Consider the following 54987-nt stretch of genomic DNA (forward strand, 5'->3'; position numbering starts at 1 on the left):
AGATTAAATTCCGAAACCCCAATTGCGAAAGCAGTTGGGGTTTTGTTTTGCCTGCAAGAAATGTGTCTGCTTGATTTCTATGCAACGGCCCGGGGCATGGCTATCATTCGGGCCTCATTGTGAGGCGAAACCTGCATGTTGACGTTGTTGGATCTTCTGAAGGATGGGCGATTCCATTCCGGACAGGACTTGGGGACTGCCCTGGGAATTAGCCGAAGTGCTGTATGGAAGCAGTTGCAGCAGCTTGAAGCTGAGCTGGGCCTGTCGATCCATAAAGTCCGCGGTCGCGGATATCAATTGTCGGCGCCTTTAATGCTGCTTGATCCTGTGGAAATAGCCAGAAGGGCGCCTCAGTGGCCTGTGACTGTGTTTGATTCTGTCGATTCGACAAATGCCGAAGCTCTGCGCTCCGTTGGTGAAGGCACTCCTGCGCCATTTTTGGTGCTGGCGGAGCGACAATTGGCAGGGCGTGGTCGTCGTGGTCGTAGGTGGGTGAGCCCATTTGCAGAAAACCTTTACTACAGCCTCGTCCTCCGTATCGATGGGGGCATGCGTCAGCTTGAAGGGTTGAGCCTTGTTGTTGGCTTGGCCGTTATGCAGACCTTGCGAAATGCGGGTGTACCGAATGCCGGTTTGAAGTGGCCCAATGATGTTTTGGTGGGTAATAAGAAGATCGCCGGGATTCTACTTGAGCTCGTCGGAGATCCGGCGGATGTCTGTCATGTGGTGCTGGGCATAGGAATCAATGTGAATATGCAGGTTGCTGACGAGGTCGACCAGCAATGGACCTCCATAAGGCTTGAGTCTGGGCGAGCCTGTGATCGCAATGCTTTAGTGACTCAGTTAAGTAATCAATTGAGCGCTTACATTGATAAGCACCAAGCCAATGGCTTCGCTGGTCTGCACGCAGAATGGGCGGAAAACCATCTTTGGCAGGGGCGCGCCGTTTCGTTGATTGCTGGTAACAGTCAGGTCGACGGGGTTGTACTCGGCATTGATAGCCAGGGCGGGTTGCGCTTGAACGTAGACGGTGTTGAAAAAGTCTTCAGTGGTGGAGAGCTCAGCCTGAGGTTGCGTGATGATTCTTGAGCTTGACTGCGGCAACAGCTTTATAAAATGGCGCGTCCTGAATGCCGGGGCGAGCGGAGTGGTCTCGGAAGGGGTTGTAGATTCCAATCAAGCTTTAATTGAGAGCCTGCGGATCATAAAGTCGCTCTCACTGCGCAACTGTCGTTTGGTAAGTGTCAGGACTGATGAGGAAACCAGCGCGTTAATTGAGCTTATAGAGCGGGAATTCGGTATCCCTGTCGTATGTGCGAAATCCGCGCGCGAGATGTCTGGCGTTCGTAACGGCTATGAAAATTATGAGCGCTTGGGGCTTGATCGCTGGCTGGCGATGCTTGGGGGCTTTCACTTGGCTGCCGGCAATGCTTGCCTGATTCTCGACTTCGGTACGGCTGTCACTGCTGATTTTGTTGCGGCGGACGGGGAGCATCTCGGTGGGTTCATCTGTCCTGGTATGCCATTGATGCGAAACCAGCTGCGCACCCATACGCGCAAAATTCGTTATGGTGATGAGGCGGCTGAGCGGGCCCTTTCCAGTCATGTGCCGGGACGGACCACCGTAGAGGCGGTAGAGCGCGGTTGTTCTCTGATGCTGAGGGGCTTCGTGCTCACTCAATTAGAGCTGGCTCGAGCATATTGGGGCGAAAACTTCATGGTCTTCGTTACGGGAGGAGACGCTGAGTTGGTGGATGGCGTCGTGCCTGAGGCCAAGGTGGTGCCCGACCTGGTTTTTGTCGGCTTGGCCATGGCGTGTCCCTTGTCCTGAGGTTTATATGCGTTGGTTGTTTCTGCTGCTTGTTGTTCTCAATGGTTTTTACTACGTCTGGCATCAGCAGGAAGCGCCCTTGCGAGCCAAGGACGTGACGCCTCTGAATTTGTATCGCGGTTCGCAGCAAGATATTCGTCTGCTGAGCGAAACAGCCGGCGAAGGGCGCAGGGCGGAAGGTGCTGCGCGTCAACAATGTCTGTTCCTTGGCGGATTTTCTGATGAGGATTCAGTTGCCCAGCTGCAGCAGCGCCTGGTGGCGATGAGAGTCAATGTGCAATCCGTGCCGAAAGATGCTGCCGGAAGCGGTTACTGGCTGGCAGTTCCACCAGATGGCCAGCGATTGTTGGGCGATCAACAGTTGCAAAACCTTTCCAAGGAATTCAATGAGTTAAAACATAAAATAATGCTGTGCGAAGGGGTTGCACCTGTTCAATAGTTTGCATAGAATGGCGCCCGCTCCACAGCGAACACCTTAATCGGCATTCAGTGTGAAGTGTGTCAACGCAGCTAACCTCAGGTTTTTAAATGAGAAAATGCTTGACAGGGGTTTGGCATGATATAGAATGCCGGCCTGATTAGGAGGGGTTCCCGAGCGGCCAAAGGGATCAGACTGTAAATCTGACGTCTACGACTTCGAAGGTTCGAATCCTTCTCCCTCCACCAGATTTAAGCGTGAGCTGCAGGCTCCGCGGGTATAGTTTAGTGGTAGAACCTCAGCCTTCCAAGCTGATGATGCGGGTTCGATTCCCGCTACCCGCTCCAAGTTTGCAGGTTGTGCAAAGGGTTTTGCTCTTGTAGCTCAGTTGGTAGAGCACACCCTTGGTAAGGGTGAGGTCAGCGGTTCAAATCCGCTCAAGAGCTCCATATAACAAGGCAGATATGAAAATATCTGCCTTTGTTTTAATGGTAGATATTGTTTGTCTAATTTCTTCTGTAGAGGGTGATATCGATGGCTAAGGAAAAATTTGATCGTTCCCTGCCCCACGTCAACGTTGGGACCATTGGTCACGTTGACCACGGTAAAACCACTCTGACTGCTGCTCTGACTCGCGTCTGCTCCGAAGTTTTCGGTTCGGCCGTCGTTGAATTCGACAAGATCGACAGCGCACCAGAAGAAAAAGCTCGCGGTATCACCATCAACACCGCTCACGTTGAGTACAACTCGACTATTCGTCACTACGCTCACGTTGACTGCCCAGGTCACGCTGACTACGTGAAGAACATGATCACTGGTGCTGCCCAGATGGACGGCGCGATCCTGGTTTGCTCGGCCGCTGATGGTCCGATGCCACAAACCCGTGAGCACATCCTGCTGTCCCGTCAGGTAGGTGTTCCGTACATCGTGGTTTTCCTGAACAAGGCTGACCTGGTAGACGACGCTGAGCTGCTGGAACTGGTTGAGATGGAAGTTCGTGACCTGCTGTCGACCTACGACTTCCCGGGCGACGACACTCCGATCATCATCGGTTCGGCTCGTATGGCGCTGGAAGGCAAAGACGACAACGAAATGGGCACCACTGCCGTTCGTAAACTGGTTGAAACTCTGGATACCTACATCCCAGAACCAGTTCGTATGATCGACAAGCCGTTCCTGATGCCAATCGAAGACGTATTCTCGATCTCCGGTCGCGGTACTGTTGTGACTGGTCGTATCGAGCGCGGTATCGTTCGCGTTCAGGACGCTCTGGAAATCGTTGGTCTGCGTGACACCACCACCACCACCTGCACCGGTGTTGAGATGTTCCGCAAGCTGCTCGACGAAGGTCGTGCTGGCGAGAACTGCGGCGTTCTGCTGCGTGGTACCAAGCGTGATGACGTTGAGCGTGGCCAGGTTCTGGTCAAGCCAGGTTCGGTCAAGCCGCACACCAAGTTCACTGCAGAAGTTTACGTTCTGAGCAAGGAAGAAGGCGGTCGTCACACTCCGTTCTTCAAAGGCTACCGTCCACAGTTCTACTTCCGTACTACTGACGTGACTGGTAACTGCGAGCTGCCAGAAGGCGTTGAAATGGTAATGCCAGGTGACAACATTCAGATGACTGTTACCCTGATCAAAACCATCGCGATGGAAGACGGTCTGCGTTTCGCTATCCGTGAAGGCGGTCGTACCGTCGGCGCAGGCGTCGTAGCCAAAATCATCGAATAAGCGGTTGTAATGTATTTTTCGGGCCGGCATAATGGTCGGCCTGATTTTGTTTTAGGTCAGTAGCTCAATTGGCAGAGCGACGGTCTCCAAAACCGTAGGTTGGGGGTTCGATTCCCTCCTGACCTGCCAGATTCACTCGGTGTGTCTGGCTTTCTTTTCACAGGATCTTCATAGATGACTCCTAAAGCTGAAGCTCAAGGCTCTCGCTTCGATCTGCTCAAGTGGCTTGTAGTAGTCGCTTTGGTGGTTGTTGGCGTTGTTGGCAATCAGTATTACGCTGCTTCGCCGATCCTGTACCGCGTACTTGCTTTGCTTGCCATTGCTGCTGTAGCTGCCTTTGTAGGCCTGCAGACCGCGAAGGGCAAGTCTTTCTTTGTACTGGTTAAGGAAGCTCGCACCGAGATTCGTAAAGTCGTGTGGCCAACTCGCCAAGAAACCACGCAGACCACGCTGATTGTCGTGGCTGTTGTTCTGGTTATGGCGTTGCTGTTGTGGGGGCTTGATTCCCTGCTCGGCTGGCTTGTTTCCTTGATTGTCGGCTAAGGGTGTCCCGTGGCTAAGCGTTGGTATGTTGTGCATGCTTACTCGGGTTACGAGAAGCATGTGATGCGCTCGCTGATCGAGCGCGTAAAGCTGGCTGGCATGGAAGATGGCTTCGGCGAGATTCTGGTTCCCACTGAAGAAGTGGTTGAGATGCGTAACGGCCAGAAGCGCAAAAGCGAGCGGAAGTTCTTCCCAGGCTATGTGCTGGTCCAGATGGATATGAACGAGGGTACTTGGCACTTGGTCAAGGATACTCCTCGGGTGATGGGTTTCATCGGCGGTACTGCCGACAAGCCTGCACCAATTACCGATAAAGAGGCAGAAGCGATTCTGCGTCGCGTTGCTGATGGTAGTGACAAGCCTAAGCCGAAGACGTTGTTCGAGCCAGGTGAGACGGTACGTGTCAACGACGGTCCATTCGCCGATTTCAATGGTGTTGTGGAAGAAGTTAACTACGAAAAGAGCCGGATCCAAGTGGCGGTGCTCATTTTCGGTCGCTCTACTCCGGTGGAGCTCGAGTTCAGTCAGGTCGAGAAGGTCTAGCTGGACAAGCAATCCCAACCCCGCAGCCTTAGGCTGTGGGGTTTTGTCGTCACTGGGATAAACGCGCAAGTAACCGGGGAGCCTTCCGAGGCGTTCGAACCCGTAATTGGAGTGCCTCATGGCCAAGAAGATTACCGCTTACATCAAGCTGCAAGTGAAGGCCGCTCAGGCTAACCCAAGTCCACCTGTTGGTCCTGCTCTGGGTCAGCACGGCGTGAACATCATGGAATTCTGCAAGGCTTTCAACGCCCGTACCCAGGGTCTTGAGCCAGGTCTGCCGACTCCAGTGATCATCACTGTCTATAGCGACCGTAGCTTCACTTTCGAAACCAAATCCACCCCTGCTTCGGTTCTGCTGAAGAAGGCGGCCGGTCTGACCAGCGGTTCCGCTCGTCCGAACACCGTTAAGGTTGGCACCGTTACCCGTGCTCAGCTGGAAGAAATCGCGAAAACCAAAAACGCGGATCTGACTGCAGCTGATATGGATGCAGCCGTGCGTACTATCGCCGGTTCTGCTCGTAGCATGGGCCTTAACGTGGAGGGTGTGTAATGGCTAAGCTGACCAAGCGTCAAAAGGCTATCGCCGGCAAAATCGAAGCAGGCAAGGCCTACAACATTGTAGACGCCGCTGCTCTGCTGGCCGAGCTGTCGACTGTCAAGTTCAGCGAGTCGTTCGACGTTGCTGTAAACCTGGGCGTAGACCCACGTAAATCCGACCAGGTTGTTCGTAGCGCTACTGTGCTGCCGCACGGCACTGGCAAGACCGTTCGCGTTGCTGTGTTCACCCAGGGTCCAGCTGCTGAGGCCGCTCTGGCTGCCGGCGCTGACCGTGTAGGTATGGACGACCTGGCTGCCGAAATGAAAGGCGGCGACCTGAACTATGACGTAGTGATCGCATCCCCGGATGCCATGCGCGTTGTAGGTCAGTTGGGTCAGATTCTCGGTCCACGCGGCCTGATGCCTAACCCGAAAGTCGGCACCGTAACTCCAGACGTAGCCAACGCGGTTAAAAACGCCAAGGCTGGTCAGGTTCGTTATCGCACCGACAAAAACGGCATCATCCACACTTCCGTTGGCAAGATCGGCTTCGACGCCGTCAAGCTGAAGGAAAACGTTGAAGCCCTGATCGCTGATCTGAAGCGTATCAAGCCAGCTTCTTCGAAAGGCATTTACGTCAAGCGCGTTACCCTGAGCACCACCATGGGCCCAGGTCTGGTTATCGACCAGAGCTCGCTCGACGCGTAAGACAAAGGTTGGCGCGGATTACCGCGCCAATTGAAAGATTGGGGTCCCTGCCTGGCGGGGGCTATCCAAGACCGTAGGCGGCGTAAGCCTTAAACCTCAAGCCTACGCAGATGGTGCTCCCGGTTCCTTACCGAATCAGACACCAAAACGACATTCGGTTCCGATCGAATGAAACGGTAACAAGCAGGAGTTAAACCCGTGGCAATTAATCTCGAAGACAAGAAGGCCATCGTCGCTGAAGTCAACGAGGCTGCCAAAGTCGCTCTGTCCGCTGTCGTGGTTGATGCACGTGGCGTAACAGTAGGCGCAATGACCGGACTCCGTAAAGAGGCTCGTGAAGCTGGCGTTTACGTACGTGTTGTACGTAACACCCTGCTCAAGCGCGCTGTTGCTGACACTCAATACAGTGTCCTCAACGACGTGTTCACCGGCCCGACCCTGATTGCATTCTCGAACGAACATCCGGGCGCTGCTGCCCGTATCTTCAAAGAGTTTGCCAAGGGTCAGGACAAGTTCGAGATCAAGGCAGCTGCGTTCGAGGGCAAGTTCCTCGCAGCTAATCAGATCGACGTACTGGCAACTCTGCCGACCCGTGACGAAGCAATTTCTCAGCTGATGAGCGTGATTCAAGGCGCTACCAGCAAATTGGCTCGTACTCTGGCGGCAATTCGCGACCAGAAAGAAGCTGCCGCAGCCTAAGGCTCGTCACTTCTCGCGTTTTTTGTTTATTTCGATGGTCGCGTAGGCCGTCCCCCAATTCAGGAATTGAGTCATGTCTCTGACTAACGAACAAATCATCGAAGCAATCGGCCAGAAATCCGTAGTGGAAATCGTTGAGCTGATCAAAGCGATGGAAGAAACCTTCGGTGTTACCGCTGCTGCTGCTTCGGCTGGTCCAGCTGCTGCTGCCGCTGTTGTTGAAGAGCAAACCGAGTTCAACGTTGTTCTGCTGGAAGCTGGCGAGAAGAAGGTTAACGTGATCAAGGCAGTTCGCGAACTGACCGGTCTGGGCCTGAAAGAAGCCAAAGAGAAAGTAGACGGCGCTCCTCAGGTTGTAGCTGAAGGCGTTTCGAAAGAAGCGGCTGAAGACGCCAAGAAGAAGCTGGAAGAAGCAGGCGCTAAAGTCGAGCTGAAGTAAGCATCGACTTTGCTCCTCCAGCCCGAGCGTCAAGCGACAGGCTGATGGCTGGTGGCTCTTGCCACCGGCCTTTTTCCGTTATTGGCAGCCGACTGGGTCGGTGCCGATAAAGGCGCTGTAACCACCCGATGCGGTGGCGCAAACCATGGGGTTTGCACGATTTTCTGGCTGCTCCCGTCGGGAGGGGCCAAACAAGCAGGTGACCAAGCTGGGGAACGCTGATGGCTTACTCATATACTGAGAAAAAACGTATCCGCAAGGACTTTAGCAAGTTGCCGGACGTCATGGATGTGCCTTACCTCCTGGCCATCCAGCTGGATTCGTATCGTGAATTCTTGCAAGCGGGAGCGACTAAAGATCAGTTCCGCGACGTGGGCCTGCATGCGGCCTTCAAATCCGTTTTCCCGATCATCAGCTACTCCGGCAATGCTGCGCTGGAGTACGTCGGTTATCGCCTGGGCGAACCGGCATTTGATGTCAAAGAATGCGTATTGCGCGGTGTAACTTTCGCCGTACCTTTGCGGGTAAAAGTGCGCCTGATCATTTTCGACAAAGAATCGTCGAACAAAGCGATCAAGGACATCAAAGAGCAAGAAGTCTACATGGGTGAAATCCCCCTGATGACTGAGAACGGTACCTTCGTAATCAACGGTACCGAGCGTGTTATCGTTTCCCAGCTGCACCGTTCCCCGGGCGTGTTCTTCGACCACGACCGCGGCAAGACGCACAGCTCCGGCAAACTGCTGTACTCGGCTCGCATCATTCCTTACCGCGGTTCGTGGCTGGACTTCGAGTTCGACCCGAAAGACTGCGTCTTCGTGCGTATCGACCGTCGTCGCAAGCTGCCGGCTTCGGTACTGCTGCGCGCACTCGGTTACACCACTGAAGAAGTGCTGGACGCGTTCTACACCACCAACGTATTCCACCTGAGCGGCGAAACCCTCAGCCTGGAACTGGTGCCATCGCGTCTGCGTGGTGAAGTTGCGGTTCTGGACATCCAGGACGAGAAGGGCAAGGTCATCGTTGAGCAGGGCCGCCGTATTACCGCGCGCCACATCAACCAGATCGAAAAAGCCGGTATCAAGACGCTGGATGTGCCACTGGATTACGTCCTCGGCCGCACCACTGCCAAGGCTATCGTGCACCCGGCCACTGGCGAAATCCTGGCTGAATGCAACACCGAGCTGAACACTGAAGTCCTGGCAAAAATCGCCAAGGCTCAGGTCGTTCGCATCGAGACCCTGTACACCAACGACATCGACTGCGGTCCGTTCGTCTCCGACACGCTGAAGATCGACTCCACCAGCAACCAATTGGAAGCGCTGGTCGAGATCTATCGCATGATGCGTCCAGGCGAGCCGCCAACCAAAGACGCTGCCGAGACCCTGTTCAACAACCTGTTCTTCAGCCCTGAGCGCTATGACCTGTCTGCGGTCGGCCGGATGAAGTTCAACCGTCGTATCGGTCGTACCGAGATCGAAGGTTCGGGCGTGCTGTGCAAGGAAGACATCGTCGCGGTACTGAAGACTCTGGTCGACATCCGTAACGGTAAAGGCATCGTCGATGACATCGACCACCTGGGTAACCGTCGTGTTCGCTGCGTAGGCGAAATGGCCGAGAACCAGTTCCGCGTTGGCCTGGTACGTGTTGAGCGTGCGGTCAAAGAGCGTCTGTCGATGGCTGAAAGCGAAGGCCTGATGCCGCAAGACCTGATCAACGCCAAGCCAGTGGCTGCGGCGGTGAAAGAGTTCTTCGGTTCCAGCCAGCTCTCGCAGTTCATGGACCAGAACAACCCGCTGTCCGAGATCACCCACAAGCGTCGTGTCTCCGCACTCGGCCCTGGTGGTCTGACTCGTGAGCGCGCAGGCTTCGAAGTCCGTGACGTACACCCGACTCACTACGGTCGTGTCTGCCCGATTGAAACGCCGGAAGGTCCGAACATCGGTCTGATCAACTCGCTGGCTGCGTACGCTCGCACCAACCAGTACGGCTTCCTGGAAAGCCCGTACCGCGTGGTGAAAGAGGGCGTGGTGACCGACGAGATCGTGTTCCTGTCCGCTATCGAAGAAGCCGATCACGTGATCGCGCAGGCTTCGGCGACCATGAACGAGCAGAAAGTCCTGATCGACGAACTGGTAGCCGTACGTCACCTGAACGAATTCACCGTCAAGGCGCCGGAAGACGTCACCTTGATGGACGTTTCGCCGAAGCAGGTTGTGTCGGTTGCAGCGTCGCTGATCCCGTTCCTCGAGCACGACGACGCCAACCGTGCGTTGATGGGTTCGAACATGCAGCGTCAAGCTGTACCGACCCTGCGCGCTGACAAGCCGCTGGTAGGTACCGGCATGGAGCGTAACGTAGCCCGTGACTCCGGCGTTTGCGTCGTGGCTCGTCGTGGTGGCGTGATCGATTCCGTCGACGCCAGCCGTATCGTGGTTCGTGTTGCCGATGACGAAGTTGAAACCGGTGAAGCCGGTGTCGACATCTACAACCTGACCAAATACACCCGCTCGAACCAGAACACTTGCATCAACCAGCGTCCGCTGGTGCGTAAAGGTGATCGCGTTCAGCGTAGCGACATCATGGCCGACGGTCCGTCCACCGACATGGGTGAACTGGCGCTGGGTCAGAACATGCGCATCGCGTTCATGGCATGGAACGGCTTCAACTTCGAAGACTCCATCTGCCTGTCCGAGCGTGTGGTTCAGGAAGACCGCTTCACCACGATCCACATTCAGGAACTGACCTGTGTGGCTCGTGACACCAAGCTTGGCCCAGAGGAAATCACTGCGGACATCCCGAACGTGGGTGAAGCTGCACTGAACAAGCTGGACGAAGCCGGTATCGTTTACGTAGGTGCTGAAGTAGGCGCAGGCGACATCCTGGTCGGCAAGGTCACTCCGAAAGGCGAGACCCAGCTGACTCCGGAAGAAAAACTGCTGCGTGCAATCTTCGGTGAAAAAGCCAGCGACGTTAAAGACACCTCCCTGCGCGTGCCAACCGGCACCAAAGGTACCGTCATTGACGTACAGGTCTTCACCCGTGACGGCGTTGAGCGTGATGCTCGTGCACTGTCGATCGAGAAGTCCCAGCTGGACGAGATCCGCAAGGATCTGAACGAAGAGTTCCGCATCGTTGAAGGCGCGACTTTCGAGCGTCTGCGTTCCGCTCTGGTAGGCCACAAGGCCGAAGGCGGCGCCGGCCTGAAGAAAGGTCAGGACATCACCGACGAAGTTCTCGACGGTCTTGAGCACGGCCAGTGGTTCAAACTGCGCATGGCTGAAGATGCTCTGAACGAGCAGCTCGAGAAGGCTCAGGCCTACATCGTTGATCGTCGCCGTCTGCTGGACGACAAGTTCGAAGACAAGAAGCGCAAACTGCAGCAGGGCGATGACCTGGCTCCAGGCGTGCTGAAAATCGTCAAGGTTTACCTGGCAATCCGTCGCCGCATCCAGCCGGGCGACAAGATGGCCGGTCGTCACGGTAACAAGGGTGTGGTCTCCGTGATCATGCCGGTTGAAGACATGCCGCACGATGCCAATGGCACTCCGGTCGACGTGGTCCTCAACCCGCTGGGCGTACCTTCGCGTATGAACGTTGGTCAGATTCTCGAAACCCACCTGGGCCTCGCGGCCAAAGGTCTGGGCGAGAAGATCAACCGGATGGTCGAAGAGCAGCGTAAAGTGGCTGAGCTGCGCACCTTCCTGGACGAGATCTACAACCAGATCGGCGGTCGTAACGAAGACCTGGACAGCTTCTCCGATCAGGAAATCCTCGATCTGGCGAACAACCTGCGTGGCGGCGTTCCAATGGCCACTCCAGTGTTCGACGGCGCCAAGGAAAGCGAAATCAAGGCCATGCTGAAACTGGCAGACCTGCCGGAAAGCGGCCAGATGCAGCTGACCGACGGCCGTACCGGCAACAAGTTCGAGCGTCCAGTTACCGTTGGCTACATGTACATGCTGAAGCTGAACCACTTGGTAGACGACAAGATGCACGCGCGTTCTACCGGTTCTTACAGCCTGGTTACCCAGCAGCCGCTGGGTGGTAAGGCGCAGTTCGGTGGTCAGCGTTTCGGGGAGATGGAGGTCTGGGCACTGGAAGCATACGGTGCTGCTTACACTCTGCAAGAAATGCTCACAGTGAAGTCGGACGATGTGAACGGCCGTACCAAGATGTACAAGAACATCGTGGATGGCGATCACCGTATGGAGCCGGGCATGCCCGAGTCCTTCAACGTGTTGATCAAGGAAATTCGTTCCCTCGGCATCGATATCGATCTGGAAACCGAATAACACGTGACGCGAATCGAGAGCGGGGCAGGATTGCCCGCTCTCTGCTCCGCCAGGAGGAAAGGCCTTGAAAGACCTACTGAATTTGCTGAAAAACCAGGGTCAAGTCGAAGAGTTCGACGCCATCCGTATCGGATTGGCCTCGCCGGAGATGATCCGTTCGTGGTCGTTCGGTGAAGTTAAAAAGCCGGAAACCATCAACTACCGTACGTTCAAACCTGAGCGTGATGGTCTGTTCTGCGCCAAGATCTTTGGCCCGGTAAAGGATTACGAGTGCCTGTGCGGTAAGTACAAGCGCTTGAAGCACCGTGGTGTGATCTGCGAGAAGTGCGGCGTTGAAGTTGCACTGGCCAAGGTTCGTCGTGAGCGCATGGCGCACATCGAACTGGCTTCGCCGGTTGCCCACATCTGGTTCCTGAAATCGCTGCCGTCCCGTATCGGCTTGCTGATGGACATGACCCTGCGTGATATCGAACGCGTTCTCTACTTCGAGAGCTATGTCGTTATCGATCCAGGCATGACCACCCTTGAAAAAGGTCAGCTGCTGAACGACGAGCAGTATTTCGAAGCGCTGGAAGAGTTCGGTGACGATTTCGACGCCCGCATGGGTGCCGAAGCCGTCCGTGAACTGCTGCACGCTATCGACCTGGAACACGAGATTGGCCGTCTGCGCGAAGAGATTCCGCAAACCAACTCGGAAACCAAGATCAAGAAGCTGTCCAAGCGTCTGAAGTTGATGGAAGCCTTCCAGGGTTCCGGCAACCTGCCAGAGTGGATGGTGCTGACCGTTCTGCCGGTTCTGCCGCCAGATCTGCGTCCACTGGTCCCGCTGGATGGCGGTCGTTTCGCCACTTCCGACCTCAACGATCTGTATCGTCGAGTGATCAACCGTAACAACCGTTTGAAGCGCCTGCTGGATCTGTCCGCGCCGGACATCATCGTGCGCAACGAAAAGCGTATGTTGCAGGAAGCGGTCGATGCGCTGCTCGACAACGGTCGTCGTGGCCGCGCTATCACAGGTTCCAACAAGCGTCCTCTGAAATCCCTGGCTGACATGATCAAGGGTAAGCAAGGTCGTTTCCGTCAGAACTTGCTCGGTAAGCGTGTTGACTACTCCGGTCGTTCGGTTATTACCGTAGGCCCGACTCTGCGTCTGCATCAGTGCGGTCTGCCGAAGAAGATGGCTCTCGAGCTGTTCAAACCGTTCATTTTCGGCAAGCTGGAAATGCGTGGTCTCGCAACCACCATCAAAGCGGCCAAGAAAATGGTCGAGCGCGAGCTGCCAGAGGTTTGGGACGTTCTCGCTGAAGTGATTCGCGAACACCCGGTTCTTCTCAACCGTGCACCGACCCTTCACCGTCTGGGTATCCAGGCGTTTGAACCGGTACTGATCGAAGGTAAGGCTATCCAGCTGCACCCTCTGGTCTGTGCTGCGTACAACGCCGACTTCGACGGTGACCAAATGGCCGTGCACGTACCGCTGACACTGGAAGCCCAGTTGGAAGCGCGTGCGTTGATGATGTCGACCAACAACATCCTGTCGCCAGCCAACGGTGAGCCAATCATCGTTCCGTCGCAGGACGTTGTATTGGGTCTGTACTACATGACTCGTGAAGCGATCAACGCCAAGGGCGAAGGTCGTGTGTTCGCGGATCTGCAGGAAGTCGACCGTGTATTCCGTGCCGGCGAAGCCGCGCTGCATGCCAAGGTCAAGGTTCGTATCAACGAAACCGTCAACGATCGTGACGGCAACAGCGTGAGCGGTACCCGTATCGTCGACACCACCGTCGGCCGTGCGCTGCTGTTCCAGGTTGTGCCAAAAGGTCTGTCGTTCGACGTCGTCAACCTGCCGATGAAGAAGAAGGCGATCTCCAAGCTGATCAACCAGTGCTACCGCGTGGTTGGTCTGAAAGAGACCGTGATCTTCGCTGACCAGTTGATGTACACCGGTTTCGCTTACTCGACCATCTCCGGCGTTTCCATCGGTGTTAACGACTTCGTTATCCCGGACGAAAAAGCCCGCATCATCGGTGCAGCCACCGACGAAGTGAAAGAGATCGAGAGCCAGTACGCCTCCGGCCTGGTAACCCAGGGCGAGAAGTACAACAAAGTGATCGACCTCTGGTCGAAAGCGAACGATGAAGTTTCCAAGGCGATGATGGCCAACCTCTCGAAAGAGAAAGTCATCGACCGTCACGGCGACGAAGTCGACCAAGAGTCGTTCAACTCGATGTACATGATGGCCGACTCGGGTGCGCGGGGTTCCGCAGCACAGATTCGTCAGCTGGCCGGTATGCGTGGTCTGATGGCCAAGCCGGACGGCTCCATCATTGAAACGCCGATTACTGCGAACTTCCGTGAAGGTCTGAGCGTACTTCAGTACTTCATCTCGACTCACGGTGCTCGTAAAGGTCTGGCGGATACCGCGTTGAAAACTGCGAACTCCGGTTACCTGACTCGTCGTCTGGTAGACGTGGCGCAGGATCTGGTAGTGACCGAGATCGATTGCGGCACCGAACACGGTCTGCTGATGACTCCGCACATTGAAGGCGGTGACGTTGTAGAGCCGTTGGGTGAGCGCGTATTGGGTCGTGTGATTGCCCGTGACGTGTTCAAGCCAGGTACCGAGGACGTTATCGTTCCTGCCGGCACTCTGGTTGACGAGAAGTGGGTCGAGTTCATCGAGCTGAACAGCATCGACGAAGTGATCGTGCGTTCGCCGATCAGCTGCGAAACCCGCTATGGCATTTGCGCCAAGTGCTACGGCCGTGATCTGGCTCGTGGTCACCAGGTGAACATCGGTGAAGCGGTCGGCGTTATCGCTGCCCAGTCCATCGGTGAGCCGGGTACCCAGCTGACCATGCGTACGTTCCACATTGGTGGTGCGGCAAGCCGTACTTCCGCAGCTGACAGCGTTCAGGTGAAGAATGGCGGTACTGTCCGTCTGCACAACCTGAAGCACGTTGAGCGAGTGGATGGCCACCTGGTTGCTGTGTCCCGTTCCGGTGAGCTGGCAATCGCGGATGACTTCGGTCGTGAGCGCGAGCGTTACAAGCTGCCGTACGGTGCCGTGATTTCGGTCAAGGAAGGTGACAAGGTCGACGCTGGCGCCATCGTGGCCAAGTGGGATCCGCACACTCACCCGATCGTTACCGAAATGAAAGGTACCGTGACCTACGTGGGCATGGAAGAAGGCATCACGATCAAGCGTCAGACTGACGAATTGACCGGTATGACCAACATTGAAGTTCTCGACGCGAAAGATCGTCCAGCTGCCGGTAAGGAAATCCGTCCAGCAGTGAAGATGGTCGACGACAACGGCAAGGATCTGTTGCTGCCAGGCACTGACGTTATCGCTCAGTACTTCCTGCCAGCCAACGCCCTGGTCGGTGTGGCTGACGGTGCGAAGATTGCGATCGGTGACGTTATCGCTCGTATCCCGCAGGAAACTTCGAAGACCCGTGACATCACTGGTGGTCTGCCGCGTGTTGCCGACCTGTTCGAAGCCCGTCGTCCGAAAGAAGCGTCGATTCTTGCTGAAGTCAGCGGCACCATCGCGTTCGGTAAAGAGACCAAAGGCAAGCGCCGTCTGGTCATTACCCCGAACGACGGTAGCGATCCGTACGAAGAGCTGATTCCGAAGTGGCGTCACCTGAACGTCTTCGAAGGCGAGCAGGTAAACCGCGGCGAAGTCATCTCCGACGGCCCAAGCGATCCGCACGACATCCTGCGTCTGCTGGGTGTGAGCGCGCTGGCCAAGTACATCGTCAACGAGATCCAGGACGTTTACCGTCTGCAAGGCGTGAAGATCAACGACAAGCACATCGAGACCATCCTGCGTCAGATGCTGCGTAAAGTTGAGATTTCCGAGTCCGGCGATTCCAGCTTCATCAAGGGCGACCAGATGGAACTGACTCACGTTCTGGTAGAGAACGAGCGTCTGAGCACGGAAGACAAGTTTGTCTCCAAGTTCACTCGCGTTCTGCTGGGTATCACCAAGGCGTCGTTGTCCACCGAATCGTTCATCTCGGCGGCTTCCTTCCAGGAAACCACCCGCGTACTGACCGAAGCGGCAGTCACCGGCAAGCGCGATTACCTGCGCGGCCTGAAAGAAAACGTAGTCGTGGGTCGTCTGATCCCGGCCGGTACCGGTCTTGCCTATCACAGCGAGCGCAAGCGTCGCCGTGATGCCGACAAGCCGTTGCGCGTAAGCGCCAGTGAAGTGGAAGCTGCACTGACCGAAGCGCTGAACTCGAGCGGTAACTGAGTTCTGCGATAAACGAGCGTGAGGCCCTGATCGCTCCGTTCGTCGAATCGAGACATTTAGTCGAGGTTCGACGGGCGGGGAGGTCGGGGCCTTGCCTTGACTGGAATCAAGATCCTCTTTAGACTCTTGATCCCCTAAATTTGGCGGGAATTCGTTCCTGCCATTTTGCTTTTCTTGCAAGACAATAGCGTCGCAAGACAACAGTGGAGCTAGTAGATGGCAACTATCAACCAGCTGGTACGTCAGCCGCGTAAGCGTATCGTCGAGAAATCCGACGTACCTGCGCTGCAGAACTGCCCGCAACGTCGTGGCGTGTGCACCCGTGTGTACACCACCACGCCGAAAAAACCTAACTCGGCACTGCGTAAAGTATGCCGTGTGCGTCTGACCAACGGTTTCGAGGTTTCCTCGTACATCGGCGGTGAAGGCCACAACCTGCAAGAGCACAGCGTGGTACTGATCCGCGGCGGTCGTGTAAAAGACTTGCCAGGTGTTCGTTACCACACCGTTCGCGGCTCCTTGGATACTTCCGGCGTTAAAGGCCGTAACCAGGGTCGTTCGAAGTACGGTACCAAGCGTCCGAAGTAATCGGCCGTTTTGCAGATTTTTATTTTATTGAGTCGATAAGAGTAAGGTCGGGCACGCATCCTCTGGATCTGTCCCGAGCTAACCTGAAGACCGCTTGAGGGCTTATCATGCCAAGACGTCGCGTAGCAGCAAAGCGTGAGATTCTGGACGATCCGAAATACGGAAGCCAGATCCTCGCCAAATTCATGAACCACGTTATGGAAAGCGGCAAGAAAGCCGTTGCCGAGCGTATCGTTTATGGTGCCCTGGAAACCGTTGCGGCCCGTAAGGCTGGCACCGATCCCCTGGAACTCTTCGAAAAAGCACTCGACGCCATCGCTCCGCTGGTCGAAGTGAAGTCGCGCCGCGTTGGTGGTGCTACTTACCAGGTTCCGGTCGAGGTTCGTCCTTCCCGTCGTAACGCTCTGGCAATGCGCTGGTTGGTAGACTTCGCCCGTAAGCGCGGCGAGAAGTCTATGGCTCTGCGTTTGGCTGGCGAACTGCTGGATGCTGCTGAAGGTAAAGGTGCTGCTGTTAAGAAGCGTGAAGACGTGCACCGTATGGCCGAAGCTAACAAAGCTTTCTCGCACTACCGCTTCTAATTTTAGCTTCACTAATTTTGCGAGGGCTTTATGGCTCGTACTACTCCGATTAGCCGCTACCGTAACATCGGTATCGTTGCTCACGTGGATGCTGGTAAAACCACCACCACCGAGCGCGTACTGTTTTACACCGGCAAAAGTCACAAAATGGGCGAGGTGCATGATGGCGCCGCGACCACAGACTGGATGGTTCAGGAGCAGGAGCGTGGTATTACCATTACTTCTGCTGCCATTACCGCCTTCTGGAAAGGTTCCGAGAAGCAGTACTCTCACGAGCACCGTTTCAACGTAATCGATACCCCGGGCCACGTTGACTTCACCATTGAAGTTGAGCGTTCCCTGCGCGTACTCGACGGCGCTGTCGTTGTGTTCTGCGGTACTTCGGGTGTTGAGCCTCAGTCGGAAACCGTATGGCGTCAAGCCAACAAATACGGCGTTCCACGTCTTGTTTACGTAAACAAGATGGACCGTGCCGGCGCCAACTTCCTGCGCGTGATCGGTCAGATCAAGCAGCGTTTGGGTCACACTCCGGTGCCGATCCAGTTGGCCATCGGTTCCGAAGACAACTTCCAGGGTCAGATCGATCTGATCAATATGCAAGCTGTCTACTGGAACGACTCCGACAAAGGTATGGTCCCTGTTCGCAAGGACATTCCTGCCGAGCTGCAAGAGCTGGCTGAAGAGTGGCGCAACAACATGGTTGAGGCTGCTGCCGAAGCCAACGAAGAGCTGATGAACAAGTACCTGGAAGGCGAAGAGCTGTCGATCGAAGAGATCAAGGCTGCTTTGCGTCAGCGTACTATCGCCGGCGAAATCGTTCTGGCTGTTTGCGGTTCTTCGTTCAAGAACAAGGGTGTTCCCCTGGTTCTCGACGCCGTTATCGACTACCTGCCTGCTCCGACCGACATTCCTGCTATCAAGGGTTCCAACCCTGATAACGAGGAAGAAGAGATGGAGCGTCATGCAGACGACAACGAGCCTTTCGCGGCTCTGGCGTTCAAGATCGCTACCGACCCATTCGTGGGTACTCTGACCTTCGTCCGCGTTTACTCGGGCGTGTTGAACTCCGGCGACGGCGTGATCAACTCGGTCAAAGGCAAGAAAGAGCGCGTGGGTCGTATGGTGCAAATGCACGCAAACGCCCGTGAAGAGATCAAGGAAGTGCGCGCTGGCGACATCGCGGCCCTGATCGGCATGAAGGACGTCACCACTGGTGAAACCCTCTGCAACGCTGACAAGCCAATCATCCTGGTTCGCATGGACTTCCCGGAGCCGGTTATTTCGGTTGCCGTAGAGCCTAAGACCAAGGATGACCAGGAGAAAATGGGTATCGCTCTGGGCAAGCTCGCTCAGGAAGACCCGTCTTTCCGCGTTAAAACTGATGAAGAGACTGGTCAGACGATCATCTCCGGCATGGGCGAGCTGCACCTGGACATCCTGGTTGACCGGATGCGCCGTGAGTTCAACGTCGAAGCCAACATCGGCAAGCCTCAGGTTTCGTATCGTGAGCGCATCACGAAGAACTGTGAAATCGAAGGCAAGTTCGTTCGTCAGTCCGGTGGTCGCGGCCAGTTCGGTCACTGCTGGATCCGTTTTGCTCCTGCTGACGAAGGTCAGGAAGGTCTGCAATTCGTGAACGAAGTTGTAGGTGGTGTGGTTCCTAAGGAATACATCCCGGCTATCCAGAAGGGTATCGAAGAGCAGATGAAGAACGGCGTAGTTGCCGGCTATCCGCTGATCGGCCTGAAGGCTACCGTGTTCGATGGTTCTTACCACGACGTCGACTCCAACGAGATGGCGTTCAAGGTGGCTGCTTCCATGGCGACCAAGCAACTGGCCCAGAAGGGCGGTGGTGAGTTGCTCGAGCCGATCATGGCGGTAGAGGTTGTTACGCCTGAAGACTATATGGGTGACGTGATGGGCGACCTTAACCGTCGTCGCGGCATGATCCAGGGTATGGAAGACACAGTGTCCGGCAAGGTTATCCGTGCCGAGGTTCCACTGGGTGAGATGTTCGGTTATGCGACCGACGTTCGTTCCATGTCCCAGGGTCGCGCAAGCTACTCTATGGAATTCAAAAAATACGATACGGCTCCGTCGCACATCGTCGAATCCGTAACCAAAAAACAAGGCTGATTCAGCCCCTTTAGGCTAGGAGTTAATTGTCGTGGCTAAAGAAAAATTTGATCGTTCCCTACCGCACGTCAACGTTGGCACCATTGGTCACGTTGACCACGGTAAAACCACTCTGACTGCTGCTCTGACTCGCGTCTGCTCCGAAGTTTTCGGTTCGGCCGTCGTTGAATTCGACAAGATCGACAGCGCACCAGAAGAAAAAGCTCGCGGTATCACCATCAACACCGCTCACGTTGAGTACAACTCGACTATTCGTCACTACGCTCACGTTGACTGCCCAGGTCACGCTGACTACGTGAAGAACATGATCACTGGTGCTGCCCAGATGGACGGCGCGATCCTGGTTTGCTCGGCCGCTGATGGTCCGATGCCACAAACCCGTGAGCACATCCTGCTGTCCCGTCAGGTAGGTGTTCCGTACATCGTGGTTTTCCTGAACAAGGCTGACCTGGTAGACGACGCTGAGCTGCTGGAACTGGTTGAGATGGAAGTTCGTGACCTGCTGTCGACCTACGACTTCCCGGGCGACGACACTCCGATCATCATCGGTTCGGCTCGTATGGCGCTGGAAGGCAAAGACGACAACGAAATGGGCACCACTGCCGTTCGTAAACTGGTTGAAACTCTGGATACCTACATCCCAGAACCAGTTCGTATGATCGACAAGCCGTTCCTGATGCCAATCGAAGACGTATTCTCGATCTCCGGTCGCGGTACTGTTGTGACTGGTCGTATCGAGCGCGGTATCGTTCGCGTTCAGGACGCTCTGGAAATCGTTGGTCTGCGTGACACCACCACCACCACCTGCACCGGTGTTGAGATGTTCCGCAAGCTGCTCGACGAAGGTCGTGCTGGCGAGAACTGCGGCGTTCTGCTGCGTGGTACCAAGCGTGATGACGTTGAGCGTGGCCAGGTTCTGGTCAAGCCAGGTTCGGTCAAGCCGCACACCAAGTTCACTGCAGAAGTTTACGTTCTGAGCAAGGAAGAAGGCGGTCGTCACACTCCGTTCTTCAAAGGCTACCGTCCACAGTTCTACTTCCGTACTACTGACGTGACTGGTAACTGCGAGCTGCCAGAAGGCGTTGAAATGGTAATGCCAGGTGACAACATTCAGATGACTGTTACCCTGATCAAAACCATCGCGATGGAAGACGGTCTGCGTTTCGCTATCCGTGAAGGCGGTCGTACCGTCGGCGCTGGCGTCGTAGCCAAAATCATCGAGTAAGACTTTTAAAGTCAGCTTGATGGATTGAAAAAGCCCCCGCTCAGCGGGGGCTTTTTTATTGGGTTGACACCTATCGGGGGCGTCTATAGAATTGCGCCTCCTTTTAACGGGCGTATTGCGCCCGGTGGGAATAGCAGCCGGAGTCTGAAATCCAATGCAAAATCAGCAAATCCGTATCAGGTTGAAGGCTTTTGACCATCGCCTGATCGACCAATCAACCCAGGAAATCGTGGAAACCGCGAAACGTACTGGTGCTCAAGTGCGTGGTCCAATTCCACTGCCTACCCGTAAAGAGCGGTTCACCGTTCTGGTTTCCCCGCACGTCAACAAAGACGCGCGTGACCAGTACGAGATCCGCACTCATAAGCGTGTTCTGGACATCGTCCAGCCAACGGATAAAACCGTTGATGCGCTGATGAAGCTTGATCTTGCGGCCGGTGTGGAAGTGCAGATCAGCCTCGGCTAAGACTCGGTCTTGGTCGTGTAACGCTCTGAAATGGGCGGCCATAGCGGGTGAAAGCCCCGTACACTCATGAGGTTTACAACATGACTATTGGTGTAGTCGGTCGTAAATGCGGTATGACCCGTATTTTCACCGAAGAAGGTGTCTCCATTCCGGTCACGGTCATTGAGATCGAGCCGAATCGCGTCACCCAGTTCAAAACTGAAGAGACCGATGGCTATCGTGCAGTGCAAGTCACTGTCGGCGAGCGTCGCGCTTCGCGTGTAACAGCAGCTCAGGCTGGCCACTTCGCTAAAGCGAACGTAGCCGCTGGTCGCACCACCATGGAATTCCGTCTTGAAGAAGGCGAGTACCAGGCTGGCGATCTGATCAACGCTGAAATCTTCGCCGCTGGTCAACTGGTTGATGTAACCGGTCAGTCCAAGGGTAAAGGCTTCCAGGGTACGATCAAGCGTTGGAATTTCCGCGGGCAAGATAACACCCACGGTAACTCCGTATCCCACCGCGTCCCAGGCTCTATCGGCCAGTGCCAGACTCCTGGTCGTGTATTCAAGGGCAAAAAAATGTCCGGTCATATGGGCGCTGAGCGCGTGACCGTGCAGTCCCTGGAAGTAGTGCGCGTGGACGCTGAACGCAATCTGTTGTTGGTCAAGGGTGCTGTTCCTGGCGCTACTGGCGGCAACCTGGTTGTACGTCCAGCAGCCAAGGCTCGCGGTTAAGGGGAAGCTGACATGCAATTAAATGTAAATGACGCTCAAGCGATCGAAGTTTCCGAACTGACATTTGGCGGCGAATTCAACGAGACGCTGGTTCACCAAGCAGTCGTGGCCTACATGGCCGGCGGCCGTCAAGGTAGCAAGCAGCAGAAGACCCGTTCCGACGTTCGTGGTGGCGGCAAGCGCCCATGGCGTCAGAAAGGTACTGGCCGTGCTCGTGCCGGTACTATCCGTAGCCCAATCTGGCGTGGCGGCGGTACCACTTTCGCAGCTCGTCCACAGGATCACTCCCAGAAGCTGAACAAGAAGATGTATCGCGCAGCAATGCGTTCCATCCTTGCTGAGCTGGTGCGTACTGATCGTCTGGTCGTGGTTCAGGATTTCGCTGTTGAAACTCCGAAAACCAAAGATCTGCTGGGCAAACTGAACAACATGAGCCTGACCGACGTTCTGATCGTGTCGGACGCTGTTGATCAGAACCTGTACCTGGCTGCTCGCAACCTGCCGCACGTAGATGTACGTGACGTGCAAGGTTCCGATCCAGTTAGTCTGATCGCATACGACAAGGTGTTGATCACCGTGTCGGCCGTGAAGAAATTCGAGGAGCTGCTGGGATGAACCAGGAACGCGTATTTAAAGTTCTGCTTGGCCCGCACGTTTCCGAGAAGGCTACGGTTCTGGCAGACAAGAAAGGCCAGTTCGTTTTCAAGGTTGCTACCGATGCAACCAAGCTGGAAATCAAGAAGGCCGTCGAAAGCCTGTTCAGCGTGAAAGTAGAGCGCGTCACTACCCTGAATGTTCTGGGTAAGAGCAAGCGCACTGCTCGCGGTCTGGGCAAGCGTAATGACTGGAAGAAGGCAGTTATCTCCCTTCAGCCAGGCCAAGATCTCGATTTCAGCAGCAGTGCTGAGTAAGGAAGGGGTGCATCATGGCAATCGTTAAATGCAAACCGACTTCCCCTGGCCGCCGTTTTGTGGTCAAGGTGGTCAACCAGGAGCTGCATAAAGGCGCTCCTCACGCACCGCTGCTCGAGAAAAAATCGAAGTCTGGTGGTCGTAACAACAATGGCCGTATTACCACTCGTCACATCGGTGGTGGTCATAAGCAGCATTACCGTATGGTCGATTTCCGTCGCAACGACAAAGATGGCATCGTCGCCACTGTCGAGCGTATCGAATACGATCCAAACCGTACTGCTCACATCGCACTGCTCTGCTACGCAGACGGCGAGCGCCGCTACATCATCGCCCCTAAAGGCGTGAGTGCTGGCGACCAGCTGATCGCAGGCGCTCTGGCTCCAATCAAGCCAGGCAACGCTCTGCAACTGCGCAACATTCCAGTCGGTTCTACCGTACACGGCATCGAATTGAAGCCAGGTAAAGGTGCACAGATCGCTCGTTCCGCTGGTGCTTCGGCTCAGCTGATCGCTCGTGAAGGTGTCTACGTGACCCTGCGTCTGCGTTCCGGTGAAATGCGTAAAGTCCTGGCTGAATGCCGTGCGACCCTGGGTGAAGTCTCGAACTCCGAGCACAGCCTGCGTTCGCTGGGTAAAGCTGGTGCCAAACGCTGGCGTGGCGTTCGCCCAACCGTTCGTGGTGTTGCCATGAACCCGGTTGACCACCCACATGGTGGTGGTGAAGGTCGTACCTCTGGTGGTCGTCATCCGGTATCGCCATGGGGCTTCCCGACTAAGGGCGCGAAGACTCGTGGTAATAAGCGTACCGACAAAATGATCGTCCGTCGTCGCAAGTAAATAGAGGGATACGACAGTGCCACGTTCTCTGAAAAAAGGTCCTTTTATTGATCTTCACCTACTGAAGAAGATCGAAGTGGCGGCGGAAAAGAACGATCGCAAACCAATTAAAACCTGGTCGCGTCGTTCGATGATCCTGCCACAAATGGTCGGTCTGACCATCGCAGTACACAACGGTCGTCAGCACGTCCCAGTTCTCGTTAACGAAGACATGGTCGGCCACAAACTGGGCGAGTTCGCCGGTACCCGCAACTATCGCGGGCACGTGGCTGACAAGAAAGCCAAGCGTTAAGGGGTAAGGAAATGGAAGTAGCCGCTAAGTTGTCGGGCGCTCGAATCTCCGCCCAGAAAGCCCGCTTGGTCGCCGACCAGATCCGCGGGAAGAAGGTGGGCGAAGCGCTCAACCTGTTGGCTTTCAGCAGTAAGAAAGCCGCCGAGATCATGAAGAAAGTGCTGGAGTCGGCCGTAGCCAACGCCGAGCATAACGAAGGCGCAGACGTTGATGACCTGAAAGTCAGCACCGTTTTCGTCAACGAAGGGCGTTCGCTGAAGCGCATCATGCCACGTGCCAAAGGCCGTGCTGATCGCATCGTCAAGCGGTCTTGCCATATCACTGTCAAGGTTGCTGACAAGTAACGGAGTCGAAGAGATGGGTCAGAAAGTACATCCCATTGGCATTCGCCTGGGAATCGTCAAGGAGCACACCTCCGTCTGGTACGCAGACGGTCGGACTTATGCGGACTACTTGTTCGCAGATCTGAAAGTGCGTGAGTATCTCCAAGACAAACTAAAAAGCGCGTCCGTAAGCCGTATCGATATCCATCGTCCGGCCCAAACTGCACGCATCACCATCCACACCGCTCGTCCAGGTATCGTTATCGGGAAGAAAGGTGAAGATGTTGAGAAACTGCGTCAGGACCTGACCAAGCAAATGGGTGTGCCTGTGCACATCAATATCGAAGAGATCCGCAAGCCGGAGCTCGACGGTATGCTGGTTGCGCAGAGCGTAGCTCAGCAGCTGGAGCGTCGTGTAATGTTCCGTCGCGCTATGAAGCGCGCTGTACAGAACGCCATGCGCATTGGTGCCAAAGGCATCAAAATCCAAGTGAGCGGTCGTCTCGGCGGTGCTGAAATCGCACGTACTGAATGGTATCGCGAAGGTCGTGTGCCACTGCACACCCTGCGTGCCGACATCGACTATGCCAACTACGAAGCTCACACCACTTATGGTGTGATCGGTGTAAAGGTTTGGATCTTCAAAGGCGAAGTTATTGGTGGTCGCCAAGAAGAACTGAAACCACAAGCACCAGCGCCTCGTAAAAAAGCTGCTAAGTAAGGGGTACGCCAAATGTTGCAACCAAAGCGTACGAAGTTCCGCAAGCAGATGACCGGCCACAACCGTGGTCTGGCACTGCGCGGTAGCAAAGTCAGCTTCGGCGAGTTCGCGCTGAAGTCTGTTGCTCGTGGTCGTCTCACCGCTCGTCAGATCGAGTCAGCGCGTCGTGCTCTGACCCGTCACGTAAAACGTGGCGGCAAGATCTGGATCCGTGTATTCCCGGACAAGCCGATCTCCAAGAAACCTCTCGAGGTTCGTATGGGTAAAGGTAAGGGTAACGTGGAGTACTGGGTTGCCCAGATTCAGCCAGGCAAAGTCCTGTATGAAATCGAGGGTGTTTCTGAAGAGCTGGCGCGTGAGGCTTTCGCCCTGGCTGCTGCAAAGCTGCCGCTCGCCACCTCCTTTGTTAAACGGACGGTGATGTGATGAAAGCGAATGAACTTCGTGAAAAATCCGCACAGCAGCTGAACGAGCAACTGCTCGGCCTGCTGCGCGACCAGTTCAATCTGCGCATGCAGAAAGCAACTGGCCAGTTGGGGCAGTCTCATCTGCTCTCGCAAGTTAAGCGTGACATCGCTCGCGTGAAGACTGTGCTCAACCAGCAGGCAGGTAAGTGATCATGGCTGAAGCCGAAAAAACTGTCCGTACGCTGACTGGCCGTGTTGTCAGCGACAAGATGGACAAAACCATCACCGTTCTGATCGAGCGTCGCGTTAAGCACCCGATCTACGGTAAATACGTTAAGCGTTCGACTAAGCTGCACGCGCACGACGAAACCAATCAGTGCCACATCGGCGACAAAGTCACTATTCGTGAAACTCGTCCGATGGCCAAGACCAAATCTTGGGCGCTGGTTGATGTTCTCGAACGCGCTGTGGAAGTCTAAGGGCTAGGGGTCGGAGAAATTATATGATTCAGACTCAATCCATGCTCGATGTGGCCGATAACAGCGGCGCTCGCCGCGTTATGTGCATCAAGGTGCTGGGTGGCTCCCATCGTCGTTACGCTGGTATCGGTGACATCATCAAAGTTACCGTCAAGGAAGCAATTCCGCGCGGTAAGGTGAAAAAAGGCCAAGTGATGACTGCTGTTGTAGTCCGCACTCGTCACGGCGTACGTCGTGCTGATGGCTCCATTATCCGCTTTGATGGCAACGCTGCTGTTCTTCTGAACAACAAGCAAGAGCCGATCGGCACCCGTATCTTTGGGCCAGTGACCCGTGAACTTCGTACTGAGAAGTTCATGAAGATCGTCTCGCTCGCCCCAGAAGTGCTGTAAGGAGATCCGACATGCAAAAGATTCGTCGTGACGACGAGATCATCGTGATCGCCGGCAAAGACAAAGGTAAGCGCGGTAAGGTGCTGAAGGTTCTTGCTGACAACCGTCTGGTTGTTGGCGGTCTGAACCTGGTCAAGCGTCATACCAAGCCTAACCCGATGTCGGGCGTACAGGGCGGTATCGTCGAGAAAGAAGCGCCACTGCACGCTTCCAACGTCGCCATCTTCAACGGCGAAACCAACAAGGCTGACCGCGTTGGTTTCAAAGTAGAAGACGGTAAGAAAATTCGTGTCTTCAAGTCGACCCAAAAAGCGGTTGATGCTTGAACACTGCTAGGTAGAAGACCATGGCACGACTAAAAGAGATTTACCGGAAGGAAATCGCTCCGAAACTTAAGGAAGAACTTAAGCTTTCGAACGTGATGGAAGTTCCGCGCGTTACCAAAATCACCCTGAACATGGGTCTGGGCGAAGCGATCGGCGACAAAAAAGTCATCGAGCACGCTGTTGCTGACCTGGAAAAGATCACCGGCCAGAAAGTCGTTGTGACCTACGCTCGTAAATCCATCGCTGGCTTCAAAGTCCGCGAAGGATGGCCGATCGGCGTCAAAGTGACCCTGCGCCGTGAGCGTATGTACGAGTTCCTGGATCGTCTGCTGTCGATCTCCCTGCCTCGGGTTCGCGACTTCCGCGGCCTGAATGCCAAGTCCTTCGATGGTCGTGGCAACTACAGCATGGGCGTGAAAGAGCAGATCATCTTCCCGGAAATCGACTACGACAAGATCGATGCTCTCCGCGGTCTGGACATTACCCTGACCACCACTGCCAAGAACGATGATGAAGGCCGCGCTCTGCTGCGTGCTTTCAAATTCCCGTTCCGCAACTGATTGGAGTAGGAAAATGGCCAAGAAGAGCATGAAAAACCGTGAGCTGAAGCGTCAGCTCACCGTTGCCAAGTACGCCACCAAGCGTGCAGCGCTGAAAGCTATCATCGTCGATCTGAACGCAAGTCCAGAAGCGCGTTGGGAAGCTACCGTAGCTCTGCAGAAGCAACCACGTGACGCAAGCGCTTCGCGCATGCGTAACCGTTGCCGCCTGACTGGTCGTCCGCACGGCGTGTACCGCAAGTTCGGCCTCGGCCGTAACATGCTGCGTCAAGCTGCAATGCGCGGTGACGTACCAGGTCTGGTTAAAGCCAGCTGGTAACAGTTGTCAAAGTCTCGATGTTCGGGTTCGCAAGAACCTGACCATCGGTGGCCTTGAATCTGAATCAAGCCCCTTTTGGGGCTTGATTCATTTCTGGGGTGTGTCTAGAATGACCGGCTCGCCTGAGCCCGTGTTTTTCTGCCCGGAAGTTCTCGGCGACAAGTAGTAGCCGCAAGGCTAATTTTTTTGTATTAGGAGCGTCTAGCCCATGAGTATGCAGGACCCGTTAGCGGACATGCTAACTCGAATCCGTAATGCCCAGATGGCTGAAAAGTCTGTCGTAAGCATGCCGTCTTCCACGTTGAAGGCTGCTGTAGCAAAAGTCCTGAAGGACGAAGGTTACATCGCGGATTTTCAGATCACCACCGACGCCAAGCCGTCGCTGTCCATCTCGCTGAAGTACTTCGAAGGCCGTCCGGTTATCGAAGAAGTGAAGCGCGTTAGTCGTCCAGGCCTGCGTCAGTACAAGTCCGTTGAAGATCTGCCGAAAGTTCGTGGCGGTCTTGGCGTGTCTATCGTCTCCACCAACAAAGGTGTGATGACGGATCGTGCTGCGCGCGCTGCCGGTGTCGGCGGCGAAGTTCTTTGCACTGTGTTCTAAGGGGGGATAAGCATGTCTCGCGTCGCTAAGAACCCCGTTAAGCTGCCAGCCGGTGTCGAAGTCAAATTCGCAGGCCAACAGCTTTCGGTGAAGGGTGCCAAGGGTACTCTTGAACTGAACATCCATTCGTCCGTTGAGATCGTTGAAGAAGCTGGTGAGCTGCGTTTCGCTGCTCGCAATGGCGATCAACAAACTCGCGCAATGGCCGGTACCACGCGTGCGTTGGTAAACAACATGGTCCAGGGCGTAAGCCAAGGCTTCGAGCGCAAGCTCCAGCTGGTCGGTGTTGGTTACAAAGCGCAAGCAAAAGGTCAGGTTCTGAACCTGGCTCTTGGCTTCTCGCACCCAGTGGATTACGAACTGCCGGAAGGCATCACCGCTGAGACTCCTAGCCAGACCGATATCCTGATCAAGGGCATCGACAAGCAGCTGGTAGGTCAAGTGGCCGCCGAGATCCGCGACTTCCGTCCACCAGAGCCGTACAAAGGCAAAGGTGTGCGCTACGCGGACGAAGTCGTCCGTCGTAAAGAAGCCAAGAAGAAGTAGGGCATAGCAAATGACCGACAAAAAAGTTACTCGACTGCGTCGCGCTCGCAAAGCACGCCTGAAAATGCACGAACTCGAAGTCGTGCGTCTCTGCGTGTTCCGCTCGTCGCAGCACATCTACGCCCAGGTCATCTCGGCCGACGGCAACAAAGTCCTGGCAAGTGCCTCGACTTTGGATAAAGAACTGCGTGATGGTGCCACTGGCAACATCGACGCGGCCACAAAGGTTGGCCAGCTGGTCGCTACGCGTGCTAAGGCCGCTGGCGTCTCGCAAGTGGCTTTCGACCGCTCTGGCTTCAAGTATCACGGCCGCGTTAAAGCGCTGGCTGATGCTGCTCGTGAAGCTGGGCTGGAGTTCTAAGTTATGTCAAATAACGACCAAAAGCGCGACGAAGGCTACATCGAGAAGCTGGTTCAAGTTAACCGCGTAGCCAAAACCGTTAAAGGCGGCCGTATCTTCACTTTCACCGCGTTGACCGTGGTTGGTGATGGTAAAGGGCGTGTTGGCTTCGGCCGTGGCAAGTCACGTGAAGTGCCTGCTGCGATCCAGAAGGCAATGGAAGCTGCTCGCCGCAACATGATTCAAGTTGACCTGAACGGCACCACTCTGCAGTACGCAATGAAGTCCGCTCACGGCGCTTCGAAGGTGTACATGCAGCCTGCTTCTGAAGGTACCGGTATCATCGCTGGCGGCGCTATGCGTGCTGTCCTCGAAGTTGCTGGCGTTCAGAACGTTCTGGCCAAGTGCTACGGCTCGACTAACCCGGTAAACGTGGTTCACGCCACTTTCAAGGGTCTGAAGGCTATGCAGTCTCCTGAGTCCATCGCTGCCAAGCGTGGCCTGCGTGTTGAGGAGATCAAGTAATCATGGCTACCGTTAAAGTAACGCTGATCAAAAGCATGACCGGCCGCATCCCTAACCACAAACTGTGCGTTAAGGGTCTGGGTCTGCGTCGCATCGGTCACACTGTAGAAGTCCAGGATACTCCCGAGAATCGCGGGATGATCAACAAGGCTTACTACATGCTGCGTGTCGAGGGTTAATCGATGAAACTCAATGATCTGAGTCCAGCGCCGGGTTCCCGTCGCGAAAAGCATCGTCCGGGCCGTGGTATCGGTAGTGGTTTGGGCAAGACTGGTGGCCGTGGTCACAAAGGTCAGACCTCCCGCTCCGGTGGCACCATTGCTCCAGGCTTTGAAGGCGGTCAACAGCCGCTGCATCGTCGCCTGCCCAAGTTCGGTTTCGTTTCCCTGAAAGCCATGGACCGCGCAGAAGTGCGTCTGTCCGAGCTGGCCAAAGTGGAAGGCGACATCGTTACTGTGCAGTCCCTGAAAGATGCCAACGTGATCAACGTCAACGTACAGCGTGTGAAAATCATGCTGTCCGGTGAAGTGACTCGCGCTGTCACTATCGGCAAGGGAATCGGCGCCACCAAAGGTGCGCGTGCGGCTATCGAAGCAGCTGGCGGCAAGTTCGAGGAATAAATGGCTAAGCAAGGTGCTCTCTCTGCGCTCGGCAAAGGCGGTATGTCTGAACTCTGGGCTCGTCTGCGTTTTCTGTTCCTGGCGATTATCGTCTACCGAATAGGCGCACACATCCCGGTTCCAGGTATCAACCCGGACCGACTCGCAGACCTGTTTCGACAGAATGAGGGGACCATTCTTAGCTTGTTCAACATGTTCTCCGGCGGCGCGCTGGAACGGATGAGCATCTTTGCACTGGGGATCATGCCGTACATTTCGGCATCGATCATCATGCAACTGATGACCGCCGTCAGCCCGCAGCTGGAGCAGTTGAAGAAGGAAGGTGAAGCTGGCCGTCGCAAGATCAGCCAGTACACCCGCTACGGCACCGTCGTCCTCGCTCTCGTTCAGGCTATTGGCATGTCCATTGGCCTGGCGGGGCAGGGCGTTGCGTTCACTGGTGACTTTGGCTTCCATTTCGTCGCGGTAACCACTTTTGTGGCTGGTGCGATGTTCATGATGTGGCTGGGTGAGCAGATTACTGAGCGTGGTGTAGGCAACGGTATCTCGATGTTGATTTTTTCGGGTATCGTCGCCGGTCTTCCGAGAGCAATCGGGCAGTCTTTCGAGTCTGCGCGTCAGGGTGATATCAACATCTTCGCCCTGGTTGCCATCGGTTTGCTGGCAGTAGCGATTATCGGTTTCGTGGTGTTCATTGAGCGTGGCCAGCGTCGTATCGCTGTTCACTACGCCAAGCGTCAGCAGGGCCGCAAGGTTTTTGCTGCGCAGACAAGCCACTTGCCGCTGAAGGTGAACATGGCCGGTGTTATTCCGGCTATTTTCGCGAGCAGCATTTTGCTGTTCCCGGCTTCGTTGGGTGCCTGGTTCGGTCAGTCTGAAGGTATGGGCTGGTTGCAGGACATCTCGCAGTCGATCGCTCCTGGTCAGCCGTTGAATATTCTGCTGTTTAGTGCAGGGATTATTTTCTTCTGCTTCTTCTATACGGCGTTGATGTTCAATCCGAAAGACGTAGCGGAAAACCTGAAGAAGTCCGGTGCCTTTATTCCGGGCATCCGTCCAGGTGAGCAGTCTGCGCGCTATATCGATGGCGTTCTGACCCGCTTGACCATGTTCGGTGCTCTTTACATGACGGCCGTGTGCCTGTTGCCCCAGTTCCTGGTGGTTGCAGCAAACGTTCCGTTCTACCTTGGCGGGACCTCGTTGCTGATCGTGGTCGTGGTTGTGATGGACTTCATGTCCCAAGTACAATCGCACCTCGTTTCGCACCAGTACGAATCCCTGATGAAGAAAGCCAACCTGAAGGGTTACGGCAGCGGCATGTTGCGCTGAGTACCCATAAGGTTCGAGGAGTTGGTGATGAAAGTTCGTGCATCGGTGAAAAAGCTGTGCCGTAACTGCAAGATTATTCGCCGCGAAGGTGTTGTTCGAGTAATTTGCAGCGCGGAACCGCGTCACAAACAGCGCCAAGGCTGAGTGTGATTGTGCTTCAAGCCCGGTAGCTAGTGCGCTACCGGGTTGATTATTTGTTATTACAGCGATATTATCTCGCGCCCTATTTCTTGGCTTCCGGGGCGTAGGTAGCTGTCAATTGGAGTCCCACTGAATGGCCCGTATTGCAGGCGTTAACATTCCAGATAACAAGCATACTGTTATCTCGCTGACCTACATCTATGGTGTTGGTCGCACTACTGCGCAGAAGATCTGTGCAGTGACTGGGGTAAACCCAGCAGCAAAGATCAAAGATCTGAGCGACGAGCAAATTGAACAGCTGCGTGGCGAAGTGGCGAAGTTCACCACTGAAGGTGACCTGCGTCGCGAAATCAACATGAAAATCAAGCGCTTGATGGACCTCGGTTGCTATCGCGGTCTGCGTCATCGTCGTGGTCTGCCAGTACGCGGTCAGCGTACCAAGACCAACGCGCGTACCCGTAAAGGTCCGCGTAAGCCGATCCGCAAGTAATCGCCCCAGCGAATCGACAGGAATTTAATCATGGCAAAACCTGCTGCTCGTCCTCGTAAAAAAGTTAAAAAGACAGTGGTTGATGGCATCGCCCACATCCATGCATCTTTTAACAACACCATCGTGACCATTACCGACCGTCAAGGTAACGCTCTTTCCTGGGCTACCTCCGGTGGTTCGGGTTTCCGCGGTTCCCGCAAGTCCACCCCGTTCGCTGCTCAAGTAGCTGCTGAGCGTGCTGGTCAAGCTGCGCTGGAATACGGCCTGAAAAACCTCGACGTCAACGTCAAGGGTCCAGGTCCAGGTCGTGAATCCGCAGTCCGCGCTTTGAACGGCTGTGGCTACAAGATCGCCAGCATCACCGACGTGACGCCAATCCCGCACAACGGGTGCCGTCCGCCGAAGAAGCGCCGCGTGTAATCCAGGAGATTGTAAAGAATGGCTCGTTACATTGGTCCAAAATGCAAACTCGCTCGTCGCGAAGGCACCGATCTCTTCCTGAAGAGCGGCGTGCGCGCGATCGAATCGAAGTGCAACATTGAAGCAGCACCTGGTATCCACGGCCAACGCCGCGGCCGCCAGTCCGACTACGGCACCCAACTGCGTGAAAAGCAGAAGGTCCGTCGTATCTACGGCGTTCTCGAGCGTCAGTTCAGCGGCTACTACAAAGAAGCTGCTGGCAAGAAAGGTGCAACCGGTGAAAACCTGCTGCAACTTCTCGAATGCCGTCTGGACAACGTTGTATACCGTATGGGCTTTGGTTCGACTCGTGCCGAATCCCGTCAGCTGGTATCGCACAAGTCGATCAGCGTCAACGGTCAGACCGTAAACGTCCCGTCGTATCAGGTTCGTGCTGGTGACGTGGTTGCAGTTCGCGAGAAAGCAAAAAACCAACTTCGCATTGTCCAAGCTCTCGATCTGTGTGCCCAACGTGGCCGCGTAGAATGGGTAGAAGTAGACACTGAGAAGAAGTCGGGCGTTTTCAAGAACGTTCCTGCTCGCAGTGATCTGTCCGCCGACATCAACGAAAGCCTGATTGTCGAGCTCTACTCCAAGTAAGGGCTAGAAAATAGGTGCATCCATGCAGATTTCGGTAAATGAGTTCCTGACACCCCGCCACATTGATGTGCAGGTTGTCAGTCCAACCCGCGCCAAGATCACTCTCGAGCCTCTCGAGCGTGGTTTTGGCCACACCCTGGGCAACGCGCTGCGCCGCATCCTGTTGTCCTCAATGCCCGGCTGCGCAGTAGTCGAGGCCGAGATTGACGGTGTGCTCCACGAGTACAGCGCCATCGAAGGTGTACAGGAAGACGTAATTGAAATCCTGTTGAACCTTAAAGGTCTGGCCATCAAGCTGCACGGTCGTGACGAAGTTACGCTGACCTTGTCGAAGAAGGGTTCGGGGGTGGTTACCGCTGCCGATATTCAGCTGGATCATGATGTCGAGATCGTTAATCCCGATCACGTAATCGCTAACCTGGCGTCTAACGGCGCCCTGAACATGAAGCTCACCGTAGCTCGTGGTCGTGGTTATGAACCAGCCGACTCGCGTCAGAGCGATGAAGACGAAAGCCGCAGCATCGGTCGCTTGCAGCTCGATTCTTCGTTCAGCCCGGTTCGCCGTATCGCTTACGTGGTGGAAAACGCCCGTGTCGAGCAGCGTACCAACCTGGACAAGCTGGTTATTGATCTGGAAACCAACGGTACTCTGGATCCTGAAGAGGCTATCCGTCGCGCTGCAACCATCCTGCAACAGCAGCTGGCTGCGTTCGTCGACCTCAAAGGTGAAAGTGAGCCGCTGGTTGTCGAGCAGGAAGACGAGATCGATCCGATCCTGCTTCGCCCGGTTGACGATCTGGAACTGACTGTACGTTCGGCTAACTGCCTTAAGGCGGAAAACATCTACTACATCGGCGACCTGATTCAGCGTACCGAAGTAGAGCTGTTGAAGACTCCGAACCTGGGCAAGAAATCCTTGACTGAAATCAAGGACGTTCTGGCCTCCCGCGGTCTGTCCCTCGGCATGCGCCTCGACAACTGGCCGCCTGCAAGTCTTAAGAAGGACGACAAGGCGACTGCCTGATCGTCGTAATCACCGAACGTAGTGTTTGGTAAGGAATGAACCATGCGTCATCGTAAAAGTGGTCGTCACCTGAGCCGCACCAGCTCGCACCGCAAGGCCATGTTCCAAAACATGGCGGTGTCGCTGTTCGAGCACGAGCTGATCAAAACTACTCTGCCAAAAGCCAAAGAACTGCGCCGCGTTGCCGAGCCGCTGATCACTCTGGCCAAGACAGACAGCCTGGCTAACCGCCGTCTGGCTTTCGACCGTACTCGTTCGAAAGCTATCGTTGGTAAGCTCTTCAACGACCTGGGCAAGCGTTACGCTACCCGTGAGGGTGGCTACCTGCGCATCCTCAAGTGCGGTTTCCGCGCTGGCGACAACGCGCCTATGGCGTACGTCGAGTTGGTTGATCGTGCTACTGCTGGCGAAGCTGTATCCGCCGAGTAAGACGTCAGTCTGAAACAAAGAACCGGGCCTAGTGCCCGGTTTTTTGTGCCTGTAAGAAATGCGTCGTCCGTACAAGTTTCTGACATCGTCGAACTGCCACTATGTGCCGGGAAAACATAATTAGTAATTATCTATCGATGTCTGCAAGTTAATGAATTTGTAGCGATAACGTCGATGATCAATACTTCCCGCCAAGCCCATTAGCCGGCAGTTCAAAGACTGACAGAGGAAGAAGACCGCATGAGCCAGACCAAAACGCTTACAACCGCGAGTGGCGCGCCAGTCGCTGACAACCAGAATTCCCGCTCCGCCGGCCCACGCGGTCCGCTGCTGCTCGACGATTTCCATCTGCTCGAAAAGCTCGCGCACTTCAACCGTGAAAACATTCCTGAACGCCGCGTGCACGCCAAAGGCTCGGGCGCTTACGGTACGTTCACCGTCACTCGCGACATCACCGAATATACCAGCGCAAAACTGTTCGAATCGGTAGGTAAACAAACGCCAACCTTCCTGCGCTTTTCCACCGTAGGTGGCGAGCGTGGTTCGGCCGACACCGAGCGCGATCCGCGCGGTTTCGCCTTGAAGTTCTATACCGAAGAAGGCAACTGGGACATCGTCGGCAACAATACGCCGGTGTTTTTCATCCGTGATCCACTGAAGTTTCCGGACTTTATCCACACGCAAAAGCGTCTGCCGCAAAGCAACCTGAAAAGTGCGCAGATGATGTGGGATTTCTGGTCGCATTCGCCTGAAGCGCTGCACCAGGTCACCATTCTGTTTTCTGATCGCGGCATTCCGGACGGCTACCGTCACATGCACGGATTCGGTAGCCATACGTACAGCCTGATCAATGCCAAAGGCGAGCGTCATTGGGTCAAGTGGCATTACAAGACGCAGCAAGGCATCAAGAACCTGGCGCCCGCCGACGCCGCCCGTTTGGCGGGAACCGACCCGGACTACGCGCAGCGTGACCTGTTCGAGGCCATCGAGCGCGGTGATTTCCCGAAATGGCGCGTGTGCATTCAGATCATGACTGAAGCGCAAGCGGCCGCTCATTACGAAAACCCGTTCGACGTCACCAAAACCTGGTCACAGAAAGAGTTTCCGCTGATCGAAGTCGGTGAGCTGGAGTTGAACCGCAACCCGCTGAACTACTTCGCCGAAGTTGAACAGGCTGCATTCGGCCCGAGCAACATGGTGCCAGGCGTGGGTTTGTCCCCGGACCGCATGCTGCAAGGCCGCGTATTTGCCTACGCTGACGCGCACCGCTACCGCGTTGGCACCAACCACCAGCAATTGCCGGTGAATGCTCCACGCAGTCCGGTGAACACTTATCAGCGTGACGGCTCCATGGCGTTCGGCAGCAATGGTGGTGCGGCGCCGAACTATGAACCGAACAGCTACATCGAGTCGCCGAAACAAGCACCACATTACGCAGAGCCAGCACTGGCCTTGAGCGGTGCCGCAGATCGCTATGATCACCGCGAAGATACCGATTACTACAGCCAGGCCGGTGCCCTGTTCCGCTTGATGAGCGAGGAGCAGAAAGCGCTGCTGGTCAGCAACATCGCGGGTGCGATGGCAGGTGTTTCCAGCGACGTCGTCGATCGTCAGTTGCAGCATTTCTACAAAGCCGATCGGGCGTATGGAGAAGCAATCGCAAACCTGCTCAATGTACAGCTTAACGAAGTCTAAACGAGAAGCAGAACCGCCCTCATTTGGGCGGTTTTTGCGTTATTTGGCCTGCTTTTCTCGGAATATCTTCGCTTTTATTGCGCGAAGCGGGTGACCTTCCGGTCAGGTTGGTTCAAACTACAGACTTTCAGGAAGGGAGATGTAGGGCGATGCAAGGCCACCCAGATGTAATCGATTACCTCAATACGTTGCTGACCGGCGAACTGGCCGCGCGTGACCAATATTTCGTTCATTCACGGATGTATGAGGACTGGGGGTTCACCAAGCTCTACGAGCGCATCAACCACGAGATGGAAGAAGAAGCAGGCCACGCCGATGCATTGATGCGGCGGATCCTGATGCTCGAAGGCACGCCGCGCATGCGTCCGGATGATCTGGATGTCGGCACTACGGTGCCGGAGATGCTCGAAGCTGATCTGCGCCTCGAATACAAAGTCCGCGCTGCGCTTTGCAAAGGCATCGAGCTTTGCGAGCAGCACCAGGACTACGTCAGCCGCGAGATTCTGCGGGTTCAGCTCAACGACACTGAAGAAGATCACACCTACTGGCTGGAAAAGCAGTTGGGTCTGATCAAGCTGATCGGTCTCGAGAACTACCTGCAATCCCACGCGTCCTGATTGCAACGGCTACAAAAAAAAGCCCCTGTCACTTCAACGGTGACAGGGGCTTTTTCATGCCTTGCAGTTAAGCCCGATCGCGGATCAGCAACGGCTTGAGGTAATGGCCGGTGTGAGACTGCTTCATCTCGGCGACTTCCTCCGGCGTGCCGGTGGCAATGATCTGACCCCCTTTGGAACCGCCTTCAGGACCGAGGTCCACCAGCCAGTCAGCGGTCTTGATCACATCGAGGTTGTGCTCGATGACCACCACGGTGTTGCCGTGATCGCGCAGGCGATGCAGAACGTCGAGCAACTGCTGGATATCCGCAAAGTGCAGACCGGTGGTCGGCTCATCAAGGATGTACAGGGTTTTGCCGGTATCGCGCTTGGACAGCTCGCGCGACAACTTGACCCGCTGTGCTTCACCTCCGGACAGGGTCGTCGCCGACTGCCCGAGTTTGATGTACGACAGGCCGACATCCATCAGCGTCTGCAGCTTGCGCGCCAGTGCTGGCACCGCGTCGAAGAACTCCCGAGCTTCCTCGATGGTCATTTCGAGGGTCTCGTGGATGCTCTTGCCCTTGTATTTGATCTCAAGGGTTTCGCGGTTGTAGCGCTTGCTCTTGCACACATCGCAGGGCACGTAGATGTCCGGCAGGAAGTGCATCTCCACCTTGATCAGGCCATCGCCCTGACACGCCTCGCAACGCCCGCCCTTGACGTTGAACGAGAAACGCCCAGGGCCATAACCACGAGAGCGTGACTCGGGCACGCCGGCAAACAGTTCGCGGATCGGCGTGAACAGCCCGGTATACGTCGCCGGGTTGGAACGCGGTGTACGGCCGATCGGGCTCTGGTCGATATCGACGACTTTGTCGAGATGCTCCAGACCTTTGATGCTGTCGTGTGCCGCCGCTTCAAGCGTGGTCGCGCCATTGAGTGCCGTGGCGCTCAGCGGGAACAGCGTGTTGTTGATCAGCGTCGATTTGCCCGAGCCGGATACGCCGGTCACGCAGGTCAGCAGGCCGATCGGGATATCCAGATCGACATTGCGCAAGTTGTTGCCACGCGCACCTTTGAGCGACAGGTTGAGCTTCTTGTTGCGCGGCGTGCGTTTGGCCGGCACTTCGATCTTCACCCGGCCGGACAGGTATTTGCCGGTCAGCGAATCCGGGTGCGCCATGACTTCGTCCGGCGTGCCTTCGGCAACAATCTGCCCGCCGTGCACACCTGCGCCAGGGCCGATATCGACAACATAGTCAGCCAGGCGAATCGCGTCTTCGTCGTGCTCGACCACAATCACCGTGTTGCCGATATCGCGCAAATGCTTGAGCGTGCCGAGCAGTCGGTCGTTATCGCGCTGATGCAGACCAATCGACGGCTCATCGAGGATGTATAGAACGCCAACCAGTCCGGCGCCGATCTGGCTGGCGAGACGGATCCGCTGCGCCTCGCCACCGGAGAGTGTGTCCGCGCTGCGATCCAGCGACAGATAGTCGAGGCCGACGTTGACCAGGAACTGCAGACGCTCGCGAATTTCCTTGAGAATCTTGTCAGCGATCTCGCCACGCCGACCGGTCATCTTCAGCGCACCGAAGTATTCGCAGGCATCGCCGATCGGCAGATTGGTCACTGCCGGCAGGGTTTTCTCACCGACCCAGACGTGCCGGGCTTCGCGGCGCAGACGCGTGCCACGGCAATCCGGGCAGGCCTGATGGCTGAGGAACTTGGCCAGCTCCTCGCGCACGCTCGCCGATTCGGTTTCGCGGTAACGGCGCTCCAGATTGGGCACGATGCCTTCGAACGGGTGCGAGCGTTTGACGATGTCGCCACGGTCGTTCAGGTACTTGAAGTCGACGTTCTGCGAGCCGCTGCCGTGCAGGATGAACTTCTGCTGCTCGGCGCTCAGGTCGTTGAAAGGCTTGTCCAGGCTGAACTTGTAATGCGAGGCGAGTGAGCCAAGCATCTGGAAGTAATAGACGTTGCGCCGGTCCCAGCCGCGTATCGCGCCCTCGGCCAGGGTCAGCTCGCCGTTGACCAGACGCTTGATGTCGAAGAACTGCTTCACGCCCAGGCCATCGCAGGTCGGGCAGGCGCCGGCCGGGTTGTTGAAGGAAAACAGCTTGGGTTCCAGCTCGCTGATCGCGTGGCCGCAGATCGGGCAGGCGAAGCGTGCGGAGAAGATCATTTCTTCGCCCGGCTCGTCGTCCATCGGCGCCACCAGGGCAATGCCATCAGCCAGTTTCAGCGCGGTCTCGAAGGACTCGGCCAGACGTTGCTGCAGATCGGCGCGAACCTTGAAGCGATCGACGATCACGTCAATCGAGTGCTTCTTCTGTTTATCCAGCTTCGGCAGCTCGTCGAGTTCGCAAATGCGCCCGTTGACCCGGGCGCGGACGAAACCTTGCGCACGCAATTCTTCGAAGACTGACAGGTGTTCGCCCTTGCGCTCGCGGATCACCGGTGCCAGCAGCATGAGTTTGCTGCCTTCCGGCTGCGCCAGCACCAGATCGACCATCTGGCTGACGGTCTGCGCTTCCAGCGGAATGTCGTGATCCGGGCAACGCGGCGTACCCACGCGGGCATAGAGCAGACGCAGGTAGTCGTAGATTTCGGTGATGGTGCCGACCGTGGAGCGCGGGTTGTGCGAGGTCGACTTCTGTTCGATGGAGATCGCCGGCGACAGGCCTTCGATGGTGTCGACGTCGGGTTTTTCCATCATCGACAGGAACTGCCTGGCGTAGGCCGACAGCGATTCGACATAGCGGCGCTGACCTTCGGCATACAGCGTGTCGAACGCCAGGGATGACTTGCCGGATCCGGACAGGCCGGTGATGACGATCAGTTTGTCCCGTGGCAGGGTCAGGTCGATGTTCTTCAGGTTGTGGGTACGGGCCCCACGTATCAGGATCTTGTCCAAAGTGGCCTCGCTCGGCGGGCGTCGAAAACGTAGGAGTATACGGGCAAATACTGGATGGATGCACACTATCCAACGAAGGGCGTTCTGCCGTTCATGAAGAGAGTTTCATCTATACGCGTCATAGCGTCGCGATATACCCCGTCTTCCGATGGGACTGGTAGAATCGCCGCCGGTTCACACGAGGTTTTTCCATGCACGATCCCCACAGCGAACGCATGAGTGGCAGCGAGACCCGCGCGGCGAGCGGTCTGGCCCTGGTGTTCGCCTTCCGTATGCTTGGCATGTTCATGGTGTTGCCGGTGCTGGCGACCTATGGCATGGATCTGGCGGGAGCGACCCCGGCCCTGATCGGGCTGGCGATTGGCGCTTACGGTCTGACCCAGGCGATTTTCCAGATCCCGTTCGGGATCATTTCGGATCGCATCGGTCGTCGACCGGTGATCTACCTCGGTCTGATTGTCTTCGCTCTTGGCAGTGTTCTCGCGTCCCAGGCCGATTCGATCTGGGGCGTGATTGCCGGGCGGATCCTGCAGGGCGCCGGGGCGATTTCCGCGGCGGTCATGGCGCTGCTTTCCGACCTGACCCGCGAACAGCATCGCACCAAAGCCATGGCGATGATCGGCATGACCATCGGCCTGTCGTTCGCCGTAGCCATGGTCGTGGGGCCGTTGCTGACCAGCGCTTTCGGGTTGTCGGGACTGTTCCTTGCCACCGGCGCGATGGCGCTGGTCGGCATCCTGATCATCATGTTCATGGTGCCGCAGTCCACCGGGCCACTGCAGCATCGTGAATCCGGCGTGGCGCGGCAGGCACTGATGCCGACGCTCAGGCACCCGGACCTGCTGCGCCTCGATCTGGGCATCTTTGTGTTACATGCCATGTTGATGTCGAGCTTCGTTGCTCTGCCGCTGGCGCTGGTGGAAAAAGCCGGTTTGCCCAAGGAGCAGCACTGGTGGGTCTACCTCACCGCATTGCTGATTTCGTTCTTCGCCATGATCCCGTTCATCATCTACGGCGAGAAGCGACGCAAAATGAAACGAGTTTTGCTCGGCGCCGTCATGACACTGATGCTGACTGAACTATTCTTCTGGCAGTTCGGCGATAGCCTGCGCGCCCTGGTGATCGGCACGGTGGTGTTCTTCACCGCGTTCAACCTGCTCGAGGCATCGTTGCCGTCGCTGATCAGCAAGGTTTCACCGGCAGGCGGCAAGGGCACGGCCATGGGCGTGTACTCCACCAGCCAGTTCCTCGGTTCGGCACTCGGCGGGATACTCGGCGGCTGGTTGTTCCAGCATGGCGGTCTGTCGGTTGTGTTCCTCGGATGCGCCGCGCTGGCTGCACTTTGGCTGGCCTTTGCTGTTACCATGCGCGAACCTCCCTACGTGACGAGCCTGCGCTTGCCGTTGTCGCCCGAAGCGATCCGCGAAGCGGGTCTGGTCGAGCGCCTCAAGGCCCTGGTAGGGGTAACAGATGCAGTGATAGTCGCCGAAGAGGCGGCTGTTTACATCAAACTGGACAAAGAATTAGTGGATCGCACCACCCTCGAACGCCTGGTCAACAACCCGGCCGGGGCTGCGTGCGACGCTTAGGAGAACGTTATGGCCCGTGGGGTTAACAAAGTCATATTGGTCGGCACTTGCGGCCAGGATCCCGAAGTTCGCTACCTGCCTAACGGTAACGCCGTGACCAACCTGAGTCTGGCCACCAGCGAACAATGGACCGACAAGCAGACCGGTCAGAAGGTCGAAAAGACCGAGTGGCACCGTGTGTCGATGTTCGGCAAGGTTGCCGAGATCGCTGGCGAATACCTGCGCAAGGGTTCGCAGGTCTACATCGAAGGCAAGCTGCAGACCCGCGAGTGGGAAAAGGACGGCATCAAGCGTTACACCACTGAAATCGTGGTCGACATGCAAGGCACCATGCAACTGCTCGGCGGCCGTCCACAACAGGGCGACCAGCAAGGCGGCGGCAACAATTACCAGCAGCAGGCGCCACGTCAGCAGGCCCCACGCCCGCAGCAGTCGGCTCCGCAGCAGCGTTCGGCTCCACCAGCGCCGCAGCAGGCCGCACCGCAACCGGCTCCGGATTTCGACAGCTTCGATGACGATATTCCGTTCTGATTTGCCGCTGTAAACGCTTCCAATGAAAAGGCCCGTCGCTTAAACGACGGGCCTTTTTTGTGAGGCTATTTCAGCGCGACCCCTATCACCTGTAGGAGCTGACGAGTGCAACGAGGCTGCGATCTTTTGATCTTTAAAAGCAACGTCAAAAGATCGCAGCCTCGTTGCACTCGTCAGCTCCTACATGGGGAATCGTTTCAGTCGAGGATCAGGTGCGGCAGGAAGCGGCTGGAGTCCTTGGTGATCAGACTGTTGTCCTCGCGCACACCAATTCCCGCCGCCTCATCACCAATCACCCACGAACCGATCAGCGTGTAGCTGTCGCCAAACTTCGGCAGCGGCGCGAACTCCTGCAGGATGAACGGCGCATCGGTGTACGGCCCATCCTCTTTGACGATCAGACCCTGGGCCGTTTGCAGCTCGATGTTGGCGCCTTCACGGGAAAAGTACGGCTTGCGCACCCAGCCTTTCGGCACGGCGCTCTGCGGATTCGGATCGAGGTGCGCGGCGAGCAGATTCGGATGACCCTTGTGCAGTTCCCACAGCAACGGCAGCACACCTTTGTTCGACAGAATCGCCTTCCACGCCGGTTCGAAAAACTGCGTGTCGCACTCGGCGATCGCTGTGCCGAACGGTTCGTGGAAGATGAATTCCCAGGCGTGCAGCTTGAACAGGTGCGGGATCCAGCGATCCTGCAGATCGACGAACCGGCCTTCAGCCGTCAGGCCGATGTCTTCGATATCGATGTGGCGTGATTCGATGCCGACCTTTTCCGCGATCAACCGCAGGTAGTCAGTGGTGCCTTTGTCCTCGACCGAATCCTTCATCGAAGCGAAGTAGAACGGCCGCTTCAACTGCAGTTCGGCGAAAACCTGGTGCAGCCTGGTGTCGATGCTGTTGAACTGGTCGGCATGCGGTGGCAGCGTGCCGCGCTCGATGCACTGTTCCAGCCAGCCCCACTGAAATGCCGCCGCTTCGTAAAGGCTGGTCGGCGTGTCGTAGTTGAGCTCCAGCAGTTTCGCCGGGCCGCTGCCGCTGTAGGAAAAGTCCATGCGACCGTACAGATGCGGATGACCTTCGCGCCAGGAGGTGCGGATCATGTCGTAGTACGCCGCCGGAATGCTCAAGCGATCGAGCAACGCCTCGCTGTTTACCACGCGCTCAACCAGATCCATGCACATCTCATGCAGTTCGGTGGTCGGGTCTTCGAGATCGTTCTCGATCTGCGCGAGGCTGAACTGGTAGTAGGCGCTTTCGTCCCAGTACGGTTCGTCGTCGATGGTGTGGAACAGGAAACCGAGGCTTTCGGCGGTGTGCTTCCAGTCGGGGCGCTCGGCGCAGTGGATCTTTTTCATGTCAGCTGCTCGAGCGTCCGGAACTGCTGCCCCAGCCACCCCAGCCGCTGCGGGCGCTGGACTGGCTACCGAAGCCGCCGCGCGAGGTCGAGGCAGCAACGTTCACCGGTTTGCTCTTGCTGCTTTCGTAATCCGGCTGGCTGCGCGTGGTCGTTTCAGCTTTGCGGTACTGCGTTGAGGTGTTGTACGGCTGGCGCGTTTCACGATCGCGGTAAACGCTGCGATCGGAGTTGTTGCTCATTGCGTTGCCGATCAGCCAACCGCTCAGCCAGCCATTGCCGCCGCCACCTGAACCGCCGGAAGAGTGCGAGCCGCCGTGACTTGCGCTGCTGCTGGTGGTGTCGCCCGCCGGCATTTGCGCATCGGCAATGGCATCCAGATTTTGCGGCTCTTCACCCTTCTGCGGCACCTTGAAACCGCCGAGTCTGGGGACGAAGCGGCCATCGGAATTTTTCTGACACCAGCCAGCGGCAAAGTCTGCGTCGCATTGGGTCTTGTCGTCGTAGGCCGGGGCGATGCGTCGGTGTTCGCCAAGGGCGGCGACGTAGGCGCTGGAGCAGACGTCGGGGGCCACTTCGGCGTCAACGCACTGTTCAACGCTCTGAAAACTGCGCGGCTGATCCACTGCTGCCGCTTCACCGGAAATGGCCATCGCCACTGACGCGGCGAGGGACAACTGCACGTATTTGCTGCGTTTCATCGAGAGGCTTCCTGCCGGTCAGTGGGACGGGGTCATGCACGCGGCATTGAGCATGCCGACGCTGATCGCCACGGCAGCCACATAAATGCCGGCCGCCACTTCGCCGTTGGCGATGCGCTGGGACGTGCCCTTGAGCACCAGCCCGGTAGCCACGAACGCCAACAATTGCACAACGGCAGCGATAACCGCCCAGAGCACGAAGTCGAGCACGTTGACCGAGTAGGCAATCACATTGCTCGCGGGAATGGCGAAGCCGATTATCGCGCCGGAAAGGGCGATAGCCGCAGCAGTATTGCCGGCGCGGATCAGCTCGAATTCCTTGTGCGCGGTGATGCGCGTGTAGACGAATTGAAACAGCATGAACAGCAACACGGCGCCGATCAGGTAGACGACAAAACCGACCAGCGCGGTTTTGTTCAGGGAAACGGCCAACACTTCCAGCATGAAAAACTTCCTTTTTAGATGGCGCTCAAATCAGTCGTGTACAGCGAGATGCCCAGCGAGGTGCTCAGGCTGACGGTGCCTTCTTCATCCTGTTCGACGGAGAACAACAGCAGTTCGCGGCGATCGGTCAGGCCGGTGTCGCGGGCATACAGCATCGCGTGGTGCTTGATGGTGTAGGACTCGTCCGGGTTGACCACGTGTTCGGTCATTGGCACCAGTTCGGTCTGCTGCAGCTCGGTGCCCCATTCGCGCGTGTATTCGACACCGTCACGGGTGTAGGTCGGCAGGCCGATCAGACTGTTGGGGCCGGCGAGACGCTGCAGTTCGGCGTCGCTGTTGACCGTCACATAGCTGAGGTAATTGAACAGGGTGACCGACTCGATCTGGTCTTCACCGGTGACGTGGATCTGTACCCAGAAATCCTCGTCGTTCATGTAATAGCGGTGCAATTTGTTGGACTGGCCGAGATCGACCCAGCCGGCGCTCCACACCGCTTGATCGAACGGCACCCGCACCGACGTCGAGCCTTCCAGCAGCAGCGCCAGGGTCGTGTCAAAGCGCACGCCTTTGCCTTGCGCCATGCCGAGAGGGCCGCTGGCGCCGGTGGTGGTTGGCGCAGCGGTCTGCCAGGTGCTGGTGCCGAGCAAGTCTTTAAACCATCCCATGGGTACGTTCCTTGAAGCGGGTGGAGGTGTTCGGGGTTGAAAAAGTGGCGGTAGTGTACCGGGCGCAGGGGTGTACGAGCAGGGGCAATAGCTCAGCGCAAACAATGTAGGAGTGAGCCTGCTCGCGATGGCGGCGGGTCAGTCAACACTGAAGTTGAATGTTTTGGCCCCATCGCGAGCAGACTCACTCCTACAAAGGGTTGCGCAACAGCTTACTGCGCGGACTTCTGCTTCAGCCGCTCAAGAATCGCGTTGGCGCTGCCTTCGTTCGGCGTGATGCCGGCGTCGCGCAGTTTGCGTTCAAGGTCGTTGCCGCTGGAGGCGTCGGCCAGTTCGTCCGCTGCGCTCAGTTCGGCAGCGCGTTGCTGTTGCTTGGCTTGCAGGCGATTCAGGGTGCCGACGGCGGTCTCGAGTTTGCCGTTGGCGCCGCCGCTGGCAATGGATGCGCTGACCTGGGCCTTTTGCACGCTGTCGCGAGCCTTGGCCATGTCGACTTGCTGGCGCAGGCTCTTGATCCGCGATTCGGCTTTGCTGATGTCTTTGCGCATGTTGTCGGCGTAGGCGCCGAATTCATCGCTGAGCTTCTTCTCGGCAGCGAGGTCGTTGGTCAGGGTCGAAATCGCTTCGGCCACTTCCAGTGCCAGGTCTTCACGGCCGGCATTCAGTGCGGCAACGGCCTTGGCTTCAAGGTCCTTGATCTTGGCGTCGTACTCGCTGACGCGGTCGGCGGCCAGTTTGTGTTTGGCCATGATCGTCACCAGTTCGCGGCGGGCGTTCGACAGCGCGCTGTCGGCGTCGCGGATTTCCTGATCGAGGATGCGCAGCGCCTGCTGATCGGCGATGGCTTCGCCGACTTCGTTGGCGCCGCCGCGCAGCGCGGTGAACAACTTGCTCCAGATGGACTGAGTCATTGGATATTCCCTGTTGATTACTTGAAGAAGTGTTCGAAGGCTTCGCTGGCGCGCTGCACGTTGTCGACCAGGGTTTTCACCTCGGTGACCACGTTGGTCAGGCTCGAATCAGCGCTGAGGGCGCCGAACATGTTGTAGACGGTCTGCCCGTTGGGCATCGACTCGATACCGATCGACGACAGCGGGAACATCTCGCGGCTGCGCAGCACGGCATCGTTGAACGCCTGGACGTTGCTGATCGAGTCGATGTCCACCAGCACGGTGTCGACGATGATCTGCTGGCCGGCCAGGGCGATGTGAATCGGCAGGCCGCCGAATTCGTTCATTTCCAGCTTGATGCTCGGCTCGGAGCTCTGGATCAGCGACAGCGTGATCTCTTGCGAAGCCACCTCGTCCAGCGCCTTGAGGGCATTGAAGAGGCTATCGATGGTCCAGTTGTTGCCTGCGCTCATGTATTTCTCCGACATGAAAGAGCCAGCCAGGATCGGTTGGCGTAGCTGTTGCTCCATTTGCTTGAGCAAGCTTCGGTTTTCCGGAAGCACCCAAGTCTCGTGTTTCACATAACCGGCGGCGGCCAGGCCTGCGCGCATCTGCTTCATGTAGAAGCTCGAGGGTTTTTTCGCTGACGTCCTGGCACGCTCGCCCCTGGGGCTGGCTGCGGCAGGCGTCGGAGTGCGGCTTGTCATGGCTGGAATCCGGTTATGAGCATCTCACGCGTGGGCCACACTACAACCAATGCAAAGTGCCATCAATGACTCACGCGTGAGATTTTCATGACAGACGCAAAAAGGCCCGCAACGCGGCGGGCCTCTGGGTTGTGCAGTTGTTGCTAGGCGTTGCTGTGCAGGAATTGGTCAGTCGAAACCACGGTGGCGTAGGCGAAACTCAGCGCCGACATGAAGGCTGCGTGCACTTGGGCAGCCGGCACCGTCAGGCCATTGAATTCGAGATCACGGCTGGCGCAGGCATCGTGTATCACCGTGACGCCGTAACCCATGTCCGCCGCCGCGCGGGTGATGCCATCGATGCACATATGGCTCATGCTGCCGATCACCACCAGGTCGGTGATGCCTTGTTCGTCGAGCACCGATTTCAGTTCGGTTTCGCGGAACGAGTTGACGAAGTGCTTGAGTACCACCGGCTCGTTGGCGCGGTTGCGCACCTTCGGATGCAGTTCGGCGCCCTCGGAGCCGGGAGTGAAAAACGGTGCATCGTCGGAGGTGAATTCGTGACGAATGTGCACCACGGAATCGCCCGCTTCGCGAAAGGCTGCGATCAGCCGCGCGGCGTTGTCGGCAGAGGCGTCGGCGCCGACCAGCGGCCACTTGCCTTGGGGGAAGTAGTCGTTCTGGATATCGACTACGATGAGCGCTTGCTTGGCCATGGGATTGTCCTCGAGACGGTGATTGGGTGTGGCCTCAGTATTGACGCTGGCCGAGGATTCGAGGATTGGCCGCACCGACAATAGACGGGGGAAAACTGACAATGGCTGCACAAAAAGCCGTCACCGCTGAGCTGGGCGTGCTGATTTACCCCGGCGCGCAACTGGCGGCGGTGCACGGTCTGACCGATCTGTTCGCGGTGGCCAACCGTATCGCCGCCGAGCATCAGGCCGCGCGGTTGCCCGTGCTGCGGGTCAGTCACTGGCAGGTTGCGGGCGATCAGTCGCTGGCGCGGGTCTATGACAGTCATCCGGGTACCGAGAACGCTTTGCTCGCCGTGCTGATTCCGCCGTCCCTCGGCGGGTTCGATGCAGCGCAGATGACCGCGAGCCTGACGCAATGGCTGCGCGATCAGCATGCACGCGGCGCAACCCTCGGTGGCGTCTGCGTAGGCTCGTTGATGCTGGCCGAAAGCGGCTTGCTCGACGGGCGCAGCGCCACCACCCACTGGACCTCGGCCCAGGCGTTCGCCGAGCGTTATCCGCACATCAAACTGAAGGCCGACACGCCGATTGTCGATGACGGCGACCTGATCACCACGGCCGGGCTGATGGCCTGGTCGGAACTGGGATTGCGCCTGGTCGATCGCTTGCTCGGCCCGAGCATCGCCACCGCGACCGCGCGTTTTCTGGTGATGGAACACAGCGACAGCGCCAGTGAATGCGGAAGCAATTTCGCACCGATCCTCAGTCATGGCGACGCGGCCATTCTCAAGGTCCAGCACTGGCTGCAAAGCACCGGGGCGACGGAGGTTTCGCTGGCGGCGATGGCCGAGCGCGCGGGACTGGAAGAGCGCACGTTTCTACGCCGATTCCGCGCCGCGACAGGCTTGAAACCGACCGAGTATTGCCAGCACCTGCGGGTGGGCAAGGCGCGGGAAATGCTTGAATTCACCAATGGCACGATCGATCACATAGCCTGGACGGTGGGCTATCAGGATCCAGGCGCGTTTCGCGCGATCTTCAAGAAGATCACCGGGCTGGGGCCAAGTGATTACCGCACAAGGTTCGGCCTGACGCGATAGCCCAGGCACGATGAACTACTGTAGGAGTGAGCCTGCTCGCGATAGCGGTGGGTCAGTCACCATTCGTGTTGGATGAGATACCGCTATCGCGAGCAGGCTCACTCCTACAGGGGAATGGGCTGAGGCGCGGGATCGTGCAATTTGCCGGAATTTTACCCGCCGTCGTGCAGTTTGAAACAGGCGCGATGCCAGCACCTCGGCGGCAAACACCCGATAACCGGGCGGTTTGTTGAGATCGATGATTGGCCTGATCTCTGCAATTTCCGTGAGTGAACCCATCGACTGATGCAAGGGGAACGCATGACCCCGACACCCAGCAAGAAAATCGTCGTGGCCCATTCGGTGCGTGCCGAGGCGCCGCAACATGAAGTCGAGACCAACAAGGCCCTGGCGCGCTGGCTGGCGCAGATTCTCGGCTGCAAATTCGGCGGCAGTTACGATCCGGCGAAACATTCAGGCCGTGAACTGTACCTGCTGCCGACGCAAACCATCGTCGGCGCCGCCCATGCTCAAGCGCTGGGCATCAAAGGCCCTGATGATTTGTGGGGCGGCTACGTCGAATACGATTTCATCTGCACCAAAGCCATCAGCCACGGCCTGCGCAGCCATCTGGCGCAGGCGCCGCAGGGCTGGTCGCCGCTGTTCTCGGAGCGGGTGCGCAACGTTGTGCTCGACGGTCTCAGCGTATTCGCCCTGGAAGATGCGCGGCCCGCCGCCGAGCATCTGCTGTACGCCGGGCCGATTCGCTTGAAGCCGATTCACGCGTGCGCCGGTCGCGGCCAGGAAGTGATCAAGAGCCTCGACGCGTTCGATGAAATCCTCGCGCGCCCCGAAGCACAAAGCTTGTTCAGTGACGGCGTAGTGCTGGAGCAGGACTTGCGCAACGTGGTCACCCATAGCGTCGGCCAGTCGTTTATCGGCGGCAAGGTCTTGAGTTATTGCGGCGATCAATACTTGACCGAGGACGGTCATGGCGAAGAGGTCTACGGCGGTTCGAACCTGCTGGTGGTGCAGGGCGGCTATGACCAATTGCTCGCGCTGGATCTGCCCGATGATGTGCGCCTGGCCATCGAACAGGCTCAGGTGTTCGACAGCGCAGCTGACGAAGCCTACCCACGCTTCTTCGCTTCGCGGCGCAATTACGATATCGCCCAGGGCCTGGACGCCGACGGCAACCAGCGCAGCGGCGTGCTCGAACAATCCTGGCGCATGGGCGGCGCCAGCAGTGCTGAAGTGGCCGCGCTGCAAAGCTTCGTCAACGATCCACAGATGCGCGCCATCCGCGTGTCGTCGGTGGAAACCTATATCGATCAGGCGCTGCCGGCGGACGCCATCGAGGTCTATCGCGGCCCGGCGGAAAACAGCGCGTTTCTTCTCAAATATGTGACGGTCCAATCCTATGACGGCTAGAAGCGAAAGCATTCAAATCGACATCGATGACGAACAGATGAGCGGGACTTTTCTCAGTCCCAAATCGAAAGTCCCGGGGGTGTTGTTTGTTCACGGTTGGGGCGGCAGTCAGGAGCGCGATCTGGAACGGGCCAAAGGCATTGCCGGCCTGGGTTGTGTGTGCCTGACCTTCGACCTGCGCGGGCATACCGGCGGCACCGGGATTCCCCTGTCCCGGGTGACCCGTGAGGATAATCTGCGTGACTTGCTGGCAGCCTATGATCGCCTGCTGGCGCACCCGGCCCTCGACACCTCGGCGATCGCCGTGGTCGGCACCAGTTATGGCGGTTATCTGGCTTCGATCCTGACCTCACTGCGCCCGGTGCGCTGGCTGGCGCTGCGCGTGCCGGCGCTGTACCGCGATGAACAGTGGCACACGCCCAAGCGCGATCTGGACAAGGCCGATCTGCGCGATTATCGCAATACGCTGGTGCGTGCCGACAGCAATCGCGCCTTGCACGCCTGTTCGCAATTCACCGGCGACGTGCTGCTGGTGGAATCGGAAACCGACGACTTCGTACCTCACGCGACGATCATGAGTTACCGCGCAGCGTGTCAGCAGACTCACTCGTTGACGCACCGGATTATCGATGGCGCCGATCACGCATTGAGTGATCCGGTGTCGCAGCAGGCCTACACGTCGATCCTGGTGGACTGGATTACCGAGATGGTGGTGGGGGAGCGGTTGAGCATTATCCAATCCAGATGATTTTCGGTGGTCTTGCGGACGCTATCGCGAGCAGGCTCACTCCTACATTTGGAATGCGTTCCCCCTGTAGGAGTGAGCCTGCTCGCGATTGCAATTTCCCATTCAACAACTCTCTCAGGACGGTTTCTTCTCAATCCGCAGCGCCTTGGCCTTGGCCTCCACCACCAGATACATCACCACCGTAATCAACAGCGGCAACAGAAAATAAATCGCCCGATACGCCAGCAGTCCCGCCACCAGACTGCCGCGGGACGCTTCGTGCTGCAGCAGCGCGACAAACACCGCTTCAAGGACACCCAGCCCTGCTGGAATGTGCGTGATGACCCCGGCGATCGCGCTGATCAACAGCACGCCCAGCACCAGCGGATAATCCAGTTTGCTTGGCAGCAAAGTGAAGATCACCGCCGCCATCAGCGACCAGTTCAAGGCGCCCAACAGCAATTGCAGGACCGCCATGCGCAGCGACGGCAGGTTGATTTCCACGCCGCGTATCGACCACTCGCGGCGCTTGGAAAACTGACACGCCGCCAGGTACCCGGCACTGACCAACAGCAACAACACACCCACCAGTTGCAGCGCGTCACTGCTGAGTTTCCAGCCTGGCGGCATGCGCACCAGACCGCTGCTGAAGACCACACCGGCGATGGTCATGTAGCCGAACCAGTTGGTCGCCAGGCTCAGGCCGAGGATCTTGGCGATGTTGCCCTTGCTTACGCCGAGCCGCGAATACAGCCGATAACGCATGGCGATGCCGCCGACCCAGGCGCTGAGGTTGAGGTTGAAGGCGTAGCTGATGATGCCCACCGGCAGGATCTGCTTCCACGTCAGGTCCTGACGAATGTAGGTGCGGCCGATCAGGTCGAAACTGGCGTACACCAGAAAGCTCAGCAGGGTCAGGCTGGCAGCGATGATCAGCGTGCGCACCTTGAAATCGGCGAGGGTTTCCAGCACCTCGGCCCATTCGATGCGCGTGGCGAACATTGTCAGCAGGACGATCAGCGCGAGGAAAAACAGGAGGGTCAGCGGACGTTTCCAGCGGCTCCATTTCGACGGCGCCGCGGGTGCCGAATGGCTATCGGAATGGACTTCGGAATGACTCATGGACGCGCACCTCGGAAAGGCTTCAGACGCGGTTTATGCGCCGGCAGCCAACCGGCCATGGCCGGGAAGTGCCGCAGGAAGTGGAACACCAGAAAACCCACAGTCATGTGCCAGATCCGTCCACGCGGCAACAGCTTGGCGTCCATCGCCTTGCAGTGGTTCTGGCTGAGGTCTTCGAGGCGTTCGTACAGGTGCTGATTGAAGGCGCGGTCGCGGATCAGCACGTTGGCTTCCAGATTCAGCGACAGGCTCAGCGGGTCGAGATTGCTCGAGCCCACGGTGCTCCAGTCATCGTCGACCAGCGCGACTTTGCCGTGCAGCGGGCGTTGGCAATATTCATGAATCTGCACGCCGGCGCGCAGCAGATAATCGTAGGTCATGCGCGCTGCCAGTTTCGCGACGAGCATGTCTGGCTGGCCCTGCAGGATCAGCCGCACATCGACGCCTCGGCGGGCGGCGTTGCGGATTTCGCGCAGCAAACGGTAACCGGGGAAGAAGTAGGCATTGGCGATGATCACCCGGCGCTTGGCCTTGCGCAGCACCTGCAGATAGACGTCTTCGATATCAGTGTTGTGTTGATCGTTATCGCGGAACACCAGGCGTACCTGGCCGTCGTGATCGGTGAAAGCCATTTCCGCCAGACGCTGGCGCCGACGCTGCCACCAGAACCGCGCGCGTCCCGGACGACCGCTTTGCAGCAGGGCGAAGTGATGGATGTCGGCGACCACGGGACCCTGGATCTCCACCGAATAATCCTGCTTGGCTTCAGGGCCGAAATCGGCCAAATGATCGCCGGAAAAATTGATCCCGCCAATGAACGCGATCAAACCGTCGACCACCACGATCTTGCGGTGCAAGCGGCGAAACCAGTTGGTGCGGATGCCCAGGTGCTTGGGCGCTGGATCGAAGATCTGCAGATGCACGCCGGCATCGCTCAATGCCGACAGATAGCCGGTGCTCAGCTCGCCGCAGCCGAAGCCGTCGAGGCTGACCGTGGTGCGCACGCCACGCTGGGCGGCTTCGATGAGGATCTGCTGCAACTCGGCGCCGACCTTGTCTTCGAAGACGATGAAGGTCTCCAGCAGAATTTCGCTCTTGGCCGCGCGCATCGCTTCGAACACGCGGGGGAAATATTCCTCGCCGTTCTCCAGCAGTTCTACGCGGTTATTGCTGTGCCATTGATACTCGACGTCAACGTGGCCGGGCTCGCGCACCGGCGGGTTCAGCGTGACCGGTTCGACGGCGGATTTTTCCAGTGGCGCACTGTTCATAGTTCAATCTCCACCGATAACGGTGCGTGGTCGGAAAGGTGTGACCAGGGCCGGTTGGTCAAGACTTTCGGCCGGCTGGCCTTGAGGTTGCGCACGTAGATGCGGTCGAGCCGCAGCGCTGGCAGTCGCGCGGGAAAGCTGCGCGCCGGTTTGCCGTGGTGTTCGGCGAATACTTCGCGCAGGCCACAGGGCTTGAGCTGCGCATCGGCGCGCTGGCGCCAGTCATTGAAGTCGCCGGCGACAATCACTGGCGCATCGGCGGGCAATTCGGCGAGACGTTGCAGCAGCAGATCCAGTTGTGCATTGCGATGGCTTTCGCGCAGGCCCAGATGCACGCAGATCGCATGCACCTCGGTGCCGTCTCCGGGCAGGCGCAGCACGCAATGCAGCAGGCCACGGTTCTCATGGCCGCTGATCGACACGTCGAGATTGTCGTGGCGGATGATCTGGAATTTCGACAGCAGTGCATTGCCGTGGTCGCCCGCCGGGTACACCGCGTTGCGCCCGTAGGCGAACTGCGGCCAGAGGCTGTCGGCGAGGAATTCGTATTGCGGCATCGTCGGCCAGTTGTCGTAGCGTTTCGGATGCTGCTCGTGGGTGCCGTGGACTTCCTGCAGAAACACCACGTCGGCGGCGACGCTGCGCACCGCTTCACGCAGCTCCGGCAGAATGAAACGCCGGTTCAGCGCGGTGAAGCCCTTGTGGGTGTTGACCGTCAGGACAGTGAAGGTACGCACCGAGGGTGAGACCACGGAGCCTTCGTCGGTAAAACCGACCGGTTCGGGAATGCTCATGACAGAACTCCTTCAGCGGCGACTTGCCCGGGAGTTGTGGCGAGGTCTTTGTCGAGGTCGAAGCGCTGCAACAGATTGCGGGCGTCGTAGGGCGCGCGGACTTTGATGTCGTTGTCGAAGTAGCAGAACACTTCACGGGATTTGCGTGCGCGGGGCTTCAGGCGTGGGGCTATCAGATGTGCGTCCTCCGGCTGTTTGCCGTGATGCCAGGCGTCGATGCGCTCGGCCCAGCGCTTGAGTGCTTGTTCGGAATAGCCGCTGGCGTAGAGCTCTTCAGCACCGTGCAGGCGCAGATAGACGAAGTCGCTGGTGAGGTCTTCGCGGTACGGCCATTTGCCGGCGGTGTCGGCAATGACCAGTGCGGTGTTGTAGCGTTTTAGCAGGCGTACGAATTGCGGGTCGATGAAACTTTCATGACGGATTTCCACCGCATGGCGCAGCGGCTTCTTGCGCCAGGCCTTGACGCTGGCGTGGCCGGGCAGATGCGAATCGTGCTGGCGGGCGAGGGCGGCTGCGGCTTGGGTATCGTGGGGCAGTTGCGCAAGAAACTGGTCGAAGCGCTCGGCGTCGAATTTGAAGTTGGGCGGAAACTGCCAAAGGATCGGCCCGAGTTTTTCCTTCAGCTCCAGCACGCCTGAGGCAAAGAAATTCGCCAGCGGCTTTTCGATGTCGCGCAGGCGGCGCACGTGGGTGATGAAGCGCGGCGCCTTGACGCTGAATACGAAGTGATCGGGGGTTTCGGCGTACCACTGGGCGTAACGTTCGGGTCGTTGCAGGGCGTAGAACGATCCATTGATTTCAATGCTGTTGACCGCGCGGGAGGCGAACTGCAATTCGCGCTTCTGCGCCAGTCCCTTCGGGTAGAAGTCCCCGCGCCACGGGGCGTAGCGCCAGCCTGAAATACCGATGTGAATCGTCGCCATCCCATCCTCCCGTAGAAAGTCCTCGTGTTGCCGATGTTCTGTGATGACTGCGCCGGGGGCGGGAAAGTTTCGGTGGTGTTACGGACGGTCGCGGGTGAAGCGAAGATCAAGAGCTTACCCCCTCACCCCGGCCCTCTCCCCCAAGGGGGCGAGGGGGAAGGGAGCAGATCTTCATGTCTCCTGAAATCGCGTACGACTGTGAAGGGAGCAGATCTTCATGGTCTTCAGGACTTGAGTTCGACTCAAGACGTGCAGTTGGTGAGTTTGGTCATGCAACTCGGTCGGCTCCCTCTCCTGGGGGAGAGGGCTGGGGTGAGGGGGCTCTTGAACTTGCCGCGCAATTACCGATCAGTTCCTTACCAGGTTCAGCCACGGGAGATCGGAGTTTTGCGCAATTTCAGGATCGCCATTCTGCTGGGAGCGCTGTTGTGCTTCGGCGTCAACACATCGCAGGCCGCCGCGCTGCCGGGCGTTC

General features: G+C 57.2%; 64 protein-coding genes and 4 tRNA genes (1 of these 68 only partly in view). 56 read left to right on the forward strand and 12 right to left on the reverse strand.

Features of this window, described 5'->3' with window-relative positions; all coding sequences use genetic code 11:
* Positions 1-135: 135 nt before the first annotated feature.
* The 50 genes from birA to bfr all read left to right on the forward strand — a co-directional run bounded on the left by birA (position 136) and on the right by bfr (position 36702).
* Positions 136-1089: a bifunctional biotin--[acetyl-CoA-carboxylase] ligase/biotin operon repressor BirA gene (gene birA, locus QRN33_RS16345; protein ID WP_285409375.1), complete on the forward strand. Its 954-nt coding sequence runs from the start codon at positions 136-138 to the stop codon at positions 1087-1089.
* Complete coding sequence (locus tag QRN33_RS16350) at positions 1079-1831, forward strand: pantothenate kinase (protein WP_285409376.1); 753 nt, start codon at positions 1079-1081, stop codon at positions 1829-1831. Before birA ends, QRN33_RS16350 begins: the two co-directional genes overlap by 11 nt.
* 7 nt (positions 1832-1838) lie before the next feature.
* Positions 1839-2270 (forward strand): SPOR domain-containing protein, encoded by a 432-nt coding sequence (locus QRN33_RS16355; protein WP_123420233.1) that lies wholly within the window; start codon positions 1839-1841, stop codon positions 2268-2270.
* A gap of 142 nt (positions 2271-2412) precedes the next feature.
* Positions 2413-2497 (forward strand) — tRNA-Tyr (locus tag QRN33_RS16360).
* Positions 2498-2522: 25 nt separating this feature from the next.
* Positions 2523-2596 (forward strand) — tRNA-Gly (locus QRN33_RS16365).
* Between the two features lie 26 nt (positions 2597-2622).
* A tRNA-Thr gene (locus QRN33_RS16370) sits at positions 2623-2698 on the forward strand.
* A gap of 85 nt (positions 2699-2783) precedes the next feature.
* A complete protein-coding gene (gene tuf, locus QRN33_RS16375) occupies positions 2784-3977 on the forward strand; it encodes an elongation factor Tu (RefSeq protein WP_024014521.1) in 1194 nt (397 codons plus the stop codon).
* Positions 3978-4030: 53 nt separating this feature from the next.
* Positions 4031-4106: transfer RNA gene (locus QRN33_RS16380), tRNA-Trp, on the forward strand.
* Positions 4107-4151: 45 nt separating this feature from the next.
* Positions 4152-4520: a preprotein translocase subunit SecE gene (gene secE, locus QRN33_RS16385; protein WP_016772937.1), complete on the forward strand. Its 369-nt coding sequence runs from the start codon at positions 4152-4154 to the stop codon at positions 4518-4520.
* Positions 4521-4529: 9 nt separating this feature from the next.
* Positions 4530-5063, forward strand: a complete 534-nt coding sequence (gene nusG / locus QRN33_RS16390; RefSeq protein WP_007957598.1) for a transcription termination/antitermination protein NusG — start codon at positions 4530-4532, stop codon at positions 5061-5063.
* 118 nt (positions 5064-5181) lie between these two features.
* Positions 5182-5613 carry a 50S ribosomal protein L11 gene (gene rplK / locus QRN33_RS16395; RefSeq protein ID WP_003176435.1) on the forward strand — a complete coding sequence of 144 codons (432 nt, stop codon included), beginning with the start codon at positions 5182-5184 and terminating at the stop codon, positions 5611-5613.
* Positions 5613-6308, forward strand: a complete 696-nt coding sequence (gene rplA, locus QRN33_RS16400; RefSeq protein WP_024014523.1) for a 50S ribosomal protein L1 — start codon at positions 5613-5615, stop codon at positions 6306-6308. Before rplK ends, rplA begins: the two co-directional genes overlap by 1 nt.
* A gap of 198 nt (positions 6309-6506) precedes the next feature.
* Positions 6507-7007 carry a 50S ribosomal protein L10 gene (gene rplJ / locus QRN33_RS16405; protein ID WP_008081912.1) on the forward strand — a complete coding sequence of 167 codons (501 nt, stop codon included), beginning with the start codon at positions 6507-6509 and terminating at the stop codon, positions 7005-7007.
* A gap of 73 nt (positions 7008-7080) precedes the next feature.
* Complete coding sequence (gene rplL, locus QRN33_RS16410) at positions 7081-7446, forward strand: 50S ribosomal protein L7/L12 (RefSeq protein ID WP_003228750.1); 366 nt, start codon at positions 7081-7083, stop codon at positions 7444-7446.
* 221 nt (positions 7447-7667) lie between these two features.
* Positions 7668-11741 (forward strand): DNA-directed RNA polymerase subunit beta, encoded by a 4074-nt coding sequence (gene rpoB, locus QRN33_RS16415; RefSeq protein WP_016772939.1) that lies wholly within the window; start codon positions 7668-7670, stop codon positions 11739-11741.
* Positions 11742-11805: 64 nt separating this feature from the next.
* The gene (gene rpoC, locus QRN33_RS16420; RefSeq protein ID WP_042610656.1) at positions 11806-16005 is read left to right on the forward strand and encodes a DNA-directed RNA polymerase subunit beta'; all 4200 of its coding nucleotides are present in this window, start codon (positions 11806-11808) and stop codon (positions 16003-16005) included.
* Between the two features lie 216 nt (positions 16006-16221).
* Positions 16222-16593: a 30S ribosomal protein S12 gene (gene rpsL / locus QRN33_RS16425; RefSeq protein WP_003186084.1), complete on the forward strand. Its 372-nt coding sequence runs from the start codon at positions 16222-16224 to the stop codon at positions 16591-16593.
* 107 nt (positions 16594-16700) lie between these two features.
* On the forward strand, positions 16701-17174 hold the full coding sequence (gene rpsG / locus QRN33_RS16430) for a 30S ribosomal protein S7 (RefSeq protein WP_016772941.1): 474 nt from the start codon (positions 16701-16703) through the stop codon (positions 17172-17174).
* A gap of 30 nt (positions 17175-17204) precedes the next feature.
* Positions 17205-19310 (forward strand): elongation factor G, encoded by a 2106-nt coding sequence (gene fusA / locus QRN33_RS16435; protein WP_016772942.1) that lies wholly within the window; start codon positions 17205-17207, stop codon positions 19308-19310.
* A 31-nt stretch (positions 19311-19341) separates the two neighbouring features.
* On the forward strand, positions 19342-20535 hold the full coding sequence (gene tuf / locus QRN33_RS16440; RefSeq protein ID WP_024014521.1) for an elongation factor Tu: 1194 nt from the start codon (positions 19342-19344) through the stop codon (positions 20533-20535).
* 154 nt (positions 20536-20689) lie between these two features.
* A complete protein-coding gene (gene rpsJ / locus QRN33_RS16445; protein ID WP_003186070.1) occupies positions 20690-21001 on the forward strand; it encodes a 30S ribosomal protein S10 in 312 nt (103 codons plus the stop codon).
* Between the two features lie 80 nt (positions 21002-21081).
* Positions 21082-21717, forward strand: coding sequence for a 50S ribosomal protein L3 (gene rplC / locus QRN33_RS16450; protein ID WP_003228738.1), 636 nt, complete (start codon positions 21082-21084; stop codon positions 21715-21717).
* A gap of 12 nt (positions 21718-21729) precedes the next feature.
* Complete coding sequence (gene rplD / locus QRN33_RS16455; protein ID WP_003228735.1) at positions 21730-22332, forward strand: 50S ribosomal protein L4; 603 nt, start codon at positions 21730-21732, stop codon at positions 22330-22332.
* Positions 22329-22628 carry a 50S ribosomal protein L23 gene (gene rplW / locus QRN33_RS16460; RefSeq protein WP_002555488.1) on the forward strand — a complete coding sequence of 100 codons (300 nt, stop codon included), beginning with the start codon at positions 22329-22331 and terminating at the stop codon, positions 22626-22628. The genes rplD and rplW overlap by 4 nt, the downstream gene beginning before the upstream one ends.
* Before the next feature lie 14 nt (positions 22629-22642).
* A complete protein-coding gene (gene rplB, locus QRN33_RS16465) occupies positions 22643-23467 on the forward strand; it encodes a 50S ribosomal protein L2 (RefSeq protein ID WP_016772943.1) in 825 nt (274 codons plus the stop codon).
* A gap of 16 nt (positions 23468-23483) precedes the next feature.
* Entirely contained in the window at positions 23484-23759 is a 276-nt protein-coding gene (rpsS, locus tag QRN33_RS16470; protein ID WP_011336172.1) for a 30S ribosomal protein S19, read from the forward strand.
* An 11-nt stretch (positions 23760-23770) separates the two neighbouring features.
* A complete protein-coding gene (gene rplV / locus QRN33_RS16475) occupies positions 23771-24103 on the forward strand; it encodes a 50S ribosomal protein L22 (protein WP_003103908.1) in 333 nt (110 codons plus the stop codon).
* A 13-nt stretch (positions 24104-24116) separates the two neighbouring features.
* On the forward strand, positions 24117-24803 hold the full coding sequence (gene rpsC / locus QRN33_RS16480; RefSeq protein WP_003176422.1) for a 30S ribosomal protein S3: 687 nt from the start codon (positions 24117-24119) through the stop codon (positions 24801-24803).
* A 12-nt stretch (positions 24804-24815) separates the two neighbouring features.
* Positions 24816-25229, forward strand: a complete 414-nt coding sequence (gene rplP, locus QRN33_RS16485; RefSeq protein ID WP_003228729.1) for a 50S ribosomal protein L16 — start codon at positions 24816-24818, stop codon at positions 25227-25229.
* Complete coding sequence (gene rpmC, locus QRN33_RS16490; protein WP_002555481.1) at positions 25229-25420, forward strand: 50S ribosomal protein L29; 192 nt, start codon at positions 25229-25231, stop codon at positions 25418-25420. The genes rplP and rpmC overlap by 1 nt, the downstream gene beginning before the upstream one ends.
* A gap of 2 nt (positions 25421-25422) precedes the next feature.
* On the forward strand, positions 25423-25689 hold the full coding sequence (rpsQ, locus tag QRN33_RS16495; protein ID WP_003194644.1) for a 30S ribosomal protein S17: 267 nt from the start codon (positions 25423-25425) through the stop codon (positions 25687-25689).
* Between the two features lie 23 nt (positions 25690-25712).
* A complete protein-coding gene (gene rplN / locus QRN33_RS16500; RefSeq protein ID WP_002555479.1) occupies positions 25713-26081 on the forward strand; it encodes a 50S ribosomal protein L14 in 369 nt (122 codons plus the stop codon).
* A gap of 11 nt (positions 26082-26092) precedes the next feature.
* Positions 26093-26407, forward strand: a complete 315-nt coding sequence (gene rplX, locus QRN33_RS16505; protein WP_003186046.1) for a 50S ribosomal protein L24 — start codon at positions 26093-26095, stop codon at positions 26405-26407.
* Positions 26408-26427: 20 nt separating this feature from the next.
* Positions 26428-26967, forward strand: a complete 540-nt coding sequence (gene rplE / locus QRN33_RS16510) for a 50S ribosomal protein L5 (RefSeq protein WP_003210069.1) — start codon at positions 26428-26430, stop codon at positions 26965-26967.
* Between the two features lie 13 nt (positions 26968-26980).
* Positions 26981-27286 carry a 30S ribosomal protein S14 gene (rpsN, locus tag QRN33_RS16515; protein WP_003186042.1) on the forward strand — a complete coding sequence of 102 codons (306 nt, stop codon included), beginning with the start codon at positions 26981-26983 and terminating at the stop codon, positions 27284-27286.
* A 208-nt stretch (positions 27287-27494) separates the two neighbouring features.
* A complete protein-coding gene (gene rpsH / locus QRN33_RS16520) occupies positions 27495-27887 on the forward strand; it encodes a 30S ribosomal protein S8 (RefSeq protein WP_016772944.1) in 393 nt (130 codons plus the stop codon).
* A 12-nt stretch (positions 27888-27899) separates the two neighbouring features.
* Entirely contained in the window at positions 27900-28433 is a 534-nt protein-coding gene (gene rplF / locus QRN33_RS16525) for a 50S ribosomal protein L6 (protein ID WP_003228722.1), read from the forward strand.
* A gap of 10 nt (positions 28434-28443) precedes the next feature.
* Positions 28444-28794, forward strand: coding sequence for a 50S ribosomal protein L18 (gene rplR, locus QRN33_RS16530; protein ID WP_003186037.1), 351 nt, complete (start codon positions 28444-28446; stop codon positions 28792-28794).
* Between the two features lie 3 nt (positions 28795-28797).
* A complete protein-coding gene (gene rpsE, locus QRN33_RS16535) occupies positions 28798-29298 on the forward strand; it encodes a 30S ribosomal protein S5 (protein ID WP_007955637.1) in 501 nt (166 codons plus the stop codon).
* A 2-nt stretch (positions 29299-29300) separates the two neighbouring features.
* The gene (gene rpmD / locus QRN33_RS16540) at positions 29301-29477 is read left to right on the forward strand and encodes a 50S ribosomal protein L30 (protein ID WP_003176408.1); all 177 of its coding nucleotides are present in this window, start codon (positions 29301-29303) and stop codon (positions 29475-29477) included.
* A 3-nt stretch (positions 29478-29480) separates the two neighbouring features.
* Positions 29481-29918 carry a 50S ribosomal protein L15 gene (rplO, locus tag QRN33_RS16545; RefSeq protein ID WP_003228720.1) on the forward strand — a complete coding sequence of 146 codons (438 nt, stop codon included), beginning with the start codon at positions 29481-29483 and terminating at the stop codon, positions 29916-29918.
* Positions 29919-31247, forward strand: coding sequence for a preprotein translocase subunit SecY (gene secY, locus QRN33_RS16550; protein WP_042610655.1), 1329 nt, complete (start codon positions 29919-29921; stop codon positions 31245-31247).
* A gap of 27 nt (positions 31248-31274) precedes the next feature.
* Positions 31275-31391 (forward strand): 50S ribosomal protein L36, encoded by a 117-nt coding sequence (gene rpmJ / locus QRN33_RS16555; RefSeq protein ID WP_002555468.1) that lies wholly within the window; start codon positions 31275-31277, stop codon positions 31389-31391.
* A 130-nt stretch (positions 31392-31521) separates the two neighbouring features.
* Positions 31522-31878 (forward strand): 30S ribosomal protein S13, encoded by a 357-nt coding sequence (gene rpsM, locus QRN33_RS16560; RefSeq protein WP_003186020.1) that lies wholly within the window; start codon positions 31522-31524, stop codon positions 31876-31878.
* Between the two features lie 30 nt (positions 31879-31908).
* Entirely contained in the window at positions 31909-32298 is a 390-nt protein-coding gene (gene rpsK / locus QRN33_RS16565; RefSeq protein ID WP_002555466.1) for a 30S ribosomal protein S11, read from the forward strand.
* 18 nt (positions 32299-32316) lie between these two features.
* Complete coding sequence (gene rpsD / locus QRN33_RS16570) at positions 32317-32937, forward strand: 30S ribosomal protein S4 (protein ID WP_003176404.1); 621 nt, start codon at positions 32317-32319, stop codon at positions 32935-32937.
* Between the two features lie 22 nt (positions 32938-32959).
* On the forward strand, positions 32960-33961 hold the full coding sequence (locus tag QRN33_RS16575) for a DNA-directed RNA polymerase subunit alpha (protein ID WP_016772946.1): 1002 nt from the start codon (positions 32960-32962) through the stop codon (positions 33959-33961).
* A gap of 42 nt (positions 33962-34003) precedes the next feature.
* Entirely contained in the window at positions 34004-34390 is a 387-nt protein-coding gene (rplQ, locus tag QRN33_RS16580; protein WP_003176402.1) for a 50S ribosomal protein L17, read from the forward strand.
* Positions 34391-34630: 240 nt separating this feature from the next.
* The gene (locus tag QRN33_RS16585; protein WP_227973172.1) at positions 34631-36085 is read left to right on the forward strand and encodes a catalase; all 1455 of its coding nucleotides are present in this window, start codon (positions 34631-34633) and stop codon (positions 36083-36085) included.
* A gap of 149 nt (positions 36086-36234) precedes the next feature.
* Positions 36235-36702, forward strand: a complete 468-nt coding sequence (bfr, locus tag QRN33_RS16590; protein ID WP_042610653.1) for a bacterioferritin — start codon at positions 36235-36237, stop codon at positions 36700-36702.
* A gap of 67 nt (positions 36703-36769) precedes the next feature.
* Here bfr and uvrA read toward each other — a convergent pair whose 3' ends face one another.
* On the reverse strand, positions 36770-39604 hold the full coding sequence (gene uvrA, locus QRN33_RS16595) for an excinuclease ABC subunit UvrA (protein WP_039761937.1): 2835 nt from the start codon (positions 39602-39604) through the stop codon (positions 36770-36772).
* A 191-nt stretch (positions 39605-39795) separates the two neighbouring features.
* Here uvrA and QRN33_RS16600 point away from each other — a divergent pair, with 191 nt between their 5' ends.
* Both QRN33_RS16600 and QRN33_RS16605 read left to right on the forward strand, forming a co-directional pair.
* Positions 39796-41193, forward strand: coding sequence for an MFS transporter (locus tag QRN33_RS16600; protein WP_065615575.1), 1398 nt, complete (start codon positions 39796-39798; stop codon positions 41191-41193).
* Between the two features lie 9 nt (positions 41194-41202).
* On the forward strand, positions 41203-41724 hold the full coding sequence (locus QRN33_RS16605) for a single-stranded DNA-binding protein (RefSeq protein ID WP_042610650.1): 522 nt from the start codon (positions 41203-41205) through the stop codon (positions 41722-41724).
* Between the two features lie 197 nt (positions 41725-41921).
* Here QRN33_RS16605 and QRN33_RS16610 read toward each other — a convergent pair whose 3' ends face one another.
* The 7 genes from QRN33_RS16610 to QRN33_RS16640 form a co-directional block, all read right to left on the reverse strand.
* Complete coding sequence (locus QRN33_RS16610) at positions 41922-43079, reverse strand: glutathionylspermidine synthase family protein (RefSeq protein WP_285409377.1); 1158 nt, start codon at positions 43077-43079, stop codon at positions 41922-41924.
* A 1-nt stretch (position 43080) separates the two neighbouring features.
* On the reverse strand, positions 43081-43779 hold the full coding sequence (locus QRN33_RS16615) for a DUF1190 domain-containing protein (RefSeq protein WP_285409378.1): 699 nt from the start codon (positions 43777-43779) through the stop codon (positions 43081-43083).
* An 18-nt stretch (positions 43780-43797) separates the two neighbouring features.
* Positions 43798-44223 (reverse strand): DUF350 domain-containing protein, encoded by a 426-nt coding sequence (locus QRN33_RS16620; protein WP_016772952.1) that lies wholly within the window; start codon positions 44221-44223, stop codon positions 43798-43800.
* Between the two features lie 14 nt (positions 44224-44237).
* The gene (locus QRN33_RS16625) at positions 44238-44888 is read right to left on the reverse strand and encodes a DUF2491 family protein (protein ID WP_042610647.1); all 651 of its coding nucleotides are present in this window, start codon (positions 44886-44888) and stop codon (positions 44238-44240) included.
* 212 nt (positions 44889-45100) lie between these two features.
* On the reverse strand, positions 45101-45799 hold the full coding sequence (locus tag QRN33_RS16630; RefSeq protein WP_042610646.1) for a PspA/IM30 family protein: 699 nt from the start codon (positions 45797-45799) through the stop codon (positions 45101-45103).
* A 17-nt stretch (positions 45800-45816) separates the two neighbouring features.
* On the reverse strand, positions 45817-46398 hold the full coding sequence (locus QRN33_RS16635) for a YjfI family protein (RefSeq protein WP_227973166.1): 582 nt from the start codon (positions 46396-46398) through the stop codon (positions 45817-45819).
* 230 nt (positions 46399-46628) lie between these two features.
* Positions 46629-47183: a cysteine hydrolase family protein gene (locus QRN33_RS16640; protein ID WP_285409379.1), complete on the reverse strand. Its 555-nt coding sequence runs from the start codon at positions 47181-47183 to the stop codon at positions 46629-46631.
* A 101-nt stretch (positions 47184-47284) separates the two neighbouring features.
* Between QRN33_RS16640 and QRN33_RS16645 the strand changes: the two genes are divergently transcribed.
* The 3 genes from QRN33_RS16645 to QRN33_RS16655 all read left to right on the forward strand — a co-directional run bounded on the left by QRN33_RS16645 (position 47285) and on the right by QRN33_RS16655 (position 50423).
* Positions 47285-48265 (forward strand): GlxA family transcriptional regulator, encoded by a 981-nt coding sequence (locus QRN33_RS16645; protein ID WP_285409380.1) that lies wholly within the window; start codon positions 47285-47287, stop codon positions 48263-48265.
* Between the two features lie 300 nt (positions 48266-48565).
* Positions 48566-49675 (forward strand): DUF3182 family protein, encoded by a 1110-nt coding sequence (locus tag QRN33_RS16650; protein WP_116658405.1) that lies wholly within the window; start codon positions 48566-48568, stop codon positions 49673-49675.
* Entirely contained in the window at positions 49665-50423 is a 759-nt protein-coding gene (locus tag QRN33_RS16655) for an alpha/beta hydrolase family protein (RefSeq protein WP_083353669.1), read from the forward strand. Before QRN33_RS16650 ends, QRN33_RS16655 begins: the two co-directional genes overlap by 11 nt.
* Before the next feature lie 114 nt (positions 50424-50537).
* Here the strand turns inward: QRN33_RS16655 and QRN33_RS16660 are convergent, their stop codons facing one another.
* Genes QRN33_RS16660 through QRN33_RS16675 form a run of 4 tightly spaced genes read right to left on the reverse strand, consistent with a single transcriptional unit; the run spans position 50538 to position 54512 of the window.
* The gene (locus tag QRN33_RS16660; RefSeq protein WP_042610640.1) at positions 50538-51524 is read right to left on the reverse strand and encodes a lysylphosphatidylglycerol synthase domain-containing protein; all 987 of its coding nucleotides are present in this window, start codon (positions 51522-51524) and stop codon (positions 50538-50540) included.
* Positions 51521-52795: a cardiolipin synthase ClsB gene (gene clsB, locus QRN33_RS16665; protein WP_042610639.1), complete on the reverse strand. Its 1275-nt coding sequence runs from the start codon at positions 52793-52795 to the stop codon at positions 51521-51523. Before clsB ends, QRN33_RS16660 begins: the two co-directional genes overlap by 4 nt.
* A complete protein-coding gene (locus QRN33_RS16670) occupies positions 52792-53589 on the reverse strand; it encodes an endonuclease/exonuclease/phosphatase family protein (protein WP_042610638.1) in 798 nt (265 codons plus the stop codon). Before QRN33_RS16670 ends, clsB begins: the two co-directional genes overlap by 4 nt.
* Positions 53586-54512 (reverse strand): DUF72 domain-containing protein, encoded by a 927-nt coding sequence (locus QRN33_RS16675; RefSeq protein WP_064364000.1) that lies wholly within the window; start codon positions 54510-54512, stop codon positions 53586-53588. Before QRN33_RS16675 ends, QRN33_RS16670 begins: the two co-directional genes overlap by 4 nt.
* Before the next feature lie 387 nt (positions 54513-54899).
* On the opposite strand from QRN33_RS16675, the gene QRN33_RS16680 reads away from it, so the two are divergent.
* Positions 54900-54987, forward strand: the 5' end (the start) of a protein-coding gene (locus QRN33_RS16680) for a mechanosensitive ion channel family protein (RefSeq protein WP_227973163.1). It continues 2015 nt past the right edge of the window; the window shows 88 of its 2103 coding nt (coding positions 1-88); the start codon lies at positions 54900-54902; its stop codon lies off the right edge, out of view.

The sequence above is a fragment of the Pseudomonas sp. FR229a genome (assembly GCF_030209115.1).
Taxonomy (GTDB): domain Bacteria; phylum Pseudomonadota; class Gammaproteobacteria; order Pseudomonadales; family Pseudomonadaceae; genus Aquipseudomonas; species Aquipseudomonas moraviensis_A.

Bases quoted from the DNA above. Each gene is read 5' to 3' on its own strand.
- birA (WP_285409375.1), top strand. From the start codon at position 136: ATGTTGACGTTGTTGGATCTTCTGAAGGATGGGCGATTCCATTCCGGA.
- QRN33_RS16350 (WP_285409376.1), top strand. From the start codon at position 1,079: ATGATTCTTGAGCTTGACTGCGGCAACAGCTTTATAAAATGGCGCGTC.
- QRN33_RS16355 (WP_123420233.1), top strand. From the start codon at position 1,839: ATGCGTTGGTTGTTTCTGCTGCTTGTTGTTCTCAATGGTTTTTACTAC.
- tuf (WP_024014521.1), top strand. From the start codon at position 2,784: ATGGCTAAGGAAAAATTTGATCGTTCCCTGCCCCACGTCAACGTTGGG.
- secE (WP_016772937.1), top strand. From the start codon at position 4,152: ATGACTCCTAAAGCTGAAGCTCAAGGCTCTCGCTTCGATCTGCTCAAG.
- rplK (WP_003176435.1), top strand. From the start codon at position 5,182: ATGGCCAAGAAGATTACCGCTTACATCAAGCTGCAAGTGAAGGCCGCT.
- rplA (WP_024014523.1), top strand. From the start codon at position 5,613: ATGGCTAAGCTGACCAAGCGTCAAAAGGCTATCGCCGGCAAAATCGAA.
- rplL (WP_003228750.1), top strand. From the start codon at position 7,081: ATGTCTCTGACTAACGAACAAATCATCGAAGCAATCGGCCAGAAATCC.
- rpoB (WP_016772939.1), top strand. From the start codon at position 7,668: ATGGCTTACTCATATACTGAGAAAAAACGTATCCGCAAGGACTTTAGC.
- rpsL (WP_003186084.1), top strand. From the start codon at position 16,222: ATGGCAACTATCAACCAGCTGGTACGTCAGCCGCGTAAGCGTATCGTC.
- rpsG (WP_016772941.1), top strand. From the start codon at position 16,701: ATGCCAAGACGTCGCGTAGCAGCAAAGCGTGAGATTCTGGACGATCCG.
- fusA (WP_016772942.1), top strand. From the start codon at position 17,205: ATGGCTCGTACTACTCCGATTAGCCGCTACCGTAACATCGGTATCGTT.
- rpsJ (WP_003186070.1), top strand. From the start codon at position 20,690: ATGCAAAATCAGCAAATCCGTATCAGGTTGAAGGCTTTTGACCATCGC.
- rplC (WP_003228738.1), top strand. From the start codon at position 21,082: ATGACTATTGGTGTAGTCGGTCGTAAATGCGGTATGACCCGTATTTTC.
- rplD (WP_003228735.1), top strand. From the start codon at position 21,730: ATGCAATTAAATGTAAATGACGCTCAAGCGATCGAAGTTTCCGAACTG.
- rplW (WP_002555488.1), top strand. From the start codon at position 22,329: ATGAACCAGGAACGCGTATTTAAAGTTCTGCTTGGCCCGCACGTTTCC.
- rplB (WP_016772943.1), top strand. From the start codon at position 22,643: ATGGCAATCGTTAAATGCAAACCGACTTCCCCTGGCCGCCGTTTTGTG.
- rplV (WP_003103908.1), top strand. From the start codon at position 23,771: ATGGAAGTAGCCGCTAAGTTGTCGGGCGCTCGAATCTCCGCCCAGAAA.
- rpsC (WP_003176422.1), top strand. From the start codon at position 24,117: ATGGGTCAGAAAGTACATCCCATTGGCATTCGCCTGGGAATCGTCAAG.
- rplP (WP_003228729.1), top strand. From the start codon at position 24,816: ATGTTGCAACCAAAGCGTACGAAGTTCCGCAAGCAGATGACCGGCCAC.
- rpmC (WP_002555481.1), top strand. From the start codon at position 25,229: ATGAAAGCGAATGAACTTCGTGAAAAATCCGCACAGCAGCTGAACGAG.
- rpsQ (WP_003194644.1), top strand. From the start codon at position 25,423: ATGGCTGAAGCCGAAAAAACTGTCCGTACGCTGACTGGCCGTGTTGTC.
- rplN (WP_002555479.1), top strand. From the start codon at position 25,713: ATGATTCAGACTCAATCCATGCTCGATGTGGCCGATAACAGCGGCGCT.
- rplX (WP_003186046.1), top strand. From the start codon at position 26,093: ATGCAAAAGATTCGTCGTGACGACGAGATCATCGTGATCGCCGGCAAA.
- rplE (WP_003210069.1), top strand. From the start codon at position 26,428: ATGGCACGACTAAAAGAGATTTACCGGAAGGAAATCGCTCCGAAACTT.
- rpsN (WP_003186042.1), top strand. From the start codon at position 26,981: ATGGCCAAGAAGAGCATGAAAAACCGTGAGCTGAAGCGTCAGCTCACC.
- rpsH (WP_016772944.1), top strand. From the start codon at position 27,495: ATGAGTATGCAGGACCCGTTAGCGGACATGCTAACTCGAATCCGTAAT.
- rplF (WP_003228722.1), top strand. From the start codon at position 27,900: ATGTCTCGCGTCGCTAAGAACCCCGTTAAGCTGCCAGCCGGTGTCGAA.
- rplR (WP_003186037.1), top strand. From the start codon at position 28,444: ATGACCGACAAAAAAGTTACTCGACTGCGTCGCGCTCGCAAAGCACGC.
- rpsE (WP_007955637.1), top strand. From the start codon at position 28,798: ATGTCAAATAACGACCAAAAGCGCGACGAAGGCTACATCGAGAAGCTG.
- rpmD (WP_003176408.1), top strand. From the start codon at position 29,301: ATGGCTACCGTTAAAGTAACGCTGATCAAAAGCATGACCGGCCGCATC.
- rplO (WP_003228720.1), top strand. From the start codon at position 29,481: ATGAAACTCAATGATCTGAGTCCAGCGCCGGGTTCCCGTCGCGAAAAG.
- secY (WP_042610655.1), top strand. From the start codon at position 29,919: ATGGCTAAGCAAGGTGCTCTCTCTGCGCTCGGCAAAGGCGGTATGTCT.
- rpmJ (WP_002555468.1), top strand. From the start codon at position 31,275: ATGAAAGTTCGTGCATCGGTGAAAAAGCTGTGCCGTAACTGCAAGATT.
- rpsM (WP_003186020.1), top strand. From the start codon at position 31,522: ATGGCCCGTATTGCAGGCGTTAACATTCCAGATAACAAGCATACTGTT.
- rpsK (WP_002555466.1), top strand. From the start codon at position 31,909: ATGGCAAAACCTGCTGCTCGTCCTCGTAAAAAAGTTAAAAAGACAGTG.
- rpsD (WP_003176404.1), top strand. From the start codon at position 32,317: ATGGCTCGTTACATTGGTCCAAAATGCAAACTCGCTCGTCGCGAAGGC.
- QRN33_RS16575 (WP_016772946.1), top strand. From the start codon at position 32,960: ATGCAGATTTCGGTAAATGAGTTCCTGACACCCCGCCACATTGATGTG.
- rplQ (WP_003176402.1), top strand. From the start codon at position 34,004: ATGCGTCATCGTAAAAGTGGTCGTCACCTGAGCCGCACCAGCTCGCAC.
- QRN33_RS16585 (WP_227973172.1), top strand. From the start codon at position 34,631: ATGAGCCAGACCAAAACGCTTACAACCGCGAGTGGCGCGCCAGTCGCT.
- bfr (WP_042610653.1), top strand. From the start codon at position 36,235: ATGCAAGGCCACCCAGATGTAATCGATTACCTCAATACGTTGCTGACC.
- QRN33_RS16600 (WP_065615575.1), top strand. From the start codon at position 39,796: ATGCACGATCCCCACAGCGAACGCATGAGTGGCAGCGAGACCCGCGCG.
- QRN33_RS16605 (WP_042610650.1), top strand. From the start codon at position 41,203: ATGGCCCGTGGGGTTAACAAAGTCATATTGGTCGGCACTTGCGGCCAG.
- QRN33_RS16610 (WP_285409377.1), bottom strand. From the start codon at position 43,079: ATGAAAAAGATCCACTGCGCCGAGCGCCCCGACTGGAAGCACACCGCC.
- QRN33_RS16615 (WP_285409378.1), bottom strand. From the start codon at position 43,779: ATGAAACGCAGCAAATACGTGCAGTTGTCCCTCGCCGCGTCAGTGGCG.
- QRN33_RS16620 (WP_016772952.1), bottom strand. From the start codon at position 44,223: ATGCTGGAAGTGTTGGCCGTTTCCCTGAACAAAACCGCGCTGGTCGGT.
- QRN33_RS16625 (WP_042610647.1), bottom strand. From the start codon at position 44,888: ATGGGATGGTTTAAAGACTTGCTCGGCACCAGCACCTGGCAGACCGCT.
- QRN33_RS16630 (WP_042610646.1), bottom strand. From the start codon at position 45,799: ATGACTCAGTCCATCTGGAGCAAGTTGTTCACCGCGCTGCGCGGCGGC.
- QRN33_RS16635 (WP_227973166.1), bottom strand. From the start codon at position 46,398: ATGAAGCAGATGCGCGCAGGCCTGGCCGCCGCCGGTTATGTGAAACAC.
- QRN33_RS16640 (WP_285409379.1), bottom strand. From the start codon at position 47,183: ATGGCCAAGCAAGCGCTCATCGTAGTCGATATCCAGAACGACTACTTC.
- QRN33_RS16645 (WP_285409380.1), top strand. From the start codon at position 47,285: ATGGCTGCACAAAAAGCCGTCACCGCTGAGCTGGGCGTGCTGATTTAC.
- QRN33_RS16650 (WP_116658405.1), top strand. From the start codon at position 48,566: ATGACCCCGACACCCAGCAAGAAAATCGTCGTGGCCCATTCGGTGCGT.
- QRN33_RS16655 (WP_083353669.1), top strand. From the start codon at position 49,665: ATGACGGCTAGAAGCGAAAGCATTCAAATCGACATCGATGACGAACAG.
- QRN33_RS16660 (WP_042610640.1), bottom strand. From the start codon at position 51,524: ATGAGTCATTCCGAAGTCCATTCCGATAGCCATTCGGCACCCGCGGCG.
- clsB (WP_042610639.1), bottom strand. From the start codon at position 52,795: ATGAACAGTGCGCCACTGGAAAAATCCGCCGTCGAACCGGTCACGCTG.
- QRN33_RS16670 (WP_042610638.1), bottom strand. From the start codon at position 53,589: ATGAGCATTCCCGAACCGGTCGGTTTTACCGACGAAGGCTCCGTGGTC.
- QRN33_RS16675 (WP_064364000.1), bottom strand. From the start codon at position 54,512: ATGGCGACGATTCACATCGGTATTTCAGGCTGGCGCTACGCCCCGTGG.